The following is a 56,456-nucleotide window of genomic DNA, read 5'->3' on the forward strand; positions in this document are numbered from 1 at the left end:
ACCGAGCTCTCCACTAATTTCTTCGTCGGCTTCGTCAGATTTGGATATGACCAATCAGTCTACCTGATGAAGGGTGCGCCGGCGTTGATCGCGATCGTGCTGGGCCTGGCGATCGCCGGAGTCTGGGAGGGCCGCGGGGCCGCCCAGGAATACGTGCGCCAGGAGGCACAGGCCCTGCACGAGATCAGTGTCCGCTCCGAGGTCTACCCGGCCGAGGTGCGCAAGCGGATCCGGGCCGATGTCGAGGCGTACGTGTCCTACGTGGTGGACACGGAGTGGAAGCGGATGGCCGACCACGGCGACCTCACCGAGCGCGGCGGGGAGCTGCTGGAACGTATCCGCCGCGACGTCACCGACTACGAGCCGCAGACCGACCACGAGGGGCAGGCCTACCAGCCGCTGGTCGACCAGGTCGCGGTGGTCGACGACGCCCGCAGTGCGCGCGGCCAGAGTGCCGGGGCCACCATGCCGGGCGTGGTGTGGTTCGGGCTGATCGCCGGCGCCCTGGTGACCGTGGGTCTGATCTTCACCCTGCAGATCAGGCGGTCCTTCCGGGAGTTGCTGCTGGCGGGCCTGTTCAGCGCCCTCATCGCCTTCCTGCTGTTCCTGATCTGGGACTTCGACGCGCCGTTCGGGCGGGGCATCGCCGCCACCGCCGAACCGTTCCTCGCCCAGTTCCCCCACCTGGACCTCGGCGGCTGACGGCCCCCGCAAACCGGGGGCGGGCCTCCCGTCCCCGGTTCGGCCTACGGGCGTGCCCCATTCGCCCGTTCCTGATCGCGGGTCACCGCACCCGGACCTAGCGTGTCGGACATCGAGGCGCACGACCCCCCACGTGCGGAAACCGTTCCGCGGCTGCTCCTCGGGGATCCGGAGAATCAACCATGGGTGCGATACGTACCTCCGCCACCGCCCTGCTGAGCGCCGGCGCCACGGGCGCCGTACTCGCGCTCGGCGCCCTCGGCGCGCCCGCCGCGACCGCAGCCGAGGCCCAGCCCATCACCTCGTTCGGCTTCACCATCACACCGTCGACCGTCGCCCCCGGGGGGCAGACGGTCCTCGCGGTCAGCCGTTGCAACGCCGCCTACGCCACCGCCTCCTCCGGGGTCTTCGACACCGTGAGCATCGCGCGCGGCCAGACCGTACGGGTCACCGTGGACCGGGACGCCCGGCGCGGCGCCGTCTACTCCGTCTCCTTCACCTGCAACGGGGAGACCGGCTCGGCCGACCTGACGATCGCCGGCGGCACGACCGGACCGACCACGAGCTCCACGAGGACCGCCACCGGCGCGGCCGCCGTCCCGACCTCGGCCGCCGCCCGTGGTGTGCGCGGCGGCCTGGGCGGCAGCGTGGCCGGCATGGATCCCGTGGAGTTCGGCGCGGGCGCCGGCCTGTTCCTCGCCGCCGCGGGCGGCACCGTGTTCGCCCTGCGCCGCAGGAGGTCCGGCCGTAGCCACTGAACCCGCACGACATCCCGCGACATCCCCCGCTACCACCGGTCGCGCAGCGGGCGGCGACGACGCAGCACGTGGGCACCCGCGCCGAGGGCCGCGGCACCGACGAGGCCCGCGCCGATGGCGGTCTCGGCGGTGGACGGGCCGAAGGATCCGCCGATGCCGCCCTGCGAGGGGTTGCCTTCGAGGATGGTGAAGCGGTGTGTGGCGACCAGGCTGTTGTCGTTGCACCTGACCGACAGCGTGTGGTGACCGGGCGAGGCGTGGTTGAAGATCCGTACGGTCGCGAAGCCGATCGACCCCGCGGACAGGTTGGCCGGCGGAAAGTTGCCGGGCGATGCGACGGTACCGCCGTGACCGCAGCCCGCAGCGCTCACCTGCATCGTGGAACCCTGGTGCACGGAATACGGGTTGACGGAGATGTTGCTGGGGCCGTTCCCACCCCCATTCCCACCCCGGCCCCCGGGGTCCTGGTTCGCGGAGGCGAATGGGGCACTGAGGCCGATCACGGCGCAGGCTGCCGCCGTCACGGTAAGAGCGCGCAAGACACGCATGGTGGAACCTCCAGCGGGAAGCGCCCCGGAGCGTCGGCCCCGGATGATCGACGAGAACGCCTCCCACATCGAACCCTCGGGTCGCCCCGCAATCTCCGCATTTCCGGCTTTGGGCCGCCCGGTTGAGCGACACGCCGAAGCGCGGACGACGCAGCTGACGGATCCGCAGGTCACGACCCGTCAGGCATTTATGTGACGATTACCTGGATGGGCGCACCCCTTCCGGCTCCCTCCGGGTGGCGGCCACCCGTTCGCCCCTCCCCCCTCGCCGTCCTGCCGACTCAGCCTTAGCGTGCGTGAAGTAGGGCGTACAGGGGCGGGACAGGAACGCGGGTCGGGACCCCCGCGTCCGGGAAGGGAGAACGATGGGCGAGGACGAGACCGGGCAGTCACGCAAACGCTCACCGTGGGGCGTACTCGCCCTGGTCATGCTCACCGGCCTCGCCATGGTGCGAAACGGCGTGAACATGGACGACGGGCCGCCGCAGCCCACCGCGGCCTCGGCCGTCGCGGTGACGGCCGACCAGTTGCCGGCGAATCCACCGACGCCACCGCCGGACATGGAGGTGCTGGAGCACTCGTCCGTGCAGCGGATCCGGATCCCCACGATCAACGTGGACGCGCCGGTGATGACGGTCGGGCTGGACGCGGAGGGCTGGATCGACGCCCCGCCCCCGCAGGACCGCAATCTCGCCGGCTGGTACCTCAACGGCATCTCGCCGGGCCAGCGGGGCTCGGCGGTGATCGTGGGGCACGTGGACAACGCGCAGGGCCCCGCCGTCTTCTACGGCCTGGGCTCGGTCAAGCCGGGCAACCACATCGAGGTGGAGCGGTACGACGGCCGCACGGCGGTGTTCGAGGTCTACGGCGTGGAGGTGTTCTCCAAGGAGGCCTTTCCCGGAGCCCGGGTGTACGGGGACACCGGGCACGCCGAACTCCGGGTGATCACCTGCGGCGGCGGCTATTCGAAGGCCCGCGGCTACGACGGCAACGTGGTCGTCTTCGCCCGCATGGTGCAGTCCCGCTGAGCCCGGGACGCACCCGCCGCAGCCGGCTGCGGTTCAGCGGGGCGGCAGCGTCGGGAGCGTCATCCGGTAGCCCCGCGCGAGCAGTTGGGGAAGGTACGAGGAGATGGCCTGGACGCTCTGCGACCGGTTGCCGCCCGCGTCGTGCGAGAGGACGATCACGCCGGGGGCGGCGCCGCCCAGGACCCGGGAGATGATCGTCGTGGTTCCCGGTTCCTTCCAGTCCAGGGTGTCCACGGTCCAGGCGAGCGGCTCCATGCCCAGCTCGGCCCCGATCTCGAAGGCGGCCCGGTTCCAGGCCCCGTAGGGCGCCCGGAACCACAGCGGCGCCTCGCCGACGGCCTGCTGCACGACCTCGCTCGTGCGGCCGATCTCGGAGGCGAGGGCGGGCCGGCTGAGCGCCGGGATGTGCGGATGGGTCCAGGTGTGGTTGCCGATGACATGGCCCTCGTCCACCATGCGACGCAGCAGGTCCCGGTTCTCCGCGGCCATCTCCCCGCAGACGAAGAACATGGCGCGTACGCCGTACCGGGCGAGGGTGTCCAGGATGGCGGGGGTGTAGCGCGGGTCCGGGCCGTCGTCGAAGGTGAGCACCATGCCGCCCGACGCGGCGGCCTCGGTGGGGAGTTCCAGGATGGGCCTGGTCCGTACGGCGGGCTTCGCGACGGCCTGCCGCACCGGCCCCTCGGCGGTCATGGGGCGCAGCCGGTACGACTTCTCGGGCAGCCCCTGCGCCCGCAGCCCCGGCGCACCGGCCGCGGGCCGCGCCCCCGGCCCGGCCGGCGACCCGGACCCCCCACCCGCCCCGGGCACCGGGGCACCGCCCTCACCACGCACGCTGAGCAGTCCGGAGGCGGCGGCGACTCCGAGGAAGACGGCGGTACGCAGGACCGTGCGCCGCCCTACTGTCGGCTCGTCATTTTTCATTCTTACTACGTATCAACGACATCGCCGCAGAAGTCGAGAGGCGCGGAAGCACTCTCTTCCCCTCACCCGGTCGGCCGACTCCCGGAGGGTGACGGGAAACGGGTCACCGTCGGGCGATCCCGGCATCGGCTCCGGTCAGCCGCGGCGCACCAGGGGGAAGGGGAGCGTCTCGCGGATCGTCAGGCCCGTGAGGAACATGACGAGACGGTCCACGCCGATGCCCAGGCCGCCCGTGGGCGGCATCGCGTACTCCAGCGCGTCCAGGAAGTCGTTGTCGAGCTCCATCGCCTCCGGGTCGCCGCCGGCCGCGAGCAGGGACTGGGCGGTGAGGCGGCGGCGCTGTTCCACCGGGTCGGTCAGCTCCGAGTAGGCCGTGCCCAGTTCGGTTCCGAAGGCGACCAGGTCCCAGCGCTCGGCGAGCCTGGGGTCGCGGCGGTGCTGGCGGGTGAGCGGGGAGACGTCGGTCGGGAAGTCCTTGTAGAAGGTGGGCAGCTTGGTGCGCTCCTCGACGAGGCGCTCGTACATCTCCAGCACCACGTCACCGCGGGTGTCCTCGGGGGCGTGCGGGACGGACGCGCGGTCGCACAGCCTGCGCAGCACGCCCTCCTCGGTGTCGGCGTCGACCTCCTCGCCGAGGGCCTCGCTGATGGCCCCGTACATGGTCTTGACCGGCCAGGTCCCGGAGATGTCGTGGACGACGAGCTTCCCGTCCGGTCCCGCCTTGTGGGCGATGGGCGAGCCGAAGGCGGCGGTGGCGGCGCTCTGGATCAGTTCCCGCGTGAGGTCGAGCATCACGTCGTAGTCGGCGAAGGCCTGGTAGGCCTCCAGCATCGTGAACTCGGGGTTGTGCTTGTAGGAGACTCCCTCGTTGCGGAAGGTGCGGCCCATCTCGAAGACCTTCTCCATGCCGCCGACGCAGAGCCGCTTGAGGTAGAGCTCGGGCGCGATGCGCAGGTAGAGGTCGAGGTCGTAGGCGTTGATGTGGGTGCGGAAGGGCCGGGCGTTGGCGCCGCCGTGGATCTGCTGGAGCATCGGGGTCTCGACCTCCAGGTAGCCGCGGTCGAGCAGCCCCTGGCGCAGGGCCTGGACGGCGCTGGAGCGGGCCCGTACGACGTCCCGGGCCTCGGGGCTCGCGACGAGGTCGAGGTAGCGGCGCCGGACGCGGGCCTCCGGGTCGGCGAGGCCCTTGCGCTTGTCGGGCAGGGGGCGCAGGCACTTGCCCGTGAGCTGCCAGGACCGGACGACGAGGGACAGCTCCCCGGCCTTGCTGGCGCCGGCCTCGCCGCTCACGAGCACGTGGTCGCCGAAGTCGACCTGGGAGGTGAAGGCGTCCAGCACGTCGGCCCCCGCCTCGTCCCGGGTGAGCATCAGCTGTACGTCCCCGGACCAGTCGCGCAGGACGGCGAAGACGACGCCGCCGAGGTCGCGTACGAGCATCACGCGCCCGGCGAGGGTGGCCTGTTCCCCGGTCCTGGCACCGGGCGGGTGGGAGGGGTGGGCGGCCTTCAGTTCCGCGACGGTGTGCGTGCGCGGGCGGATGCCCACCGGGTAGGGGTCGGTGCCCGCCGCCCGGATGCGGTCCAGCTTGGCGTGGCGGACTCGGACCTGTTCGGGCAGCCGCTCGGCCGGGGCTCCCCCGGTCTCCTGCTCCACCGCGTCCAGGCCGAGGGAGTCGATGGAGGGCAGGCCCTCGGTGGTGGCGGGGGCGGTGAGGCCCTTGGGGTGGCCGTTGCCCCACAGGGTGCGCAGGCTCGGTACGGAGACGAAGCCCTCGGCGATGCCGGAGGCGAGGCTGACCCGGGCGAGCGAACCGGCGTCCTGGTAGCAGAGGAAGCGCGGGTACCACTCGGGGCCGTACTTGACGTTCGAGCGGTACAGCGCCTCCAGCTGCCACCAGCGGGAGAAGAAGAGCAGCAGCTTGCGCCACAGCTTCAGGACGGGGCCGGCGCCGATCCGGCCGCCCTCCTCGAAGGCGGAGCGGAAGACGGCGAAGTTGAGGGAGATCCGGTGCACGCCGAGGCCGGGGGCCGCGGCGCAGAGCTGGGCGACCATGAACTCCATGACCCCGTTGGGGGCGGCGCGGTCGCGGCGCATCAGGTCGAGGGAGATGCCGTCCTTGCCCCAGGGAACGAAGGAGAGCAGGGCGATCAGCTCGCCCTTGCCGTCGAAGGCCTCGACCAGCAGGCAGTCCCCGTCCTCGCGGTCGCCGAGCCGGTCCAGGGCCATGGAGAAGCCGCGCTCGGTCTCGGTGTCGCGCCATCGGTCGGCCCGGTCCACGATCCTCTGCATCTCGTCCTGGGAGAGGGCGGAGTGGCGGCGGATGACGGTGGTGGCGCCGGTGCGCCGGACCCGGTTGACGGCCTGGCGGGTGACGCGCATGTCGCGGCCGTCGAGGTCGAAGTGGGCCACGTGCAGGATGGCCTCGTCGCCGAGTTGCAGTGCGCCGAGTCCCGACCGGGCATAGGCGTTGGCGCCGTCCTCGGAGGCGCCCATGACGGCGGGCTGCCAGCCGTAGCGCCGGGCCACGGCCAGCCAGGCGTCGATGGCCGCCGTCCAGGCGGCGGGGTCGCCCACCGGGTCTCCGCTGGCGAGGCAGACGCCGGCCTCGACGCGGTAGGTGACGCCGGCCCTTCCGTTGGGGGCGAAGACGACGGCCTTGTCGCGCCGGGTGGCGAAGTAGCCGAGCGAGTCGCCCCGTCCGTAGGCGCTGAGGAGGGCGCGGATGCGCGGTTCCTCGTCGCCGTGCAGGGCGGCGGTCAGGCGCTGGGAGCGGAAGAGGGTCATGGCCGCGTTGAGGAGGGCGACGGCGCCGAAGAGGCCGAGCAGGAAGTACAGCGGGCGGGGCGGACGGCCGTCGAACTGGCGGGCCGAGAAGAGGCCGCCGAAGACCTCCTTGGCGGCCCAGTCCAGCCACTGGCCCTGGGGCAGGGTGCCGGGGAACAGGGCGACGAGCGCCCAGCCCGCGAGTACGGCGGCGAGCATGCCGAGGCCGAGGACGATCAGGGCGTGCCACAGGGCCCCCGGCCGGGAGGCGGCGTAGAACTCGTTGCGGGCCGCGATCAGCACGGCCAGCGCGGCGACGGCGATGACCATGGAGGGGATGCCGATCCAGTACTCGCCGACGGCCATCTCCAGCACGTCGTCGACGATCAGCAGGGCCAGATAGGTGATGACGATCCACCAGGCGACCTTCTTGCGGGTGCCGAGGGCGGCGGCGAGGAGGAAGAGGAAGACGGCGTAGGCGAGGTTCGCGCTGACCGGAACGACGATCAGGTCGAGGAACCGCACGATGTGCCGCAGGAGCCGCCGCAGCGTGGGGGAGAGTGCGAGCAGGGCGCACAGCAGGCCCAGCGCTCCGAAGAACGCGCCGAATCCGTCGGGTACCCGGTTCAGGAAGCGGTTCCGGGTTCCGCGCGACTCCTCCACGGTGACACTCATGGTTCGCACTGTAGGGAGGGCGGGGCCGGTGCGCGCGCCGAACGGAAGGCCGTCCCCCGGGCTCCCCGGCCGTCCTCCGGCTCCCCCGGCCCGTCCCCCGGCTCCCCCGCCTCCGGACGTCCTCCGGGCCGCGGCCTATCCTCGGCAGGGTGACGGAGCACGCGAACACGGAATTCGAACGCGGTACCGACGGTCCGAAGGTGATCCTGGCCGGGGTGGACGGATCGGAGTCCTCGCTGCGGGCCGCGGCCTACGCGGCCGGGCTGGCCCGGCGGCAGAACGCCCTGCTGGCGCTGGTGTACGTCCAGCCGGTGATGCCGGCCGGTGCCGCGCTGGGCGCGCCCGTGGCGGACACCACCGGGGAGATCGCGGAGGGCCTGGTGGCCGAGATCCGCGAGTCGGCCGAGCGCCTCAAGGGCATCTACGAGGTGCGCTGGCAGTTCCACACCTTCCGCGGCGACCCGTATTCCGGCCTGGCGAGTGCGGCGGACGAGCTGATGGCGGACGCGGTGGTCGTCGGCGGCTCCGAGCAGGCGGGCCACCGCATCGTGGGCTCGGTGGCGATCCGCCTGGTCAAGGCGGGCCGCTGGCCCGTGACCGTCGTTCCCTGATGCCCGCCCCACCCGTCCCACCGCCCGGATCGCGCCGCTTCGCACTGCGACGCACCGGCGGCTACTTGCCCGCGGTCAGGCCGTCCTTGGCCGCGCCGCGGCTGAGGACCGCCTCGGTGATGGCGTCCCGGGCGCGCTCGTAGTCGTCACGGCCGGGGTCCTTGGCGAGGGCGTCGGGCAGGTGGACGACCCGGCCCGCGGCCAGGTCCATCATCTGCGGCACGAACTCGGCCCTGGTGACCTGCCAGCGCTGCCCGGCGGCGGCCGGCGGGGCGAAGGTGAACCGGCCGATCGAGCCGTAGTTGCCCCGCATGTCGCGCGCACCCGTGTGGTTGAACATCTCCCCCGCGACCTGATCGCCCATGCCGTAGACGATCCAGGTCCCGTTGACCTTCTCGTAGGGCTGCGGGATGTGCGCGTGCGTGCCGAGGATCATGTCGATGTCGGGTCGGCCGCCGGTCTGCGAGGCGGTCAGCGCCCTGCCGAGCGAGAGCTGGGTCTCGTCCGGCTCGGTCTCCCACTCCGTGCCCCAGTGGACGCTCACCAGCACCACGTCCGCGCCCGCCTTCCGGGCGGCCCGCGCATCCGCGATGATCCTGTCCTGCTTCATCAGGTTGACCGCCCACGGCTGGCCCTCGGGCAGGGGGTAGCCGTTGGTGTCGTAGGTGTACGCGAGGTGCGCCACCTTGGCGGAGCCCGCCGGGTACGTGGTCACCGTGGCCGCCTCGGCCGCCGTACGGGCCGAGCCCGCATGCTTCAGGCCGACCTTGTCGAAGCGGTCGAGCGTGCGGCGCAGTCCCGCGGCCCCGTCGTCGAGGGTGTGGTTCGAGGCCGTGGAGCAGCCGTCGTACCCGGCGTCCTTCAGCCCGTCGGCGACCTCCGGCGGGGATTTGAAGGCCGGATAGCCGGAGAAGGGCCCGCCCTCCTCCCCGTAGACGGTCTCCATGTGGCAGAGGGCGAGGTCGGCCGCGGAGACCACGGCCTTGACGCCGGAGAACATCGGCCCGAAGTCGTAACCGTCGCCGTCCGCGTCGTTCGCCGCGTGCTGGATGACGGAGGCGTGCGGCAGTACGTCGCCGCTCGCGACCAGGGTGAAGCCCTTGGCGGCGGGCGGCCCCCCGGCGCTGGAGGGGGCGGCCGGCCCGCCCGAGTCCCCGAGGCGCGCCGGTGCGGAGTTCCCGCCGGCCGAGCATCCGGCGGCGGCGGACAGCAGGAGGGCCGACAGGAGGGCGAGCACCTGCGGCCGGATACGCGTGGTCATGTGCCCGACTCCCATTAATACGATTATCTGACGTGTGATCACATGCAATCCATATGACTACACGCCGTAAGTCAAGGAACGGATCCGCAACACCTGCACGGACCCACCCGAACGGCGGACACGCTCGGCCCGGTTGCCACGGCCCGGTCACCACGGCCCGCCGATCGGGCCGATCGCGCCGACCCCGTCCGCCGTTCGCCGCGCCGTTCGACCGTTCACCGACCCGCACGGCCGCCCGGCGGACGACCCGGGTGCTTGGGCGCAACGCCGGGACCGGACGGTTCCGGGTCGGCTCCGCGCAGGTCAGGGTGGACGGGTCGCCGCCTCCACGGCCCCCCGCGCACCCCGGAAGGAGCCCCTCGTGCCGCTCTCCCCCACCCTCCTGCGTACGGATCCCGAGGCACTGGCCGAACTCCAGCGCGACCACGGGCGGGCCCTGTTCGGATTCCTGGTCGGCCTGACCGCCGGGGACGCCCAGCGCGCGGAGGACCTCGTGCAGGAAACCCTCGTACGGGTCTGGCAGCATCCGGAGGCCCTGGCCAGCGGGCACGACTCCATGCGGCCCTGGCTGTTCACGGTGGCCCGGCGGCTCGCGATCGACGCCCGGCGGGCCCGGCTCTCACGGCCGCTGGAGGTGGACCCGGAGGGACTGGAGCAGGCGCCCGAGCCCCAGGACGCGGTGGCCGGCTCGGTCACCGCCATCGACGTCCGCCGGGCCGTGGGGTCCCTGGGGCCGGAGCACCGCGAGGTGCTGATGCAGGTCTACTTCCGCGACCGGTCGGTGGCCGAGGCCGCCGCCGAGCTCGGCATCCCGGCGGGAACCGTCAAGTCCCGTACGTACTACGCCCTTCGAGCCCTCAAGAAAGGGCTCCAGGGGTACGGATACGACCTCGGAGCCTGAACCCGCGCCACGGGGAAGGATCGCGTAACGCCGTGAACAGATGCGGACCGGACATAAAACGCGTCGATTTCGGCATCAGACCGTGCAAGTTGAGTAAACATCCCCCGCTCCGCGAGCCGCTCGGTGAAGGCTCAGGACTGACGACGGGACGCTCGAAGCGCGGGAGAAGGTGGAACGGTGCAGCCCGAGGGTAGTAACGGCACCAGTGACGGCGGGCTCGCGGTGCCCATGGCCTGGCTGTACGCCGAGTACATCGCGGACGAACTGCTGCGCACGGGCCGGCTCATCCCGGTCAGCACGCTGGAGTTCCGGGCCGGACGGGACACGCTCGCCCTGACGATCTACCTCTCGGACGCGGCCGGCGAGCTCTCCGGCATCCGGGTGGTGTCGCAGCTCGACGAGTGGCTGTCGCTCACGGCGTACGGACATCCGTGGCGCGACTGGGTGCACACCCGGTTCCTCGCGCTCGGCGAGGAGGCCCGGGAGCGCGGCGACGCCGAGGACCCCGACCTGGAACTGGCCCGGGCGGCCTGGCGCTGGCTGGACAGCACCGAGCTGTTCGCCACCAACCTCGACCCGGGACGGCCCGACCACACCGATCTCCCACCGGGGCTGGACGAGAACGCGCGGGTGTGGACCCCCGCCTGGCAACTCGGCCTGCCACTGGGACACTTGGCCATGCACCTGTTCTGACGAAAGGGCCTCCGGGCCACCTCCTAGGACCTGCCGTCCGGATCCATCACCAGGCCGGTGAAGTCGGCCTCGTTGCGCTCCGCCCGGGTGACGTACCACCGGGCGATCAGCCACATCACCGGATAGACCAGCAGACCGAGCGCCACCCAGACCAGCGGCCCCGAGCCGTCGCGCGACAGGGCGAAGACCAGCGGCAGCGTCCCCACCAGCGACACCAGTGCGGCCAGCGCCCCCAGAGCCGCGCGCAGCTGGCTGCGCATCAGGGCCCGTACGTAGGTCGCCCCGAGAGTGGTCTGCTCGGAGATCTCCGAGCGGGCGGGGGTGTGCGCGGGCGGCCGGCGGGTGCCCCGGGCGACCCCGGTGACGATCTCGCGCCGGGGCGTCGCCTGCTGCTGCTCGCACATGGCCCGGGAGTCTACGCAGCGGCCGGCTATTTGAGGAGGCGTGAGAGCCGCCGGTCGGCGAGCGGCTTCCCGCCGGTCTGGCAGGTGGGGCAGTATTCCAGCGAGGAGTCGGCGAAGGACACCGAGCGGATGGTGTCCCCGCACACCGGACACGGCTCGCCGGCCCGGCCGTGCACCCGCAGCCCGCTCTTCTTCTCCGCCTTGAGCTTTCCGGCGGCCACCCCGTGGGCCCGGCCGACGGCCTCGCGCAGGGTGCCCCGCACGGCCTCGTAGAGCTCGGTGAGCTGCTCCTCGGTGAAGGACGCGGCGAGTTTGAACGGCGAGACCTTCGCGGCGTGCAGGATCTCGTCACTGTAGGCGTTGCCGATTCCCGCGATCACGCTCTGGTCCCGCAGGACGCCCTTGATCTGGCGCCGCTCCCCCGCGAGCAGCGCGGCGAAGGCGTCCCGGCCGAAGTCCCCGGCGAGTGGATCGGGTCCGAGGCGGGCGATGCCGGGCACCTCCTGCGGATCGTGGACCACGTACACGGCGAGGCGCTTCTGGGTCCCGGCCTCGGTGAGGTCGAAGCCGCCCCCGCCCACGAGGGATACGCGCAGTGCGAGCGGGCCCTTGCCGGGGCGCGGCGGCTGCGCGGGCAGTGCGTCCTGCCAGCGCAGCCAGCCGGCCCGGGCCAGGTGGGTGACGAGGTGGAGCTCGCCGACCGGCAGGGCCAGGAACTTGCCGTACCGGGCGGTGGTACCGGCCGGCTGCCCTTCGAGGGCGGTGAGCGGCGGGTCGTAGGTCTTGAGCACGCTCACGGTGAGCGGGAGGACGCGCTCGACCACCCGCCCGGTGAGGTGCTCGTCGAGGTACTCCCGCAGGGCCTCGACCTCGGGCAGCTCCGGCATGGTCCCAGCCTGCCGCCGCCTCAGGCGAAGCGCGAGCTGGACACCGGTCCGGGGGATGCGACGCGGTCGCGGGGCTCCGTGAGCCAGCCGGTGCGGACGGCGGTCACGAAGGCCCGGAAGGCCTCGTCCGGGTCGGGCGGGGTCGCCCCGTCGCCCTCGTCCGGGTCGGGGGCGGCCTGCGCGATCTCCCGGGCGATCTCCTCCTCGGGCCGCTGGTCGTCCTTCCACGGCGGGGACACGAACTGGCACAGCAGTGCGCTGAAGTCCGCGCTCACCGCGGGCGGATGGGTCCAGCAGGTGGCGTGCTCGGACAGGATCTGGCCGTCGGCGCGCGCGTGCAGGGTGCGTACGAGGTCCGGGTCGGTCGCGTTCAGGTCGTACGCGACGACGAGCGTGTCCGTACGGTCGGGCTCGTACGGTACGCAGGGCAGCCCCAGCACCCGGGCGGCGGCGAGCCCGAGGATCCGGTCGGACCGGTCGGGCAGCAACGAGACCGTGGCGGGGCGGCGGCCGGCGGCCTCCAGGGCGAGCGCCAGGCGGGACAGGCCGTGGCGGCACTGCTCGTGGGTGTCCCCGAGGTAGGCGTACCGGCCGGTCATCCCGGCGTCCCAGCCGTACGGGGAGAGGGTGCCCAGCAGGCCGCCGGTCAGGCCGTAGTGCCAGCCGCGCAGGTCGGTGCGGCCGAGTGGATCGGCCCGGCCCGCCTCGCCCTGGGCGCGGCGGGCCCGGTCGGTGCGCCGCAGTCGGCGCGTCTGGCGATCGTGGGCGCCGGCCCACTGCGGATCCTCGGGGGCGGGCAGGGTCCGGCCGATCCGCTCGGCGGTGTCCAGGTCACCGGCCAGCAGGGTGTGGTGGACGAGGAGGTACGTCTCGGGCCAGGCGGACAGCCGATCGCCCCGGCCGGAGAGCAGTGCGGCGGCCTCGGCGTGCCGGTTCTCGTCCTCCAGGGCGGAGACCAGCTCGGCGAGGACGGGCCGCGCGTCGGGGAGCAGGCGCAGTGCCTCGCGCAGCGGTGCGACGGCGAGGAAGGGGACGCCGCGCTCGACGCAGGCGTAGCCGAGATCGTAGAGGGCCTGGGGTTCGCCGGGACGTTCGGCGGCGGCCCCGGCGGCGCCGGCCAGGTCCTTGAACCCGGCGGCGTCGGCCAGGGCCCGGGTGGCCTTCGCGAGTTCGGCGATCGGCGCCGACTCGGCGTGCGGCCGCAGGGACCGTACCGCTCCGGGCAGATCGTCCGACTTCAGGAACCGGTGCACTTCGTCCATGGCGTTGGTCATCGCCCCCGATCCTCACGGACCCCCGCCGCGCCCGCAACGGACTTTCGGTCTCCGGGCGCGTCCTTGCCCCGCGCGTTCGGGGGCGAGAGCACCGCGGAACGTGCTGCCCCGACCCGCGGCCTCTTCCTCTCAGGTCATGGCGATCAGCGCGTACCTCTCGTCGGTGACGGGTCCGCCCCACAACTCCGGCTTCCCGCTGAGCGGTTCGATGCGCAGGCCGGCGACCAGGGGGCCGACCGCGGCGGCCAGCTCGTCGGCGGTGATCCCGCCGTACCAGGGGAGGGACGCGGCGCCCTCGACGTACGGCGCTGCGCTCTCCCCCGCTTCCCGCCACCGTCCCTCGACGAGCACCAGCCGGCCGCCCGGGCCGAGCCGCGCGACCCATGCGCGCAGTGCGGCCGCGGGATCGGGCAGGGTCCACAGCAGGTGCCGGCAGAGGAGGACGTCGTAGCGCTGCTGCCCGGTCGGCGGCAGCGCGGCGTCGCCTACGAGGAACCGGCCCTCGAAACCGGCGGCCGCGAGCTTGGCCTCGGCCCGCTCCACCATCCGGGGCGCCAGGTCCACACCGGTCACCCGGTGCCCGGCCTCGGCCAGCAGCAGGGAGAGCGAACCGGTACCGCAGCCGACGTCGAGTACCTCGGCCGGTCCGAGGGGGAGCCACGATCTCAGCGACCGGGCCCACGCGGCGCGGGTGCGCTCCTGCCGCAGTCCGTGGTCCGGCTCGTCGTCGAACGCTGCCGCGGCGGCGTTCCAGTACGCGGTGATGGCGCGGGTGCGATCGGGCATGGCGGTGATCCTGCCGGCCGCCACCGACAGTCCGCCCCGGCCGGACGTCAGCGGCCTCAGCCCATCACGAACTCGCACCACACGCACTTGCCGCTGCCCCGCGGCTCGACGCCCCACACATCCGCCAGCCGGTCCACCAGCATCAGGCCGCGCCCCGAGACGCCGGACTCTCCCGCCTCGCGGCGGCGCGGCAGCGCGCTGGAGCGGTCCTCGACCTCCACCCGGAGCCTGCGCTGGGGGCCCGCCAGGACCCGTAGGGTCACGATCGCCGGGCCGTCCGTGTGCATCAGGGCGTTCACGATCAGTTCGTCCGCGACCAGTTCGATCTCGTCGGCCCGTTCCCGCGCGCCCCAGGAGCGCACCGCGGCGCCGATCATGTGCCGGGCGGCCACCAGGGCCTCCGGGTCGCCCGGTGCCACGTGCTGCTGGAGGCGGCCGCCGCCCTCCGGGGCCGCCACGACCTGGCGGCGCAGCAGGAGCAGCGCCATGTCGTCGTCCCCGCCGCGTTCGTCGGCGATCTCGCACAGCAGGTCCGCCAGGAGTTGCAGGTCCGCCGGTCCGCCCCGGATGTGGGAGCTGAGCAGCTGGATCCCGTCGTCGAGATCGGCGCCGGGCTGTTCCACCAGGCCGTCCGTGCACAGCAGGAGCGTTTCGCCCGGGTCCAGTTCCACCGTGGTCACCGGGTACTCCAGGCGGCCGAACTCCGCCGAGAGGCCGAGCGGCATGCCGCCGTTCACCGGCAACCGGTGGCAGTCCCCGTCGCGGGTGCGCAGCAGCGGGTCGATGTGGCCGGCCCGGACCACCTGGAGCACGCCCGTCGAGAGGTCGGCCTCCACGTACGTGCACGTCGCGAACCGGTCGGTGTCCAGTTCGTGCAGGAAGACGGAGGCCCGGGCCATGACGGTGCCGGGAGAGTGCCCCTCGGCGGCGTACGCGCGCAGCACGATCCGCAGCTGGCCCATGACCGCGGCCGCGTGCGTGTCGTGTCCCTGGACGTCGCCGATGACCGCGCCGACCCGGCCGCCGGGCAGCGGGATGACGTCGTACCAGTCGCCGCCGATGTCCCGGCCCATCCGGGCGGAGCGGTAGCGTACGGCGATCTCCCCGCCGGCCACCGACGGGATCCGCCGCGGCAGCATGGCCTGCTGGAGGCCCTCGGCCAGGTCGTGCTCCTGCTCCAGCAGCATGGCCCGCTGGAGGCTCTGCGCGATGCTGCTGCCCAGGGCGACGAGCAGGTTGCGTTCCTCCTGGGTGAAGCCGTCCTTGTCCTGGTAGAGCAGTCCGATCGCGCCGATCGGGCGGGCCTGGGCGATGAGCGGCAGGTAGGCGGCCGCCGAGATCTGCATGTACGAGATCTTCGCCCAGAGCCCGGGGTAGTCCCGGGCGAACTCCGCCGCCGAGTCCAGGAAGCGCGGCTCCAGCGAGCGGACGACCTCGCTCATCGGGTACTGCTCGTCGATGCGGGTGTAGCGGGTGCCGGGGACGAAGCTGTCCTCCGGGCCCTCGGCGACCAGGTGGATCCGGCCGGCCTCGACGAGGCCCATCACCATGCCCATCGAGCCGAGCCGTTCCAGGCCGTGGGCGTCGCCGATGACGTCGATGACGTCCTGCACGGTCCGGGCGTGCGCGAGGGCGGCGGTGGTGGACTCGACCACCGACGTCTGGCGGCGCCGTTCCTCGTCCAGGCCGAGGCGCTCCGCCGAGTGGCTGAGTTCCTCGGTGGCGTCCCGGACGATGCCGATGATCCGGTACGGGCGGCCTTCCGGGCTGCGCATGACGCGGCCCTGGGTGTGCGTCCAGCGCAGCCGCCCGTCGTGGCAGCGGATGCGGAAGTAGGCGCCGTAGCTGTCCTCGCCGCTCTTGAGCGCGGAGGAGACCATGGCGTCGAGCCGGGTCGCCTCCGCCGCGGGCACGCGCGGGTTGAGGGACTCCGGCCGGCCGTCGTATTCGTCGGGGGCCGTGTCGAAGACTCCGAGGGCGGCTTCGTCCATGTGCATGAGACCGGTGACCAGGTCCCAGTCGAAACTGCCCATGCGGTTCAGCGAGAGCGACCGGTCCGGGTGTGCGGGCCAGTCGTCCGGCAGCGATACGGTGGTCGGCACCGATCCACCATGACACACGGGCCGGTCAGGCGCTCTCCAGCGGGAACCCCTCGTCCGAGGGCTGCGGCTGCAGGTTCGGTCCCACGAACGGGTCGGACGGGTCGGCCGGGGTGTGGGGGTCGTACGGGGTGTCCGGGTCGACGGGGACGTCCGGGTTGAAGGGATCCACGGGATCGTTCGGGTGGCCCGGCTCGCCCGGATCCAGCGGCGGCATGCCGGACAGGGGGTCCGAGGGCATGTCCGACGGCGAGGTGTCGGACGGCTGCCGCTGCTGCGGCCGGGTGGCCGGGTTCGACGGCATTTCCGGGTTCTGCGGCCGCGTCTGGCCGGGTGAGCTCCGCCGGGTCTGCGGATCCGGCGTGCAGTTCGTCGCCCCGGGGTTCGGCGCCGTCCCGGCGTTCGGGGAGACCGGTGCGGCCTGGCTCGGGCAGGGGTCGCCGGAGGCGGCCCCGGGCGGGGTGAGGGGCCCGTCCGGGATGCCGGCGGCCGGATCGAACGGGGGCAGCGCCTTCGGGACCCGGTCCTGGGCGCCGTCGTCCCCCCGCTTGCGCTCGATCCAGGTGTTGTCCGCGATGTTGACGATCACCAGGTTGTTGATCACGTGGGTGGTGGGTTCGATGACGACGACCTGGTTGGCCTGGTAGCCGCTCCACGGGTCGCCCTTGTGCACCGGGGATCCCTTGGCTGAGCGCGGGGAGGCCAGCGGGTTCCCGCAGCCGCAGCGGACCCGGGGCATGCCGTGCTCGTCCACCAGGACGGCGGTGCCGGCCTGGAGGACGGACTGGAAGCCGTCGGCGCGGCCGTCACGGAAGGCGTGGTTGGTGACCCTGATGTCGGCGCGCAGGACGACGGGGGTCAGGCCGCGCAGGAACTCGGGGATCTTCTCCTCTGCGATGTTCGAGGCCTGGGCGAAGGCGCGCGCCTTGGCGTCGTCGGCGGTCAGGAGGCCGACCTGCTGTTCCACGTCGCAGCTGCCGAGCCGTTGGGTGCCGCCGTACAGGCCGGGGGTGGCCGCGTTGACGGTGCGGATGCCCTGTCCGGTCCGGTTGGGCAGCGGGGGCTGGACGGGGGCGGACTCGGCGGTGGCCGAGGAGGTGGTGAAGGGGTTGGGGCCTGCGGAGGCGACGGGCTGGAGGTAGACCTCCTGGCTCTCGGCTCCGGCGGCGCCCGTCGGCTTCTCCGCGCCGCCGCCGCACGCCGCGGCGAAGAGGCCGAGGAGGGCGAAGAGGGCGGCGCCGGCGGGCGCATGACGACGCGACGTCTGACGAGGTGTCGGAAGTGACGGTCCGTACACGTGAATCTCCCTTTTCGCCCCGGTTGCTTCCTCTTGTCTGCCGCATTCGCGCAGGAGCCGCAACCGGAGCGTTCCTTGAACATGTTCAAGGAACGCCGTAGGCTCACCCTTGCGAGTTGAACGCGTTCAAGGGATGGGCCGCGGCGTGGGAGGGGTCCGGGGTGACGGCGCCGTCGATCGCCGCCGCCCCGGTCCCCGGGCCCGGACCACCGGCCACGCACCACCACCGACCGACTGGAGACCTCGCCATGACCCGCCTCATCAGCGCCGGCCGGGACACCGTCAGCCACCCCGACAGGGGCGCGACGGCCCACCGGCCGCTGCCCGCCGGATACAACCACCTGCGCCACCGCATCCGCCTCGGCCACGGCCGGACCGTCTTCGAGAGCGCCGGGACCGCGGTCACCACCTTCCACGCCCACCGGGCCTCGGGCCTGCGGGTGCGAGCCGATGTCGCCGCGGTCCGGCCCGGCAGCCGGGTGGTCGTCGGCATCGGCCGCGGACCGCTGCGCATCGACGCCCCGTGCCGGGTGATCTGGACGGCGTACGAGCCCGCCCGCATCGGATTCGCCTACGGAACCCTGGCCGGCCACCCCGGATGCGGGGAGGAGTCCTTCGTCGTGGACATGGACCCGGACGGCACGGTGTGGTTCACGGTGACCGCGTTCAGCCGCCCGAACAGCTGGTACGCCCGCCTCGCCGGCCCGCTGGTCCCCTTCCTCCAGCGGCGCTGCGCCCGCCGGCTGGGCGACCACCTGCGCAAGCTGGCCACCAGCGGCTGACCGGTCCGATACTGGAGGCGATGGACTGGTTCACGGCGCCCGGATACTGGCTCGCCCGGCTGGTCTTCCAGCGGGCCCTGGCCGGGATCTACCTCGTCGCCTTCATCGGGGCCGCCCTGCAGTTCCGGGCCCTGATCGGGGCGCACGGAATGCTGCCCGTGCCGCGCTACGTACGGTACGTGCCCTTCCGGCGCGCCCCGAGCCTGTTCCAACTGCGCTACTCCGACCGCCTCTTCGCGGGCTGCGCCTGGGGCGGCGCGGCCCTGGCCGCGGCGCTGGCCGCCGGGGCCGGGGACGAGGTGCCGCTGGGCGCGGCCATGGCCATGTGGGCCGCGCTGTGGCTGCTCTACCTCTCGATCGTGAACGTGGGGCAGACCTGGTACTCCTTCGGCTGGGAATCGCTGCTGCTGGAGGTGGGCTTCCTCGCCGTGTTCCTCGGCAATGCGCGGGCCGGGCCGCCCGTGCTGGTGCTGTGGCTGCTGCGCTGGGTGCTGTTCCGGGTGGAATTCGGGGCCGGGCTGATCAAGATCCGCGGGGACCCCTGCTGGCGCAAGCTGACCTGCCTGTACTTCCACCACGAGACGCAGCCGATGGCCGGGCCGCTGAGCTGGTTCTTCCACCATCTGCCGAAGCCGCTGCACCGGGTGGAGTGCGCGGCCAACCACGTGACCCAACTGGTCGTCCCGGTGCTGCTGTTCACCCCGCAGCCGGTGGCCTCGTACGCCGCCGGGATCATCATCGCGACGCAGCTGTGGCTGGTGCTCTCGGGCAATTTCGCCTGGCTGAACTGGCTGACGATCACGCTGGCCGTCTCGGCCGTGGACTTCACCGGGCTCGCGGGCGCTCCCCCGGCGGCCGCCTCGCGCACGGGTCCCGTGTGGTTCGTGGTCCTGGTGTGCGCGGTGACCGTCCTGGTCCTGTTCCTCAGCCGCCACCCGGTGCTCAACATGATCTCGCGCCGCCAGGTGATGAACCGCTCCTTCGACGCGCTGCACCTGGTCAACACCTACGGGGCGTTCGGCTCGGTCAGCCGGGTCCGGATGGAGGTGGCGGTGGAGGGCACCGCGGACCGGGTGCCGCGCGCGGACGGGGACTGGCGCGAGTACGGATTCAAGGGCAAGCCGGGGGAACCGGGCCGCCTTCCGCGCCAGTTCGCCCCGTACCACCTGCGGCTGGACTGGCTGATGTGGTTCGCGGCGATCTCCCCCGACTACGCGCGGGACTGGTTCGGGCCGTTCGTGGAGCGGCTGCTGGCGGGCGACCGGGACACGCTGCGGCTGCTGCGCGACAACCCCTTCCCGGACGCCCCGCCCCTGCACGTCCGGGCCCTGCTGTACCGCTACCGGTTCACCACCTGGCGCGAGCTGCGCGAGACGGGGGCCTGGTGGCACCGCACGCTCGTGCGCGAGTACCTCCCGCCGACCCGCCTCGCGCGGGCGCAGCCGTCAGAGCCCGAGTAGGGCGGCCTCCCGCTCCGGGGAAAGACCCTTGGCCGGCCGGTCGGACCGCTGCGGGGCGATTCCGCCGAGCGATTGCAGCCACACCCAGGTGTCCACCACGGTCTCCTCGACCGGCCGGCACTTCAGTCCGGCCGCCAGCGCCCTGGAGACGTCCCCGCGGTGCATGTGGTCGTGGTCCTCGCCCTCGGGGATCCATACGGGGAGCTCGGTCCAGGGTTCCACGCCCGCCTCCAGGAGCCGGGCCCGGTCGGTCCAGCGCAGTTCGGCGCCGCCCGCGGTGACGGCGGCGCAGGCCTCGAGGAGGCTGCCCATCGTGGCGTGCCCGGACGGGGAGACCAGGTTGTACGCGCCACCGAGGCCCGCTCCGGCGGCGTCCAGGGTCCAGTGCGCGAGGTCGCGTACGTCGATGTACTGGAGCGGGAGTTCGCGCGGCCCGGGGGCGAGCACCGGACCGCCGCGGGCGGTGCGGTTCAGCCACCACGGCAGCCGGCCGACGTTCTCGTACGGGCCGAGGATCAGCCCGGCGCGCACCAGCAGGGCGCGGTCCGCGAAGGCGTCCAGCGCGGCGAGCTCGCCGCCCCGCTTGTCCTGCGCGTAGGCGATCGACCCGGCGTCCGGCGAACCCTCGACCAGCGGGCCGTCCTCGGCGAGACCGGCCGGGGCGGGGTACGCGTACACCGAGCGGCTGGAGACGTATGCGTACCGCCCGGCCCGCTCGCGCAGGAGCCGGCTGCTGTCGCGGACCGCGGTGGGGGCGCCGCCCCAGGTGTCGACGACGAGGTCCCACTCCCCCGCCTCCAGGGCGGCCAGGCCCCCGGGGGCGGTGCGGTCCCCGTGCAGGGCGGAGGTGCCCGGCGGGGGCGCGTGGTGCCCGCGGTGGAAGACGGTCACCTCCCAGCCCCGGTCCAGGGCGTCCTCGGTGATCGCGCGTCCTACGAATTCGGTACCGCCCAGCATCAGCAGTTTCATGCACGTCAGCCTGCCGGGGCTGCAGGAGGGGCGGAAGTCGTGATCGCCCTCGGCGATGACGCTCAGGGCGTAGCCGGAAGGGGAACCCGGGCCGAACCGGGCGGGGACCTCGCCGGACAGGGCAGCGCCCCCGGTGCGCGCGGGCACTCAGGGGGCGCTTGGCACCGCTGTGCCGACTAGTCGATACCGGGCAGGATGTGCGCTTCCGCCAGGTCGTCCTCGTACCCGGCCAGCCGGATCGGGGCGGATCGGGCCCAGACCTCGAGGCTTCCGAGCTCGTCGGTCCGGGGCTTCGCCCTGGTTCCCGTCCGCTCCAGCAGGGTCGGTTCGGGCTTTGTCTTCTCAGTCACCGCGCACTCCTTCGTGTCGCGTAACCCGGTGGGCGGACCGCGCCCCGGGCAAGGGATGAAAGGGTTTCCGGACGCGGTGGCGCCTTAGTGGAGCGCGGCCCGGATGGGGGCCGTCTGATGCCCCAGAGTACACATATGAGCGGACCTCCGCTCGATAGGAAGGCAAAATCCGCTGCGCCCTCTTACTTTCGCTCCTAGTTCAGCAAGTCGTGAGCCTGCGGGCGCATGACGCCTGATCTGCTCGGGCCCGGACGTGCGGGGTGTGACGGAGGAGGTCGGCGGTGGCGAAGTCCAGGGTGCCCGAGGCTCAAGTGCCTCACCTCACAAGCGTGTTGGAGCTCATGGCCCTATTGGACGCCGGTCCCCACGACCAGGGTCTGCGGACCGCGGCCCTGCTGCGCCGCTCGCACCCCTTCGACAAGGAACTGCAGATCGCGGGCCTGCTGCACGACCTCGGGCGGCTGCTCCGTCTGAGTGACGGGGCGGTTACTGCGGGGCAGGCGGCGGAGTCGATCCGCCCCTTGCTGGGCGAGCGCGTGGCCCGGCTGGTCCGGCTCTGCGGCACCGTCGGCGGGGACGGCCACGACGGCTCCGCCTGCTCGGCCGACCCGGTCGGCCCGGTCGGCCCGGCCGGTTCCCGATGCGACGACGACGCCGAGGCGGTGGCCACCTTGCGCCAGGCCCGGGACTCGGCCGCCGCGGCCGGCCTGGACGCGGGCGTGCTGGAGGACTGGCGGCCGCTGCTGGAACTGGTCGCCGCCGGGGCCTGCCGGGTCGGGCCCGCCGGGAACGCACTCGACCCCCTCGGTTCACCGAGGGGGTCGAGAAGGTCGGGCACCGGCCTCCCGTAGGGCGGGAGGCCGGGAGGCCGGGTTACCAGTTCGCCGGGGCGTAGTCCTTGAGGAAGACACCGAACAGGTCCTCGCCGGACTCGCCGCGGACGATCGGGTCGTAGACCCGGGCGGCGCCGTCGACCAGGTCGAGCGGGGCGTGGAAGCCCTCCTCGGCGAGGCGCAGCTTGTCGAAGTGCGGGCGCTCGTCGGTGATCCAGCCGGTGTCGACCGAGGTCATCAGGATGCGGTCGGTCTGGAACATCTCCTGGCCGCTGGTCCGCGTCACCATGTTCATCGCGGCCTTGGCGGCATTGGTGTTCGGGTGCCCCGCACCCTTGTAGCCACGGCTGAAGACGCCCTCCATCGCCGAGACGTTGACGACGTACGCCCGCCCGGTGGCCGCCTTACGGGCGGCCTCCGCCATGGCCGGCCGAAGTGCGCTGATCAGGATGAACGGCGACGTGTAGTTGCACAGCTGGGTCTCGAGCAGCTCCACGGGGGAGATCTGGTCGATGGTCTGCACCCAGGTGTTGCTGTCGACGACGTCGGGCAGCAGACCGCCCGCGTCGATGGCGGTGCCGGCGAGGTGCCGCTCCAGGCTGGCGTTGCCCGCGACCAGGGCGAGGTCGGCGACCTTCTGCGCCTCGAGCCCGCTCACTCCGACGGGCAGCGCCGCCAGGCCGTCGACCGCGCCGGAGTTGAAGGCGCCGATGACGTGGTGGGCGGGGAGCTCACCGGCGGGCAGCGGGGCGGACTCGCCCTCGACCAGCGCCGCGTAGGCGGTGGGCAGGCGGCGCACGGTCTGCGTCGCGTTGTTGATCAGGATGTCGAGCGGACCGGCCGCCGCGACCTGTTCGGCGAGGGCCACGGACTGGGCCGGGTCGCGCAGGTCGATGCCGACGACCTCCAGGCGGTGCATCCAGTCCGCCGAGTCCTCCATCGCCTTGAAGCGGCGGATGGCGTCCTTGGGGAAGCGCGTGGTGATCGTGGTGTGGGCACCGTCGCGCAGCAGCCGCAGTGCGATGTACATGCCGATCTTGGCCCGGCCGCCGGTGAGCAGCGCGCGCTTGCCGGTCAGGTCGGCGCGGGCCTCCCGCCTGGTCCGGTTCTCGACGGCGCACTCCGGGCAGAGCTGGTGGTAGAAGTAGTCGACCTCGACGTACCGCGTCTTGCAGACGTAGCAGGAGCGCGGGCGCTGGAGTATCCCGGCGATCCGGCCGGCCTCCGTGACCGAGGAGGGCAGGATGCCCTCGGTCTCGTCGTCGATGCGCTCGGCGGAGCCGGTGGCGGTGGCCTCGGTGACGGCCTTGTCGTTGGCGGTCTTGGCGGCGCGGCGCTCCTGGCGGCGGCGCTGCTTGACCGTCCGGTAGAGGCCGGCGGTGGCACGGCGTACGGTGATCGCGTCGGGGTGGTCGACATCGAGCTTGTCCAGCTCGTCGAGCACGCTGAGGCAGAGGGCCAGCCGGTCGGGGTCGATACCGGGCCCGTAGGCGTGCCCGTGGTCGTGGCCGTAGTCCTGACTGTCTTCGGTCACCGTCATTGCCGCTGCCGTTCCTTGATCACTCGTCCGCATCCGCCTGCTGCGGAAGTCCTCAAAAGGGCAACTGTACGGATCCCTCACGCCCGGAGCCAAACCCGCTCCCGAGGCCCTCACGCACCGCGAGCGAAGCGTGACCGTACGGGGCGAATCGGTGACTCTGCGGTGCAGCAGAAGTCGCTTTCCGCTGGTGGCACCACCACGCTGCGTACTCCCGTACTACGTCCGGAGTATGACTGATCACCACCTGTGGGCGGAGGAATAGCGCAGATGGGTCGGGCATTGTGGACCTTATGAGTGCACTGGCGCTGTCGGTCCTGCTGTGCCTCGTGTCCGCCTTGGCGTACGCGGGTGGCGCGATCGTCCAAGAACGGGTCGCGGCGAGCACGCCGGACCGTACGTACGCCCCGCTGCGCCGGGGCGGCTGGTGGGTGGCGGTGGGACTGAACGGTCTCGGTGCGCTGCTGCACGTGGTGGCGCTCGCCTACGGGCCGCTGAGCCTGGTCCAGCCGCTCGGCGCACTCACCATCGTCTTCGCGCTGCCGATGGCCGCCCTCTTCGTACGGCGCCGGGCCGGCGCGGCCGCCTGGCGCGGCGCGGTGCTGGCCACGGTCGGTCTGGCCGGGCTGCTGGCGCTGACCGGCGGGAACGCCCGGGCGGAGCAGGCACTGGCGGGCGACGAGCGGCGCCTCCTGCTCACGGTGACCGGGGCCGCGGTGCTCGTGCTGTTCGTGGCGGCGCACCGGATGCACCGGGCGGTGCTGCACAGCGCGCTGCTGGCCACCGCCGCCGGCACGGCCTTCGGCATGGCCTCGGTGTTCACCAAGTCGGTGGCCGAGGGCTTCGCCCCGAGTGCCCTGCCCGCGCTGTGGCCCGATCTCGCGGCGATCGCGGTACTGGCGGCCGGCGGGCTGCTGCTGTCGCAGGCGGCCTACCGGGGCGCAGGGCTGACCGCGCCGCTGGCCACCCTGACGGTGGTCAACCCGGTGGTCGCGGCGACGGTCGGCATCACGCTGTTCGACGAGGGCTTCCGGTACGGGGCCGCGGGCGCGACGGCGGCGGTGGCAAGCGCCGTGCTCGCGGCGACCGGCCTGGTCCTGCTCACCGCCGTGCCCTCGCACGTGCGCGGGTCAGATGCGGACCCCGTGGCCGCGGAGGTACTTCAGCGGGTCGATGTCGGAGCCGTAGCCGGGCCCCGTGCGCATCTCGAAGTGCAGGTGCGGGCCGGTGGTGTTGCCGGTCGAGCCGGAGCGGCCGATGCGCTGGCCCCCGGAGACCTGCTGGCCGGCCTTCACGCCGAGGGCGGAGAGGTGCGCGTACTGGGAGTACCGGCCGTCGGTGTGCCGGATGACGACCTGGTAGCCGTAGGCACCGGCCCAGCCGGCGCTGATGACCTGGCCGGGTCCCACGGACTTGACCGTGGTGCCGGTCGCCACCGGGAAGTCGACGCCCGTGTGGTAGCCGCTGGACCAGGAGGATCCCGAGACGCGGTACGCCGTGCCGAGGGCGGCGTCGACGGGGGCGGAGAATCCGCCCGCTTCCGGCTTCTGCTGCGCTGAGGCGGGCGCCGGCGCCGGCTTCTCGGCCGGCTTCTCGGCCGGCTTCTCGACCGGTTTGGGCGCGGGCTTCGCGGCGGGCTTCTCGGCGGCCGGCTCCGCGGGCTTGACCGGGTCGGCGGTCCGCGGCGGCTTCTGCGGGTCCTGGGCGGGCGGCGGCGGGGTGGCCGGCGCCGTGGTCACCCGCATGGTGAGCCGCTGACCCGGGAAGATCAGGTCCGGGTTGCCGCCGACGGTGGCCCGGTTCGTCTCGTACAGCGCCTGCCAGCCACCCTCGACGTGCTGGTCGGTGGCGATCGAGGAGAGCGAGTCGCCGGGCGCGACGACGTACGGGTTCGGCAGGACGGAGGTCCCCGTCGGGCGGGGTCCGCCGCCCTGCTCCGGGGCCGTGCGCGGGGCCTGGGACTGTCCCTGCGACTGGGTCCGTATCTGTGCCTGCGCCTGTGGCTGTGCCTGTGACTGCGGGGTGATGGCGGGCGCCGGGCCGCTGCGCGTGAGTCCGGCCCGCTTCCCGCATTCGGGCCAGGCGCCGGGCCCCTGGCCCTTCAGCACCTTCTCCGCCACCGCCATCTGCTGGTCCTTGGTGGCCAGGTCCGCGCGCGGGGCGTAGGCGGTACCGCCGAAGGCGCGCCAGGTGCTCTGGCTGAACTGCAGGCCGCCGTAGTAGCCGTTACCGGTGTTGATGCGCCAGTTGTTCGTCGACTCGCAGGCCGCGACCTTGTTCCAGGTGTCCACGGAGGCCGCGTCGGCGACCCCGGCACCCATGAGCGGGAGCGCGATGCCCGCGCCGCCGGCGGTCACGGCCAGCGAGGCCCGGTTGATGCTGCTCGGCTGATACCGGCGGTGCCGGCCCCGTACGCCCATGGGAGCCCCCCTGGAAGACATCAGGAATCGCACAACGTAACGCCGGGATCATTGCACGACAAGGGGAGCAACGGGGCGCTATTCAGCGGAACTTGACAATCCACCGAGAGGCGGGAGCGCCGCGCGGCCGACGGCGGGGTAGCGTCGGCACAGCCCGCACACCGAAGCACGCAGGAGCGCACACATGAGCACCAGCACGGCCCAGATCGGCGTCACCGGCCTCGCAGTCATGGGAAGCAACCTCGCCCGCAACTTCGCCCGCAACGGATTCACCGTGGCCGTACACAACCGCACCGCCGCGAAGACCACCGCACTCGTGGAGGAATTCGGGCACGAGGGCAGCTTCGTGGCGGCCGGGTCGGCGAAGGAGTTCGTCGACGCGCTGGAGCGCCCCCGTCGCATCGTCATCATGGTGAAGGCCGGGGAGCCGACCGACGCCGTGATCCACGAGTTCGCCCCGCTCCTGGAGGAGGGCGACGTCATCATCGACGGCGGCAACGCGCACTTCGAGGACACCCGGCGCCGCGAGCGGGAACTGCGCGAGCAGGGCATCCACTTCGTGGGCGTGGGCATCTCCGGCGGCGAGGAGGGCGCGCTGCTCGGACCGAGCATCATGCCGGGCGGTTCGACGGAGTCGTACGCCTCCCTCGGCCCGCTGCTGGAGAAGATCTCCGCGAAGGCCGCCGACGGCACGCCCTGCACCTCGCACGTGGGCCCCGACGGCGCCGGACACTTCGTCAAGATGGTGCACAACGGCATCGAGTACGCCGACATGCAGCTCATCGCCGAGGCCTACCACCTGCTGCGCGAGGTCGCCGGCTACTCCCCCGCGAAGATCGCCGAGACCTTCCGGGAGTGGAACCGGGGGCGCCTGGACTCGTACCTGATCGAGATCACGGCGGAGGTGCTCGCGCACACGGACGCCGCGACCGGGCGCCCGTACGTGGACATCGTGGCCGACGCCGCCGAACAGAAGGGCACCGGCCGCTGGACGGTGCAGATCGCCCTCGACCTCGGGGTACCGGTGTCGGGGATCGCCGAGGCCGTCTTCGCCCGGGCGGTCTCCGGCCATGCGGACCTGCGCACGGCCGCTCGCGGGCTCGCGGGCCCGACGGCCACCACGCTCGCGCCGGAGGAGGCGGATGCCTTCGCCGCGCAGGTGGAGCAGGCGCTGTACGCGTCGAAGATCGTCTCGTACACCCAGGGCTTCCACCAGATCCGGGCCGGCAGCGAGGAGTACGACTGGAACGTGGACCTGGGCGCGGTGGCCTCGCTGTGGCGCGGCGGCTGCATCATCCGGGCCGCGTTCCTGGACCGGATCCGCGCGGCCTACCAGGCGCAGCCGGAGCTCCCGAGCCTGCTGGCGGACGCGCACTTCGCCGAGGAGATCGCGGCGGCGCAGGAGGGCTGGCGGTCCGTCCTGGTGGCGGCGGTGCGCCAGGGCATCCCGGTCCCGGCCTTCGCGGCCTCGCTGGCCTACTACGACGCGCTGCGCGCGGAGCGCCTCCCCGCGGCCCTCACCCAGGGGCAGCGGGACTTCTTCGGGGCGCACACCTACCGGCGGACCGACCGCGAGGGCTCCTTCCACACCCTCTGGAGCGGCGACCGCTCCGAGGTCCGCACGGACACGCACGCCTGAGGTCCGGGGCGGGCTCGTCGGCCGGGGCCCTTGGGCGGCCCCGGCCGGCGTGCTGATGCGCTCGCGCGAACGTGCCGTCGGCGGCCCACTCCGCAGCCGGTCGTGGGCGCCCTTGCGGTCGCCGGAAGGCGGGACGAGTATTTTTCTATGGCGCAATGAGCCGGAGCGGGCCTCTGTGCCGACGCCGTCGATACGCAGGGCGCCCGTCGGCTGTGACGCGCACAGCCGACAGCCGACAGCCGTCACCGTCACGGTGGCGAGGCAGCGCACAGGACCGAGCCGGTTCAGTCGGTGGCCGTGACCGGCACGACGGCCGGGACATCCGGCCGGGTCGCTCGGCGAGGGGCCCGGGAACCGCCAGGTGGCCGCACGACCGCGTCGCCGGTCGCCGGTCGCCCTTCGCCGTGGGAGAGGCAGAGCGGAAGGAGTCTGCCCATGCGGATCGTCGTGGACCTGAATCGATGCCAGGGATACGCACAATGCGTGTACCTGGCTCACGAGGTCTTCAGGTTGAGTGGCCAGGAGGCACTCACCTACGAGCCGAACCCCGATGACGAGCGGCGCCTGCAGGTCGAGCGGGCTGCTGTGGCGTGCCGGTGCAGGCGATCGTGATCGACCGCTTGGACGGCGCGGAGCGGGGCGGGACGCCATGACCCTGCCGGCGACGGTGGCAGAGCTGGTGCGCGAGTTCAGGGCCAACGGTCGGATCGTCATCGTGGGGGCCTCACTGGCCGGGCTGCGGGCCGCGGAGGCCCTGCGCGAGGAGGGCTTCACCGGTTCCCTGACCATCATCGGGGACGAGCCGTACGAGCCCTACGACCGTCCGCCGCTGTCCAAGCAAGTACTCAAGGGCTGGGTTCCGGCCGACCACACCAAGCTGCCCCGCATGCGGGAAGTGGATGCGGACTGGCGGCTCGGGGTGGCTGCCACCGGGCTGGACCGGGCGGCCAAGCAGGTGCGCCTCGCCGACGGCGAGCAGGTCCGGTACGACCGGTTGCTGATCGCCACGGGCACCCGGGCGCGACAGTGGCCGAACCCGACCGAGGCCGCCCTGCACGGCGTCCACACGATTCGCTCGCGTGATGATGCCGCACAGCTGCAGAAGGCGCTGGCCGAGCCGCCGTCGCGGGTCCTGGTCATCGGCGCCGGGTTCATCGGCTCGGAGGTGGCCTCCGTCTGCCGGGAGCTCGACCTTCCGGTGACCGTCGTCGAGCGGGGTTCGGCGCCGCTGTCCGGTGCGCTCGGCGGGGTCATCGGGGAGATCGCCGCGCAGATGCAGCGCGATCACGGCGTGGACCTGCGCTGCGGGCTGGGCGTGTCGTCCCTGGAGGGTGACTCCGGCGGACACGTGCGGCGTGCTCGGCTCTCGGACGGAACCATCGTCGACGCCGACGTGGTGGTGGCCTCGCTGGGGTCGATCCGCAACGTGGAATGGCTGGAGGGCTCCGGGCTGGCGGCCGGTTTCTGGGGCGTCGGGTGCGACGCGGGTGGCCGTGCCTTCGACATCAACGGCGTGGTCACCGACAGCATCTACGTGGCGGGGGACGTGGCGCGTGCGCCGCACGTGCTGTACGAGTACCAGTTCCTCGCGATGGAGCACTGGGACAACGCCGTTTTCGGCGCCGAGGTGGCGGCGCACAACATGGTGAACCTCGAGCCCCACTATCGTCCGCATCTGCTGGTTCCCGGCTTCTGGTCCGGTCAGTTCGGCGTCAACATCAAGTCCGTCGGCGTGCCGCCCTTCGGTGAGGAGATCGTCTTCACGCAGGGGTCCGTCGCGGAGCGCCGTTTCGCCGCCGCCTACGGTCACCGGGGCCGGATCGTCGCCGCCGTCACGTTCGATCACGGCAAGTGGCTGGAGTACTACGGGAAGCTGATCGAGCGATCCGGTCCGTTCCCGCCCCCGCCGCCGGGCTGGGACCAGCCGCCCGGCACGAAGCCGGTGCCGGCCGAGTTCCCGGAACCCGGCGTCCCGACGGAGGTACCCGACGTCGTCCTGACCGGCCACGCCCCGAGCGGGCGGACGGCCGAGTTCCGGCCTCGACAGCACTGACAGGAAGAAGGAGGGGAGCCTCGTGGCCGAGGAAACCCCCTGGGAGCAGGCCCTCCGCTACGCAAACCGCGCCGACCCGTACCCCTTCTACGAAGAACTGCGCAAGACACCGGTGGCGCGGCAGCCGGACGGAACCTATGTCGTCAGCACCTACCGGGAGATCGTCACGCTGCTGCACGACCCCCGGGTCAGTTCGGATCCACGAAAGGGCCACGCCCCGGCCTCGGCCCAGGCGGAGGGCTCGGGAGGGTCGGAGGGTTCGGGGGAGGCGGAGGCCGAGCCGAGCATCATCACCTGCGATCCGCCCGAGCACGATCGGGATCGGCGGATGATGACCCCGCATTTCGTCGGCCCGCCCCATTCGCCCGACCTGATTTCCGAAATGGAGCCCGAGATCCGCCGCCTCGTCGACGGCCTCCTGGACCGCATGCGGGGCAAGACCAGGATCGATGCCGTCGACGACTTCGCCTATCCCCTGCCGGTGACGGTGATCTGCAAGGTTCTGGGCGTGCCACTGGAGGACGAGCCACGCTTCCACCACTGGATCGAGACCGCCCTGGGCGCTTGGGAGTACGGCCCCGAGACCGCCTCCGAAGACTTCCGGAGTCGGCTGGCCGAGGGCAATCAGGCCGTGCAGGAGTTCGGACGGTTCGCAGCCGGGCTGTACGACCGGTACGCCCGGCAGCCCGGCCCGGGCATGCTCTCGGCGATGGTGAACGAGGACGACCCGGAGGGACGGATGCCCAAGGGCCTGCTCACGAGCAATGCCCTGCTCCTGATCTTCGCCGGGCATGAGACCACGGTGAATCTCATCGCCCACAGCGTGCTCACCCTGCTGCGGCACCCCGACGCTCTCGAGAAGCTGCGCCGTCGGCCCGAGCTGATCGTGCCCGGTGTGGAGGAGCTGCTGCGCTTCGAGTCTTCGGTGCAGTTCTGGCCCACCCGCTCCGCCGTGAAGGACATCGACATCGCCGGCACCACCATCCCCAGGGGGGCGCCGATCTTCCTGGCGTACGGCTCGGCGAACCGCGATCCGGAACAGTTCACCGACCCCGACGAGCTCGACCTTGAGCGCCGCGACAACCAGCACCTCGGATTCAGCCAGGGCATCCACTTCTGCTTCGGCGCTCCGCTCGCGCGGCTCGAGGTCCAGAACGCGGTCGGCGAGTTCGTCCGCCGGGTGGAAAACCCCCGGCTCGTCGAGGACCCGCCGCCGTACCGGCGCAACCAGATCTTCCGCGGACCGCGGCACGTCCTGGTCGACATCGACGGCATCCGCGACTGACCCGGAGCGGGCAGGGGCGGCGCCCGCCGGACTCCGCCTCACCACTGTCTTCATCCGGACAGCACGGTGATCAGCAGGAAACGGTCTCCCGGCTGAGGGGCCCCGGCTGCGGGATCGGCGCGGGCCCCGGGGGCGGCGGGATCGGGTCCGGCTCGGGCACCGGGCCGGGCACGGGCGGCACCGGCCGCGGGATGGGCTCGGGATCCGGGAACGGGTTGGGCCCCGGGACGGGGTCGGGGCCGGGCACGGGCGGCTGTGTCTCGTCTGCATCTTGTTTTCGCACCATACGGCCCACTTTCCCGCGATTGCAGCCCGTATGCCTGCCCTACGGGGTCGAACGCAGCGCCAGGCCTGCAGCCAGGCCCGGAGCCGGGCTGGAGAGCACGGGGATCCGGCCGGCGGCCAGGTCCGCGGCACCGGCCATGGAGGCCTGCGCCAGCACGATGACGTCCGCGTCGGTGACGGAGTCGACGGCCTCGGCCACGCGGGCCAGGTACCCGGCGGTGTCCGCCGCCTCGAAGCGGTCCCAGGCCCCGGCGACCAGGTGCGTACGGATCGACACGGGCAGAGCACCGGCCTCCTCGGCCAGCAGGTCCCCCGTCGGGCCGAGGGTCGACTCCAGGGCGGCCAGTACGACGATCCGGGCGCCGGTCCGTACCGCCGCGGCCGCCATCGGCCGGTCCACCCGCAGCACCGGGGCGCCGAGCGCCGGACCCAAGGACTCCGCAGTCGCCCCGATGGTCGAACAGGTGACCAGTACGGGCACTGCTTCGGCCTCGGCTCCGGCTTCGGCAAGCAGCCCCAGCAGGGCCGGAGCCACCGACTCAGGCCCGTCTGCGCGGGCCCGGTCCAGCAGCTCCGGCACCACCAGGTGCCTCAGCACGGCCCCCGGATGGTTCCGGTCGCGCAGGTCGTCGAAGACCGGGACGTGCACGGGCGAGGTGTGCAGCAGGAGCAGATCGGTCACCAGAGGTCGGGGGCCGAGGCGAGCTGCGCCTTGGCCGCCTGTACCACCTCGGCGGCCGGCTCGGGCGCCTCATCGGGGTGTTTGACGGCCCAGCTCGCCGCATACGGGCACAGCGGCACCACGGGAACCCCTTCGGCGGCCGCGATCCCGTAGAAGGTCCTCACCAGCCCGCCCGCGATCCCGCGGCCCTCGTGGCCCGCCTCGACGATGGTGTGCACCGCGACCAGGGCATGGGGTGCCTCGGCGAGCACGAAGTACGCGATGTGGCCGACCACCGCCCCGTCCTCGACGGCGAGCAGCCGTCCGGCGCCGCGGTCGTCCTGGAATTCGATCGGCATGGTCCCCGCCTCCCGTCAGACAGCCACGGCGTGGGGGCTGCGCCGCTGGTCCGTGTCCGGTACCGGAGCGGAGGCGTCCGTCCCCAGCTCGACGATCCGATTGTCGCCGTCCACGTGCACGACGCGGGGCTTCAACGCCCGGGCCTCGGCATCCTCGACCTGCGCGTAGCTGATGAGGATGACCAGGTCCCCGGGGTGCACCAGATGGGCGGCGGCGCCGTTGATCCCGATGACCCCGGACCCGCGCTCCCCCTCGATGACGTAGGTCTCGAGTCGCGCACCGTTGGTGATGTCCACGATGTGGACGAGCTCCCCGGGCAGCAGATCGGCCGCGTCCAGCAGGTCCGCGTCGACGGTCACGGACCCGACGTAGTGCAGGTCGGCCTGGGTGACGGTGGCCCGGTGGATCTTGGACTTGAACATGGTACGAAGCATGCGAATACTCCCGAAGTGTCTGCTCCCTGCCTGCTTCCCGCAGGTCAAGGGCGTTCGCCGGAGCCTACAACGATTCGCATGTCCGGGTCAGCTCCCCCAGGGTCTTCAAGGGCTCCTGCCGACCCGTTGCCGACCGGCCTCCGGCCCGGCCTCCCGCCCGGCCTCCGGCTCGGCTTGCGGGCGTTCATTTGGCCCATATGTCCAGCAGTTGGTTGGCCGCACGGAAATTGTCGGGTGAATCCACGTTGCACGCGACGGTCACGGCGGTGTTGCGGTCCGGGCTCACCTCGAAGGTGCTGTGAAATCCCTCCCAGTCGCCCCGGTGCACCAGGCCCTTGTCGGGGAGCAGGAGCATTCCGGCCCCGTACCGCCCTTCTTCGATGCCGCGCGGGCGCAGGACGTCGCCCACACTCACCGCTCCCTCCGTGACTCCGGTGAGCAGTTCCGTCCCGCCGATGCGACCGGTGCGGTAGTTGTCGGCCCAGCGGACGAATTCTCCGGGGGTGGTTTGGACGGAGCCGTCTCCGTACTGTTTCCAGGGGGAGGAAACGGGACTGAAGGAGCCGTCCTTCTCGTCGTACGACTTCGCCTTGCCGGGAACGTCCACCGCCGGGGACAACGTCATGCGCAGGTGCAGTGGGGTGAAGAATTCCTGTTGGAGGAAGGCCGGGAACGGCTTTCCGGTGACCCTCTCGACGACGTGCGCCAGGAGGACGTAGTTGGAGTTGGAGTAGGCGAAACGCTTACCCGGCGGGTCTTCCGGTTCCGAGGCGAGGATGGCCGCGATCGCTTCCTCCTGGCCGGCCGGATCCGTCAGCCCGATCCCCTTGGCCTCCAGCAGGTCCTGGTAGTCGGTGATGCCGCTGGTGTGACGCATCAGGTCGCCCAACGTGACGTCCCGTGTCCAGGCGGGCGGGTCGTCGAGGAACTCGGACAGGCGGTCGTCCAGCGCGAGTTGGTGCCGCCCGGCCAGCAGGAGGACAGCGTCTGCGGTGAATTGCTTGGAGTTGGACGCCATGTCGAAGACCGTCTTCGAGGTGATGGTGCGCCCGGTCGCCAGATCGGCCTTGCCCCTCCCCGCCTCCCAGACCACACGTCCCCGTATGCCGACGGCTGCCGCACAGCCCGGGCCGTCAGGAGAAGGCACCAGTTCCTGGAGGACATCTGCGCTGCGCTGCGCCCGGTCGTCGCCGGACGCGTATGCCGGTGGGGGTGCGGCACCGGCCAGTACTGCCGCGATCATGGCGCCCCCGGCGGTGCACAACGGCACCATCCGATTCACGGACACCACCTTCTATCTGTGACGACGGCGGCACGGCTCAGGGTCCGGGCGACGTACGGGCCGTTGTCGCGCAACCGTCGTACATGTGGGAGTGACATCTGCCCTCCCGGTCACTTCGGAGTGGTCGTGAACGGTTCCCACCCGAGGCCCGCCACGCACCCGGTGTCGGGCGCGGTCGGACGGGTGAGGAAGGACGCCAGCACCTTCTGGGCGCAGGACGACTGCGGGACCACCCAGTGCCCGATGCCGGGGACCTGCACGGTGGTCGAATGGGGCAGCGTACGGGCGGTCTTCTGTGCCCAGCTCGCCCCGGTCTTCATGTCGCCCGTGCCGTTGATGAAGAGCGTCGGCACGGAGCTGACGGGCGCCACACGTACCGTGGCGGTGCGGTCCGGGACGTTCCAGACGCGGCACACCTGATCCTGGAAGGCCAGTTGCGGTGCCTGGGCCAGGACCTGGTCCGGCCAGTCGGGGAACGCCCGGCGGCCCGCGTTCAGCACGTCGGACGCCGAGTGGTCCGGCACCCACTCGCTGCACACGACCGAGTTCGTCAGACCGTGGGCGCTCTGGCCGACGACCGGGACCGAGCCGGCGGCGCGGGCGCGGGCGAAGCGCTCCGGACGGCCGTGGGCGAGTTCGTCGATCGCCGCCGGGACCTCGGCGAACGGAATCGCCTTGGCCACCAGCAGGTTCACCAGCGCGCCGCCGTCGAGGACGACCTTCACCGGGTCACCGCCCTGCGGCGGCTCGACGTTCAGCGTCAGGGGATGGGCCTCCAGTTTGCGCACCTGCTCGTTCAAGGTGCGCTCGAGGTCCGGGTAGCGGCTCTTGCAAGCCGGCTCCGCCGCGCATGCCTTGTAGAGGTTTTCGAGGCCCTCCCGGGCGCCGGCCCAGGCGAAGGGCAGGGAGACGTCCCGCGGAGGGGCGATGGAGTCGAACGCCACCGAGCGGATCCCCTGGGGGTGCAGGCGCAAGTAGGTCAGGGCCAGGTTGCTGCCGTAGGAGTGGCCGTAGACGTTCCACTGTTTGATGCCGAGCGCCGTGCGCAGGTCGGCGAAGTCGGCTGCGTTCTCGGTGCTGTTGTAGGCGCTCAGGTCGGTTCCGTCGGCCGTCAGGCGGGCCCGGCACTGCTTCACCGCGTCGAGCATGAGCTTCTCCGTCTGCGGTGCGTAGGAGGGGAGCCCGACGGACTTGGCGTAGAAGCGGTCCAGTTCCGGGCAGGCGAGGTTGGGCTCGTCGTAGAGATTGCCGCGCTGGGCCATGATGATCAGTTCGCGATCCCGGTTCAGGCCGGAGGAGACCAGGAACGGGATGTCGTCGAAGGTCTCGCCCCCGGGGCCGCCCGACATGAACACCACGGGGTCCTGGGCGGGCTTCGCCGAGGTGGCCGGGATGACCGCGACGGCAAGCCGGATGGTCCGCCCGCCGGGGCGGTCACGGTTCTCGGGCACCTCCAGGAATCCGCACCGGGCGGTGGCCAGCGCTCCGATCGGCTCAGGCGTCCTGGGACACGGCCCGGGCACGAAGCGCGCCGCGGCCGCCGTGCCGGGCCCGGTGCCGGCATCGGTACGGGCATCCCATGGGGCGGCGCCCGCCGGCGTCGGGCCGAGTGCTGCCAGGAGGGCCAGACCGGCCCCGGCTGCTGCCGTCCCGTTGCGGTGGCTGTGCTCTGCCATGTGATCCCGTTCCTCTGCCGATCGACGGCTGCCCGCCGGGCGACGCCGTCGCGGTATGGGCGGAACGCACGTAATCCGACGTTACCGGGTGGTCCGAACACGCGCACACGGACGGCCTCCGCCCTCGCACACAGCACCCCTCTCGGAGACCTGGAAATCCTCCGGCACTCACGGGGGGGGTCGCCCCTAACATTGATCGGAAAGTAACACAACCCCATTCATCAGATTGAGTGAGACCATCCTGGCGATGCGTGGGCTACTTTTCCTAACTCCCTTCATTGGTTCACAGGTTCGACAGGCACTTCGTGAGAGTGAACGCTCCAAGCCGAGGCCCCCACGGGCGTTGGAGGGTGCCACGATTCCGCTCACCTGCTTAGCAATATCAGGCGTTGGGGGAGTTGACCGGCCGGTCGATGCTGCCGCGTCTCTCCTGAAGGGCTTCGATCATGGACTCTCCTACGGAACCTACTCGTTCGAGTGAAGATCCGATGAAGTGCCGTCCTCGTTGTCGGATCAGCCTTTGGATCACCGTAGCCAGGTTCGTTCTCGTGGGCCTTGGGCTGTTCACCGACAACCCCGCCGTGCGCGCGGCGCACAGGATCGCCGCCTGGGTCGCCGGTCAGCTCCGGGACTCCGAGTGATGTGAGGATGCACATGCCTGAAGCCGTCATCAAGGGTCCGTTTCCGTTGCCCGCTTCCAAGGAGGCCCAAGAAGACTGGATCGACGCCGTGTTGGCCACCGACGGGGTCAACCTTCCCCGCGGCGCACTGGAGAACATGGCGCCCTTCATCGCCGATCCCGAGGACATGCTCGGAGACCCGGACTCGGACGGTGTCCGCAGGCTCAAAGGTGGCGCGGTGCGCCGTATCCGGACGGATGCCGGTGAGATGCTGGTGGCGGTCGTCCGCATGCACGGTGTCGGCGGGGTGTTGTGGAGTCACAATGAGCGCATCAGTTCGATCTGGCGTTCCGTGGCGGACCCGACGGTGGCGCAGGGAACCGAGAAGGCGCTGGCTTCGGTGCGCCCTTGGAGTCATATCGACGACGAGGGGCGCGAACACTCCCTCGCGGCCCTGCAGAGTTCCGTACCGAACCGGCAGGCATTGATCATGGATGCCGAAGACGCTGCGGATGCGTTGTTGAAGTACGACCGGCTGCGAAAGTACGACCTCGGCGAGGATCTGGTCCTCAATGGGCAGCAGGAGCCCGGAATGTACGTTCCGCAGTACATCCAATTGCAGGACAATCCGGACGTGGACACTGAAGGAAATCCCCTCTATCCGGACGCGTATTGGGGATGGATGGCGGTGCGCGGAAATAATCGAACACAGAAGCGCCAATCGATCTTTCGTTTGAGTTCCGGGGAGGTGCTCGCGGGCGTCCCGGCCGAGAAGCTGGGGCGGGCCGAGGGCGGCATCGTCTGCGACCCGCAGGTGTGGCTCGCCGAATTCTCCACTCTGCTCAACCGGGAATTCTGCGAATCGGAAGAGGACTTGGATCCGAAGACCGGTGCCCGGGCGCACCGCGCCGCGGCCATCGCCGTCGTGGAAGCGCATCTCGTCATCGGCACCCCGACTCCGCAGCGCCTTTACCGCATCGTCCAGATGAGCAACCGCCGCGACCACGTGAACCCTCCGCTGGAGTTCGATGCCGTCGGTCGTTCCCGCGCCCTGGGGCGTGGTGTTCTGGGTATGTACGTCGCGCGGCAGCTCATGGACGAGAAGACCGCAGAGGTGCTGTCCGGGTTGGCGCCCATCCGCGAACTCCCCGACGTCTCACCGGACATGTCGGTCTCGGAGTTGCGCGATCGGCGGTCCATGGCGCTGCTGCAAGCCGTGTTCCCCACCGACCCGCTCAAGCGTCAGCTGCTTCAGCGGGCACTCAGCGAGAATCCGCCGTCCCAGCTGAAGGCGACCGAGATCCACCAGCGTGCCCGGGCCTGGTCGGCCCTCACGTCCGAGAGCTACCCGAAGCCGTGGAATCCGAGGATCGGCGAGATCTTCACCACCAAGATCAGGGACGGTGTGGTCCTCTCCGGACGCCCGCTGCCGGATCTGCTGGCGGCCGCGAACACCGACAACGACGCGTTCGAGGAGTTGGTCTCGTACCGTGCGGTGCACTGGCTCGCCTCCTTCGCCCTGGTGGAACCCGACCGTGGTTCGCTGGACGGCCAGGAGGCGATCGACGACATGGGCGGGCGCGTGGCCAGAGAGCGACGGACGGTGACGAACGTCCTACAGGCCCTGCGCCACGAGAAGAAGCGGATGATGGCGGTCGGCGTCCTCAGGGAGCTGGTTGCGGCGATGGACGACGGGGACCGCAGGCCGTGGCGGGTCAGCAGCAATGGGATGGCGAGGCCGGGCCATGAGATGACGCCCCTGTGGTTCGACATGGAGTTCCCCAAAGAGATGGGCACGCGGCCTCGCAGGGCGCCCGTGCCCCCGCCCGCCGCGCCGCCCACCACCTCCCCCTCTCCACAGGCCGCGACCCCTGCACGGGAGCAGGTCTGGGCCCAGACGGAGACCGAACCCCCGGCACTCGGCGCAGCCGTCGGCCCGGCCGCCGTCCTCCCCTCCCAGGGGGCGCCGGCCCCGCACCCGGCGCAGCTGGCGAGCCCTGCGAGCCCTCCCGCTGGGCCGCCTGCGGCGGACGCCCTGATGGTGAGGATCGAGGAGCTGATCCACGGTGTCAGTGAAGGATCAACCGAGATCCTCCGACTGCTCCGGGAGCTGCAGAACCTGGCGAAGGATTCCCCGGCGTCCCCGCCCATCACCCGTGACCGGGCCGACGCGGCTGTACGCCGCCTTACCCAGACGGTGGCCCGCCTGCGCGAACTGCCCGAACTCGTCGAGACCATGGCGGAATCGGACTGACGGGACGCGACCACGCGCATCCCCTGGCTCTTCGGCTGCGCCTGATCACGTCCCCCGTCCCCGGCGCCGCCCTGTGCGCAACGGGGCGCGCGTCCACCGTTCGGCAGGTCTCCCGGGCCTGCCGAACGGCATCTCCGCCATCGGCCGGCCGAGCGGGACTGGCCGTAGGTGCACCGGACTTGGCATGCTGGCCGCATGGCGGATGCAGAGGCGGTCGACATCGACGGCTTCCGTCACGAAATCCTTTCGACGGAGCTCTCGTGGCGGCCGAGCGTCTACGCGGTACTGCTGCGGCAGGACAGCGTCCTGCTCGTCCCGCAGAAGGAGAGGGGCTTCGATCTGCCCGGCGGGGGCGTCGAGTTGGGGGAATCGCTCGCGGCGGCCGCGGCCCGGGAGGTCGGCGAGGAGACCGGCCTGCGGGTCGCTCCCGGTCCTGTCGTGGCCGTCCGGGAGTCCTTCTTCGTCTGGGCTCCCGACGACCCGGCCGCACGGGCGGCCTACCAGTGTCTGATGTTCTACGTCACCGCCACGGTGATCGGTGGCAGTCTGAGCACCGAAGGATTCGACGAACGGGAGCGCCGGGACGCGGATCTGGCGCGCTGGATCCCGCTGGCCGACCTCGACTCGCTGAAGGTGGCGAGCAGCGCCGACTTCCGCCCGGTCGTCATGGCCGTTGCCGCTGGGCGCCGTTGAGGCTTCCAGCGCGGCTTCCTATGCTGACCCCCTGCAGGTGCCTCCATCGAACGGCTTGACACACGTCCGGACCAGGCTGACGTAAGGATGTATCGCACGTGGAGCCGTTGTCACTGGTAGTTCTCGCGGGAGGGCGGGGAAGCCGCCTGGGCAGCCTCACCGATTCCAGGCCGAAGCCGCTCGTACCGATCGGCGGCCGGCCCGTCCTGTGGCACATTCTCAAGGCCTACGAAGCCGTGGGCGTCTGCCATACCGTGATCGCGGGCGGTTATCGCGTCGAGCAGTTGAGCCAGGCCTTTTCCGGCGACGAGACGGTGGAGGTGGTGGACACCGGGCAGGGCACGAACACCGGCGGGAGGCTTCTGCGGCTCGCCGACCGGCTGCCGGAGACCTTCTGTCTCACCTATGCCGACGGCCTCAGCGACGTTCCCTTGACCGATGTCATCGATCTTCACCTCGGCCGGCGACTGCAGGCGACGGTCACCGCCGTGCATCCGCCCTCGCGCTTCGGCACCCTGGCGCTGTCCGGGAACGCGGTCACCAGCTTCGAGGAGAAGACCACGCTGCAGTCGGTCTGGGTCAACGGCGGATTCATGGTGCTCAACAAGAGCGTCCTCGATCTCGTGGCGGGCGACGGGACCAGCCTGGAACAGGAGGTGCTGCCCAAGCTGGCCGCCAGTGGCCAGCTGGCCGCGTACCGGCACGAGGGTTTCTGGCACCCGATGGACACCACGGCGGACATGGAACTGCTGGATCGGCTCTGGCACGGGCCGGCGCCGTGGCGAACGTGGTAGCCCCGCTCAACTCCGCTTCCGGCAGCCGGTCATCGCTTCCTCCAGAGTCGTGCACACACGGTCGATTTCGGCCGTGGACATGTCGTGGTAGCTCGGCAGGTTGACGGCGCGCTCGGCGAAGGCGCGGGCCGCGGGACAGACGTCCGAGGTCTTTTCGAACATCGGCAGCGTCGAAAGGCTGGGGAAGACGAGCCGGGCGTCGATGCCCGCGTCGAGGAACGCCCCGCGCAGGTCCCTGCCGCGGATTTCGGCCGGCCCGACGCATTCGGCTGTCGGCATCCAGGCTCCGAGTCCGTCCTGTGGCCGGCACGTGTTCAGGCGCAGGGAGGGCAGCCCGCCCAGACGCTCACGGTAGAGCTCGAGGATCCGCTTCTTCCGGCCGATCAGTTCGTCGAGCCGCTCGACCTGCCCGAGTCCGAGCGCCGCCTGCAGATTGGACATCCGGTACTTGTAGCCGATCGTCTCGGGCACGAAGTCCGCGGCCCGCCCCGGCGCACGTCCGTGGTTGTTGAGGACGCGCACCGCATCCGCGAGATCCGTGTCCCGCGTCAGCAGCATGCCGCCTTCTCCGGACGTGATCGTCTTCGTCCCGTGGAACGAGAAGACCGAGAACCGGCCGACACTGCCGGCCCGGCGCCCGTCGATCAGCGTTCCGATGCCCTCCGCCGCGTCCTCGATCAGCGCGACGCCTCGCTCCTCGCACAGCTCCGCCAGCCCCACGACGTCACAGGGGTTGCCGTACAGATGCACGGCGATCACGGCACGGGTCCTGTCCGTGAGCCGGGATTCCACGGTTTCCGGGGTGATGCACCAGGTCACGGGGTCGATGTCGGCGAAGCGGACCGACGCGCCGAGGTGGACGGCAGGGGCGACGGACGCGATCCAGGTGATGTCCGGAGCGATGACCTCGTCCCCCGGACCGATCCCGAGGGTCGCCAGGCCCAGATGGAGAGCGCCGGTCGCGCTGGAGGTGCTCACGGCACACGGAACGCCGACATGGTCGGCGAATGCCCGTTCGAAGCGCCCGATGTAGTCGTAGCAGTGCTCGCCCCACCCGTGCGTCGCGGCGTCCAGCACGTAGCCGATCTCCAGGTCGGTGATCGAGGGGCGGGTGTAGGGGATCCCCTCGTACCGCGTCATGCCGTCTCCCCCTTCTCGTACGCCCTGATCATGTCCCGGCACACGGTCAACGGCTCCCCGCCCTCGTGGACGAGCCGGTACCAGCGCAGCGTCTCCCGAATGGCTTCGTCGACGCCGAATCTGTTGGAGAACCCGAGCTCTCGGTGGGCCTTCGACGCGTCGATCCGCAGCCAGGCCGATTCGCAGGAGGCGTCCTCGCCGCTGCCGAGGATCGCCTCCCCCTGCGGATACAGGGTCCGGGCCGCGGCGACCACGGAGGCCACGTCCACCGTGTCGTCCGCGCACGGGCCGAAGTTGTAGGCCCCTTCCGGAGCCTCTCCCCGGCTCAGTCGCTCGGCGAGCGTGAGATAGCCCGTGAGGACGTCGAGCACGTACTGCCAGGGGCGCACATGGCGGGGATTGCGCACGAGGACCGGCCTTCCCGCCTGCCACGCCCGGACGATGTCGGGAACGAGCCGGGACTCCCCCCAGTCGCCGCCGCCCACGACGTTCCCCGCACGAGCGCTCGCCACCCGGATGCCGGCCGGGCCGAGGTAGGCGTCGCGGTAGCACTCGGTGACGAGCTCGGCGCACGCCTTGCTCACCCCGTACGGCTCGTTCCCACCGAGCAGGTCGGCTTCCCCGTAGCGGTTCCCGGGACCCGGGTTCCGGTAGACCTTGTCGGTGGTCGCCACGACGACGGCGGCCGCGGATCCGCCGCGGCGCACGGCTTCCAGCAGGCTCGCCGTGCCCAGCACGTTGTGGGAGAGGGTGCCGAGCGGATCCGCGAACCCGCGCGCGACGATCGCCTGGCCCGCCAGGTGCACGACGATCTGCGGCTGTGCGGCCTCGACCGCCCGCTGGAGGGCGTCGAGGTCCCGCACGTCCCCGCGGAGGTCCCGGCAGAGCGCCCGCACGCCCGCTGCCGAGAACAGGCTCGGCTCATCGACCGTGGGCAGGCTGTATCCCGTCGTCTCGGCCCCCAGGTGGTCGAGCAGGACGGTCAGCCAGCTCCCCTTGAACCCGGTGTGCCCGGTGACGAAGATCCGCTTCCCGGCCCAGAACTCCTCGCTCAACAGCCCCATGCGCATGCGTGCCCCCAGGCATTCGTCAGTACGTCAGCAGACCGCCGCTCACGTTGAACACCGATCCGGTCATGTACTCGGCCGCGTCCGAGACCACGAATCCCACGACCCCGGCGATCTCCGAGGGCTCGGCCGGGCGCTGCCAGGGAATGGCTGCGGCCTGACGGGCGAGCGCGTCGGGGGTGAGCTGGCCGCGCAGCATCTCGGTGTCGACGAGCCCGGGCACGATCGCGTTGACGGTGATGCGCAGGGGCGCGAGTTCGCGCGCGATCCCGCGCACCAGGGTGACCACCCCGCCCTTGCTCGCGGCGTAGGCGAGGGAACCGTCGTATCCGCCCGTCCACCAGGCGTCCGAGGCCAGGGCGACGATACGGCCACCCGTGCCCTGCTCCCGCATGACCCGGGCGCATTCCTGCGCCAGGAAGAAGGTGCTCCTGAGGTTGGTACGGATGTGCAGCTCCCAGTCCTCTGCGTCCACGTCGAAGAAGGGCGTGCGCTTCAGCACGCCGGCGGCGTGGACCAGGACGTCGACGCCTCCCAGTTCCCGCTCGGCGGCCTCGACCACACGGCGCGCCGATGGGACCGCCGAGAGGTCCTCGGCCACGCGTACGACGGGTGCGTCGCGCCAGGGCTCCAGCTCACGCGTGGTGCGGTCGACGACGCAGACCGCGGCGCCCCTGTCCACGAGCAGACGGGCGACCGCCGCCCCGATGCCCCGTCCGGCTCCCGTCACGATCGCCCGCCTGCCGCCGAGGTCGTGCGCGCCAAAGTCGTGCGCGCCGGAGCCGTCCCCGGCCTCAGTCCGCCACGACGCCATGGGCGTACCGTTCGGTGAGGGTCACGTCGTAGGCCGGCAGGACGGCGGCCCCGGAGCTCTCCAGGAACTCCTGCAGCCGGGAGGACTCGGCCAGGGACCGGGTGAGTCCCAGGGGCAACCGCCTGCTGAAGTTCTCGCGATGGAAGATCCCGTCGGTCCAGACCACCGGTCCGCCCCTCGTGCCGATGGTGACGGCCAGGGATTCGGGGTGATGGACGCCCACGGCCGCCGTCGTGACCCCGGGTGCGATCACGTCCTGGTCGTCGAGGAGGTTGACCCGGTTCCAGGCGTCGAACAACACGTACTCCATGACCCCCCTCGGTACGGACAGCTCACGTGCCTGTGTCTGGTCGAGCACGCGGGAGCGCGACGGCGCGAGGAAATCGGCCCATCCCGATCGCAGCAGGTGCAGCGTGGCACGCGGGAACTCCCGTACGTCCGAGACGGAGTACGCCTGGAACGGGGAAAGGACGACGTCGGTGACGGCCTCGGGAACGATGCCGAGGGCACGGAGCTGATCGCGGACGGACGTGCCGAGCCGCATCCTCGCCCGGGGATGGCCCGAGTACTGCTCCCACAGCCGGTCCAGTTCCGGATCGGGGCGCGACATGCCCGCGTTGACGAGTATGCAGCGGGACGCGTTGCGGATCAGCACGGCCGAGAAGGCGAGGGTGATCCATTCGTCCCAGTGGCTCATCCAGAAGACCTCCGGTCCGCGCACGTCCGCCCGGCCGAACTCCAGCACGCGCACCGCATACCGGTCGTCCGTCATGCGCTGAATCCCCCGTCGACCATGAGGGCCGCCCCGGTGGTGAACGAGGAGGCCGCGGACATCAGGAAGTACGCCGACTCGGCCACCTCACGGGGTGCGGCGTACCTGCCGAGGGGGTGGGCGGCCAACTCGGCCGCGACGGCCTCGGCGTAGGGAACCGGTCTGGCCAGCATGTCGGCGTGCTGCATGGGAGTGTCCACCGCACCGGGTGCGATCACATTGACCCGGATGCCACGGGGGGCCAACTCCCGTGCGAGCGCCTTGGCGAACATCATGATGCCTCCCTTGCTGGCGCAGTAGGCAGCGAAGTTCTCCGCACCGTGCAGGCTGGAGATCGACCCGGTGAACAGGATCGAGGCGCCACGGCCGAGGAACGGAAGCGCCGCGCGCGTGACGAGGAACGCTGCGGTCAGATTGGTGCCGAGGATCGCGTTCCACATCTCCACCGAGGTCTCCGCCAGGCCCCGGTAGTACGCCACACCGGCATTGCTCCAGACACCGGTCAGGCGTGTTCCCGGTGCAACGGCCGCGGCGAAGGCTCCCTCGACGCTCTCGGCGTCGGAGACGTCGCAGGCGACGAAGACGGCGTCCCCTCCGCGGTCCCGTATCTCCGCGGCCACGGCCGCACCGGCCGGATCCCGGTCCAGCAGGACGACGGCGGCCCCCCGTTCGGCGAACAGTAGGGCACCCGCACGCCCGATTCCCGAAGCCGCCCCCGTGATGACCACTCGGTCCTGAGTCTCCACTCGGTCTCCCTCCCCTTGGCCGCGCTTCGTTGATCGGGCCCGCACGCCCGCCCCGCGAGTGCCGCTGCGGCCGTCAGGGCAGGTGGCCGGTGTCGTGCAGCCAGCGCGGTGACTCGATGAGTTCCACCCGTACGCCCTCGGGGCCGAGGACGAGGACGACCTTGCCGCCGCGGACGGGGCCGATGGTCGGCACGACCGGATCGGACAGCGTCCGATACCCGGCGGCTCTGACCCGCCGGCACATGGCGTCGGCGTCGGACACGGCGAGGGCGAGGTGGGCGGTGCCGGGCGCCGCATTGCGGGCGTCCGCGGCCTGGACGGAGACGTGCCCGAAGTGCACGAGCTCCACGGCGAACGTGGAGCCGGCGACCCGCAGGACGACCGCCTCCATCTCGTAACCGGGATCGGCCAGCAGCGTGCCGAGGTAGGGCGCACGGGGCGACCAGCGGAAGGCCACTTCCAGTCCGAGGACGTCCACGAAGAACGGGAGGGCCGCATCGATGGAGGTGACGTGGATGCCGATGTGGTGCGGTGCCAGCACCCTCGGGATCGACTGCTCGCTCGGTCGCCGTTCCACCACTCTCCTCATGAGCATGACAGCCACTCGCCCGGTCTTCGTCAGGCTAGTGGAGGCCCCCGGCCCTGTCGATGGCACGGGATGCGGCACCCGCCGGGGGCCGGCCGCGGCCGCACGTCCGTCGACTGGCGTGTCTCATCTACGACTGTCGCGGCATCGCCGTGCCCGGTTCGCCGACGCTAGACTGCGACCTTTATCCGGAAATCTGCGGAGGGAACCACCGTGGCCTCGGACGATCGGCAGCAGCCCCAGCAGTTGAACACCGGTGGCGGAGCCTTTGTGGGCGGCAACGTCGACACCGGCGGCGGTGACTTCGTCGGCAAGGACAGCGTCAAGTCCGTCGTCCACGGATCGGTGGGCCGACTGTCCGTCGGCACGACCGGCGCGGGAGCGGACGGAAGCACGGCGGACGTCTCGATCGCCGGGTTCCGGAAGGCGCTGGCGGAGTTCGCCGAACAGCTGGAGCGCGCGGAGTTGAGCCCGGCCCTCAAGCGGTCCGTCGCCGAGGACGTCGAGACCGTCGCCTCGCAGGCCCAGGAGGACGAACCGGACCCGGACCTGATCATTCACAAGGTCGACTCCATCCGTCAGCTGCTCGGACGCATGGCGGATTCGGTCACCTCGCTGGCCGGTCTGGCCGCGGTCGCACAGCAGCTCGTCGGATGGGCCACTCAGCTGTTCCGGTGATCGCCGCACCCGGCTCCGGGGAGCCGGGTGCCGTCAGCACCGTGAGTTCGGGCACCGCCACGAGGAACTCCGTCCCGGCCAGCGATGCCTCCAGCTGGGCGACCACCTCGTCGGCCAGGTTCCAGGGCAGGATGAGGATGCAGTCCCAGTCGCCGGCCCGGAGGGACGAGGGCGGCTCGATCGGGATGTGGCTCCCCGGCAGGTACTTGCCCTGCTTCGAGGGCGCCGCATCGAAGACGACGGGCAGGAGGTCGGGGCGCACACCGGCGAAGTTCAGCAGGGTGGTGCCCTTGGCGGCGGCACCGTACGCCGCGACCCGCACGCCGCGGCGGCTCGCGTCGAGCAGGAAGTGCAGCAGGTCGTCCTTGATCCTCTCGGCCCTGCCCTGGAGCCGTGTGTAGGTCTCGCGCTCCGCCAGACCTTCCGCCGCCTCCACCCGCAGGAGACGGTGCACGCGGGGGGAGACGGGGCGTCCCGCCCCGCGGTGCTGCGCATGGATCCGCAGGCTCCCGCCGTGTGTGCGCAGCCGTTCCACGTCGAAGACCTCGAGCCCGGCCCGTTCCAGCACCTGGCCGGCGGACCTCAGCGACAGGTACGAGAAGTGCTCGTGGTAGATCGTGTCGAACTGGGCATGCCGCAGCAGGCTGAGCACGTGCGGGAATTCGAGGGTCACCACACCGTGCGGCTTCATGATGGCGCCGAGCCCCTCGGCGAAGCCGTTGATGTCCGGCACGTGCGCGAAGACGTTGTTCGCGACGACGAGGTCGGCCCGGCCTCGCCGTTTCGCGAGGTCGGCCGCCAGAGGCGCCGAGAAGAACTCTTCGACGATCTCCAAGCCGGCCGCGCGTGCGCTCCGGGCGGCCTCGGCGGCCGGTTCGATCCCGAGACCGGGGATCCCGTCCGCGGCGAAGATCCCGAGCAGGTGCCCGTCGTTGCATCCGATCTCCACGACCCGGGACCGCTCGTCCAGGCTCAGCCGCGCGATGGCCTCATGGGCGAACGCCGCCACGTGTGCGCGCCACGACCGCGACGTTCCGGACCGGTAGGCGTAGTCGGGGGCGAAGAGCAGCTCCGGAGCGGAGTGGTCCTCCAGCTGGAGCAGCGTGCATTGCGTGCAGAACCGTGCGCGCAGCGGCAGATGGACCTCCGGCTCGCCGAGCCGAGCGGCCGGCAGGTACGCATTGGAGGGTGGCGCGAAACCCAGGTCGAGCACCGGGTCTCCCAGCTCGGACGAACAGGACCTGCACCTCATGGCCTCACCCCCGTGAACCGCGGATCGAGGGGAGGGAACGAGCTGTCCCGCTCCGACAGCCGGCGGACCGGCAACGGCCATGTCACGCCGATCCGTTCGTCCTGCGGGTGCAGTCCGGCCTCGTCCTGCGGCGCGTGCGCTGCGCTGTGGAGGTACACCACGGACACGGCTTCGGACATCGCCTGGAACCCGTGGGCGAAGCCCGGTGGCACGAGCATGCTGTTCAGTCCGTCCCCGCTGAGGGTTCGCGCGCACCATCCGAGGAACGTCGGGGATCCGGTGCGGACGTCCACGGCGACGTCCCAGATCTCGCCCCGGACGCAGGTGACGAGCTTGGCCTCCGCGCTGGGGGGCACCTGATAGTGAAGCCCACGGACGGTCCCCGCCCCGACGGTCTCCGAGAGGTTCACCTGGGCGACCGGCCACTGCCAGCCAACGGTGAGCAGGTCCTGACTGTCGAAGATCCGCGCGAATCTGCCCCGCGCGTCCTCCCGTGGAGTCCGGATGATTTCCACGAGGCCGTCCAGCTCCGTGCGACGGAAGACCATCACAACCCCGATGAAAGCATCGTCCGACGTCACTGACAAGCAGTGTGCTGACAATCAGTCATATCACTGCCGCGCATGGCTGGTTGACCTCATTGTGGCGACTGGTCCCCACGCGTACACCAAAGAGCTGACCCGGAGCGGACAGTCGCGGTCGCAGCCACCCGCACGGGCGACAATGCCTCTCGGGCCGAAACTCGTGGCCGTAGTATCCATGTCCGACGGAGCGTCAGCTCGCTTCCTGTCAAAGAGAGAGGGAAAACCACGTAATGCCCTTGTTCCTCACTTCGATTGCCTGCGAGGTAATGGACCGGATCGTGGTCGAAATGGACCGCGACCCGCATGAGCTGAAGGTGGCTTTCATCCCCACGGCCTCCAACCCCTCCAGGAACAAGGAGGGCACCGAGAACGACCGTGAAAAGCTCAGGAGTCTGGGCTTCCGCATCACTGACGTGGACATCGCAGCCACTCCCCGGGAGGATCTCCGGCGGACCCTCAAGCAGGCCGATGTCATCTTCGTCGGTGGCGGCAACACCTTCTACCTGCTGCAGGAGGCCCGCCGGAGCGGATTCGACACGATGCTCCGCGAGTTCATCGAGGACGGCACGCCGTATATCGGTTCCAGCGCGGGCTCGGTGCTGCTGGGCCCCACCATCGAGCCCATCAAGATGATGGACGACCCGAAGGAGGCTCCGGAACTCGACTCGTACGAGGGGCTCGGGCTCGTCGACTTCGTGCCGCTCGTCCACTACGGCAACGAGGAATTCGCCGAGGAGTACAAAACTGCCCTGACCGATCTGTACGCGGCGGGTCCGAGGTTCGTTCTCGTCCGTGACCACGAATTCCTGACCGTCCGCGGCGATCAGTGGCGGATCGACGGATGAAGCCCGAGCACCCCGAGAGCTAGGAGCAGCCGTGGTGCACCGACTGGCTGGAAAGGTCGCTCTGGTCACCGGAGGCTCCCGGGGGATCGGCCGGGCAACAGCGCTGGCGTTCGCCCGTGAGGGCGCCGAGGTGGTGGTCAACTACGTCCAGGACGAGGCTGCCGCGCGTCGAGTCGCCGAGGAGGTGGCGCGGTCCGGGGGCAGTGCGACGGTCGTGGCGGCCGATGTCGCGCGCCCGGCCGATGTGTCGGTGATGTTCGGCGCCGTCGAGGAACGGTTCGGCAGGCTCGACATCCTCGTCAACAATGCCGGCCTCTGGGAGCCCGGAGCGGGCCTGACCATGGACGGATCCGTCCTGGACGGCCTCTGGTCGGTGAACCTCAAGGGCCCCCTCCATTGCGCACAGGCTGCGGCCCGGCTGATGCGTCGTCACGGCTACGGCCGCATCGTGAACGTCGCCTCTGTGGCCGGACTCGGGATGGCAACGGCGGACAACACGCCGTACTCCCTGACCAAAGCGGCGCTCATCGCACTGACCAAGCGGCTGGCCCTCGAACTCGGTCCCACGGTCACCGTCAACGCCGTGTGCCCCGGCCTGATCGCCACCGACATGATGAGCGGGGACCGCACGCGCACGACCACGTCCGGGATCGTCGGCCGGACGATCCTCGAACGGGCCGGCACACCGGACGAGGTGGCCGGCGCCATCCTGTTCCTCGCCAGCGACGAGGCGAGCTTCGTGACCGCCCAGGCCCTGACCGTGGACGGCGGACGCACCGACTTCGTATCGCGCTCGGGCTGAGCACAGCCCTTTACAGGGGCACCGAACGGTGGCACACCTACAGGAACGAGTCCCCGCCCCGGCGGCCTGACGGAACGAGCGATATGTCTCCGCACAGAGGATTGCGCGACCATGTCCGAGCCTGAGTCCGTCTCGACCGAGGGCGGCGCCGTGGTCCATGGCGACGTGGGCTCCGGCACCTTCATCGGGCGCGACCAGATCGTCGTGCTGTCGGGCTACTCCCAGGCCCAGCTGGAGCAGGCCCTCGAGGGCATGGTCCGTATGCTCCAGCAGCCCGGAACCTCGATCCGTTTCGCGGACGGCGAGGGCCGGCGCACGATGTCGCTCTCGGGCGAGGACGCACGGGCGACGGTGTCGCTCGAAGCCGCCATGGCGCTCTCGTCCATGGTCGCCCGCGACCAGTCGTCCTACCTGGCGTCCCTGATCGTCAGTCCGGTGCTGCGTCGCTGGGTCACCCAGTTCGTCCCGCTCTCCGGAACCCTGACGGTCGTACAGGACCCGTCCGGAATTCTCGAGGTGCACCCGGAGTTCAGCATCCTGCACGCCCGCGGCGAGGGGGCGGAGCGGCGGGTCTTCCGCGAGCGGGTGCCCGACATCTCCACCGTGGCCCGCCGCTACCACACCTTCGTCGTCCTCGGGGACCCGGGCGCGGGCAAGACCACCGTGCTGTGCAAGCTGGCCCTGGAGGCGGCCGAGACACGTCTGCGCACGGGGGCCGGCCGGCTGCCGCTGCTGGTCAGCATGGCCGACTACCGCGACTGCACGGACCCCTTCGTCTTCGTGGCCGAGCAGGCGCGGCAGCGGCTCGGCGACTCCGTGTCCGTGCGGGACCTGCTGGCACGCGGAGAACTGCTCCTCCTGGTCGACTCCCTCAACGAGATGCCGCGGACCGGCGATCAGGAATTCCGGAGCAAGATCCGGTCATGGCGGGACTTCGTCAACCGGTGGCCCGAGAACCAGTTCATCTTCTCCTGCCGCGGGCGCGACTACTCCGAACCGCTGGGCGTGCAGCAGGTGGAGATCGACCCCCTGGACGACGCCCGGATCCGGCTGTTCCTGGAGCAGTACCTGGGCGACGAGTCCGCCGAGTCCTTCTGGATGCGGATCGCGGCGGGGCGCGACAACCTGGTCAGCCTGGCGCGGAACCCGTACCTCCTCACCATGCTCACCGCGATCTACCTGTTCGAGGGAGACCTGCCCACCAATCGGGCCCTGCTCTTCACCAACTTCATCGAGGTGCTGTTCCGGCGGGAGTCCAGCAAGGGCCACACCGACTGGCCGCCCCAGACGGTGCTGTTCACGGCACTGGCGCAGCTCGCCTGGTCCATGCTGGCCAGCGGTGAGGGGACGAAGCTCTCCTACTCGGCCATGACACGGATGCTCAGGCACCAGGTGGACGCGCCCGTGGACAGTGGCTACACGCCGACCGACGTGATAATCCAACTCGGTCTGGCGACGAGTCTCCTCGAATCCCATGCCGGAGCCGAGGGCGAGGAGGAGATCTTCTTCTACCATCACCTGCTCCAGGAGGCGATGGCCGCGCGGGAGATGCTGCGCCGTTGGCGGTCGGGCCAGGACTTGCGGCCACAGGTGGCCGCCCCCCGCCTGGCCGTGGACATGCCGGACGCCGGGACACTCGGACCGAGTGAGCCCCTGCCTCCCCCACCGTCGAGCGGGTGGGAGGAGACGACCGTCCTCGCGGCCGGTCTGGCGGAGGACCACGCCGCGTTCATCGAGTCGGTCCGCCGGGTCAATCCGGTCCTGGCCGCCCGGTGCGTACTGGAGGCGGGCATCACGACCACGGAGTCATTGCGCTCGCTGCTGGCGGCGGACCTGCAGCGGGAGATGACCGATCCCGCCGTGCACCTCAGAGCCAGGATCGCGGCAGGGAACGCACTCGGAGACCTGGGCGACGGGCGGTTCGAACAACTGGCGGTCGACGACCGCCCCGTGTGTCTCGGCCCCCTCACCGAAGTCCCCGGCGCCAAGACCCGGATCGGCAGCACCGCGCGGGTGTCCCGGCAGCTCTCGCGCGAGGGGCACGGTTTCGGAAAGGAGGAGGAGCCTCGGCACCCCGTCCGCCTGGTGGCCTACCGCATCGGCGTCCACCCGGTGACGAACGGCGAGTACCGCCTCTTCGTGGAGGACGACGGCTACCGGAAGGCCGGCTGCTGGACGGAGGCGGGCCGCGCCTGGCTGCGGGGCGAGAACCCCGGAGGCGGCCCAGAAGCGGAGTTCCTCAATCTGCGCCGCCACCTCAAAGCCGATCCCAGCACCATGGCGCGCTGGCAGCAGACACCGGGTGCGTCCAAGGAGATCTCGGGCTGGCGCGCCCTGGTCTCCGAGTCGGACGAGCGGGCGATCGTGGAACTGGAGGAGTACTACGCGAGGAGGTCGAGAAGCCGACCGGCCTTCTGGGAGGACGAGCGGTACGGCCGGCCCAACCACCCGGTGGTGGGCGTGACATGGTACGAGGCGATGGCCTACTGCGCCTGGCTCACCGTGCAGCTGAAGCTGGCGGGCCGACTGGCCCGGAACCACGCCGTCCGGCTCGCGACCGAGGCCGAATGGGAGCACGCGGCGAAGGGACTCGGTTCGCCTGCCTACCCCTGGGGCCGCAAGGGCGGCTCCCCGTTCGCCAACACGCGGGAAGGACAGGTCCTCGGCCCGACACCGGTCGGGACCTACGCGGTGACGCGATCGCCGTTCGGCTGCGCGGACATGGCCGGGAACGTGTGGGAATGGACGCACACGCTGCACCGCCCCTACCCGTACGATCCGGCCGACGGGCGGGAGAACGAGAACGACCACGGCTGTCGCGTCGTCCGGGGCAGCTCCTGGATCGACCCGCAGCTCTACGGGCGCTGCGCCTACCGAGGGCGTCACCCACCCGACTTCTTCGACTACGACCAGGGGTTCCGGGTGGTCGTCGCCGAACGCGCGGAGTGAGGGCGACGGAGCGAAGTCACTCCAGGGGCCGGGAGCAGGACGAGGTGGCCACGAACGCGATCCCGTCGTACTCCTCGGCGGGGACGAGCGGTGCGAGGTGGAAGCGGTAGGTGAAGCGGGGAACGGCGGCGCCGAAGCTGCGCTGGAGGCCGGGGCCGCGCAGCCATTCCTGCACGGCGGGTGCTGCCTTCGCGGCCCCGGCCCGCAGGTCGATCAGGTAGTCGCCCCGTACGGCCGCCGCGAGCCGGGACTCGACCGACCGGCCCCCGCCACCGATCCGGTGCCCGACCGCCGGTCCGGTGGTGGGGTTCCCCCGGCGGGCCCGGAACCGGCCCTTGCCGAAGAGCAGACCCAGCGCGTAGTAGGCCTCCCCGTGGCGGCGGCGGAGGTGGCTGCCGAGTGCCGGCACCCCGGCGGCGTACGTGCCCTTGGCGATGTGGCCGTTGTGCGCCCACACGGCGACCGGGCCGACCGTGTCGTCCACCAGCGCGGTGACGGCGTCGGCCATGTAGCGGTCCCGGACGGCGTACAGGCTCTCCTCGCCGGGTTCCATCCGCAGCGGCCGGGTGATCAGGTCGGCGCAGCGGACCAGGATGCGGGCGTGCCCGATCGCGCCCGCCACCGCCGCGGGACTCGTACGGGCGGCGAGGTCCGCGCGCTGCTCCTCGAGGAGCGCGGCCAGCTCGGCGGTCTCCTCGTACAGGCCACGTCCGGAGTCCGCCCGCGAGCCGGGCCGGGAGGTGGCGAGGAGGGCGAGGCCGTCCCGTGAGGAGTCGGCGAGGTCCGGTGCGGCCTCGTCCAGGAACGCGCCTACGGCGGCGGCCGAGTCCGCGCAGCGCTGCGGGTCGATACCGACGAACCGCACCCGTTCGGCCGCCGGGACGCTCCGGTTGTAGGTCCGCATCCACTCGACCATGGCGCGGATCTCCTGGGTCCGCCAGGTCCAGAAGTCCAGCCGTGAGACGAGTTGCGCGGCATCTCCCGGGGCGCCGCCGACGTAGGCGTCCACGGCGAGCGCCGCCGATTGACTGGCCTCCATCGCCAGCGCCCTGCATCCCATCTCGCGGACGAGGAACTCCAGCAGCCGGTGCTTGAGCAGAAAGAACTCCCGCGTACCGTGCGTGGATTCGCCCAGGCCCACGATCCGTACGTCCCTCAGCGTCTCGCGCAGCGGCTGGAGGTCGCCGTATGTTCCACCTGGGGAGAGGTCGCTGAGGGGCAGCGCGTTCGCGGATATCCAGCGCGTGATGTCGTCGGGCACGGCAGCCTCCCCGGCTCGGTTGTCTGTCCCGTCGTCACATGACCGTAGTCGACTGCCGCCCTCCGGGCAGGGGCGCCCATCGTCTGCAGGCGTTGATCTCGTACTGCCATGAGGGGGAGGTGAAAGCCTGCGGATAGAGCTGGGCACAGGTGGCGAGGTGGGCGTGGAAGGCCCTGCGCAGACGGGTCGTGTAGTGGGTGCGGAGGGGTTCCTGCGGTGCTCCGGTGAGCAGGGCGTGGAGGGTTGCGGCGGCGAGGATGGCGGTGCGCAGGGCCTGGGCCGTGCCGGTGCCGCTGAGCGGGTCGTAGCGGATGGCGCCGGCGCCCACCAGGATCCGGCCGGGCACCACCGGGGTGGGGTGCAGGCGCGGACCGGCGGGCAGGGCGACGGCGGTCCGGGGGGCGTGCCGCAGGGTGGGGGCCAGGGCCGAGTCCGCGAGCAGCCTCTCCAGCAGTTCCGTCGGCCGGGCGGCCGGGCCGGGGATCATGGCCTGGAGCAGGGCGCGCCCGCCGCCCAGCGGGGTGAGGTGCAACCATGCACGTTCGGTGCAGACGAGCCGGGCGGTGGTCTCGTCCGTGCCCGCAGCCAGCGGGGCCTCTCCGGCCAGGAGGTGGCGCCGCCCGGCCGTCCGGTGACCGGAGGATCCGGCGGCCGTGACGGTCCACTGCGGTGGGCCGGGTGTCCCGGCCCCGGTGAGGACGTCGGGGTGCCGGGCGACGAGGCGGGTCAGCAGGCATTCGGCGAGGCGGGCGCCGTCGACGACGGTGGCGGCCTGGGGCAGGCGTTGTCCGGACGCGCCGGGCCCCCAGCACACCTGGCGGTGTGTCAGGCGATGGCAGTCCGCCAGCGGCTCGCGACCCCACAGGGAGTGCAGCAGGTCGAGCGTGGGTTCGTTGAGCAGCAGGGGGCGGGGGCCCGCCGCCGGCCCGGGCGACCGGAGACGAACCCGGTGGCCACGGGCGAGCAGCAACCGGGCGCAGGTCAGTTCGGCGAGCCCCGAGCCGTCGATCTCGACGGCCCGGGAGGCGTCGGGCCCGGCGATCGCCGCCCGGGACACCGGGGATGGCGGGAATACCGGGGATGCCGGGGGCGTCACTGCAGACTGCACGCCGCGACCAGGGCGCGCGCCCCCTCCTCTTGACGGTCCAGCAGGTCTCGGAGATCGCCGTCCGACAGTGCGCGGATCGACCGCACCACCTCGTTGACGGCCCGCGCCGCGGCCCGGGGCGCCTGCCCGTTCGAGAGCGCCGGGGAAGGCGCGCCGAACCGGGGTGCCACTCCGCGCGCGGCGAGCCGGTGGTTGAGTTCGTGCAGGTTCTGCATGGACCGCACCGCTTGCGCCCTCAGCAGTCCGCCCGCACTGTCGCCCGCCTGCAGTGTGGTGCGCAGCGCCCCCAGCACCATGGCGTAGTTGAGGTCCGCGAGGCGGAGCAGCTCCAGGTCCAGCGGGTCGTTCGGGGGATCCAGGCGGCGCAGGTAGCTGTCCGGGGCGAGGCCGGCCAGGTGGCCCTGGATCGCCGTGAACCGGTGGTAGTGGTCGTCGCCCTCGTCGATGATGAGCTTGATCAGGTGGGCCAGCCGTTCGGCCTGGGGGAATTCGTCCGGATGGTTCACGATGGTGTGGTGCAGCCGTACGTACATCCCGTCGATGCCGTCCGGGTCGATCTGGGCGCTCGGCTTCTCGACGGCGATGAACCACTTCAGCTGCCGGGGCGTGAGGCGCTCCAGCTTGAATCGGGTGCCCGTCTGGCGCTGGATGATGAAGTCGTCTGCGGGCCGGTCCAGTTGGAGCGGGAGGCCGAGTACACCGAGGATCTCGTTGACCCACCGCAGGTGGCGCATCTCGTCCTCGGCCACCGCGAAGATCTCCTGCGCGGCCGCGAAGACGCGCCGGGCCGGAACGTCCTCGGGCGTGCCCTCGGGCAGGGTCATCGGGGCGTTCAGCGAGTAGTGGGCGTAGAGGTACTCCAGGCAGAGGGCGTGCTCGACGGTGGCGAGACGGGTGATCTCGTCGAGAACGTCCTGCCGGCACATCTTGTCGAGGTGCAGCGGGGCCGGCACCCCCAGGGCGTCGTCCTCCCGTCCGTTGAGGACGACGGGCAGCACGTTCCAGTTCATGATCAGTTCGGGGTGGTCGAGTTCGAGGGGACCACGATCGACGATGGTGGTCAGGTCCGGGGCGGGCGGCACGGTGGTGCGGTCGCGGCGCTGGAAGTTGAGGTTGCGGTATTCGCCGCCGGAGGTGGCGGAGATGTCGGGTTTGGAGGCGGCCCAGTAGTAGCAGCCGCACTCGCGGAAGTCGTACTGCCAGGGGGCGCACAGGCTGCGGGTCAGTTCGCCGGGCTGGTACACCTCCGGTTCGATGACGCCGTCCTCGTCCAGGTAGTCGGCCCGCTCGGCGGTCAGGATGGCCACCTCCAGCACCCCGGCGTCGTCGCGCTCCACGGCGCTCCGGCCCTGCGTCCGCCATTTGTTGAGGCCTCCGGGCACCCAGAAGGCGCCGGGCGAGCGGATGCCGGAGCCCCGGCCGATGACGATCGAGATCGGCCCGGGCAGCAGGTCGTGCACGTGGCGCCACATCTCCGGGCCGTCCCGGTCGGACGCGTGGAAGACGGGCGCCTCGTTCTCCTCCTGGTCCACGGTGGTGCGCCCGCACACGGCCCACAGGTGCACCCGCTGTTCGTCGTCCCCCGTGCTGTCCCCCAGGTCGGCGTCGGAGATGCCGTGCTCCTCGGCGATTCCGCCCTTGACGGCGAGCAGCCGGGATCCGGTGTCGTGGTGGAAGTCGAAGACGAGCCCGCGGAAGAACGCCTTGTCGAGGTTGCGCTGGTCGAACTCCAGCCCGGGGAAGCAGTTGTCGACACCGCTCTCGGGGCGGGAGCCGGACGGGTTGCCGGCCACGGCGTGCGCCGCGCGGGCGGTGAGGTTGCGGGGGAAGATCTTGCCCGCGGGCGTGGTGAGG

The 56,456-nt window shown here is 71.4% G+C and carries 49 protein-coding genes and 2 pseudogenes (1 of these 51 running past the window's edge); 21 read left to right on the forward strand and 30 right to left on the reverse strand.

The window, feature by feature from the left end:
• Window positions 1-702, forward strand: a 702-nt coding sequence (locus ACWGE1_RS06220) for a bestrophin-like domain (protein ID WP_453419370.1), incomplete at its 5' end; no start/stop codon positions are given.
• A gap of 182 nt (window positions 703-884) precedes the next feature.
• Window positions 885-1,460, forward strand: coding sequence for a hypothetical protein (locus ACWGE1_RS06225; protein ID WP_453419371.1), 576 nt, complete (start codon window positions 885-887; stop codon window positions 1,458-1,460).
• A gap of 29 nt (window positions 1,461-1,489) precedes the next feature.
• Here the strand turns inward: ACWGE1_RS06225 and ACWGE1_RS06230 are convergent, their stop codons facing one another.
• The gene (locus tag ACWGE1_RS06230) at window positions 1,490-2,008 is read right to left on the reverse strand and encodes a hypothetical protein (protein WP_453419372.1); all 519 of its coding nucleotides are present in this window, start codon (window positions 2,006-2,008) and stop codon (window positions 1,490-1,492) included.
• A 365-nt stretch (window positions 2,009-2,373) separates the two neighbouring features.
• Between ACWGE1_RS06230 and ACWGE1_RS06235 the strand changes: the two genes are divergently transcribed.
• A complete protein-coding gene (locus ACWGE1_RS06235; protein ID WP_453419373.1) occupies window positions 2,374-3,036 on the forward strand; it encodes a class F sortase in 663 nt (220 codons plus the stop codon).
• A gap of 33 nt (window positions 3,037-3,069) precedes the next feature.
• Here ACWGE1_RS06235 and ACWGE1_RS06240 read toward each other — a convergent pair whose 3' ends face one another.
• Both ACWGE1_RS06240 and lysX read right to left on the reverse strand, forming a co-directional pair.
• The gene (locus tag ACWGE1_RS06240) at window positions 3,070-3,960 is read right to left on the reverse strand and encodes a polysaccharide deacetylase family protein (protein WP_453419374.1); all 891 of its coding nucleotides are present in this window, start codon (window positions 3,958-3,960) and stop codon (window positions 3,070-3,072) included.
• 135 nt (window positions 3,961-4,095) lie between these two features.
• Entirely contained in the window at window positions 4,096-7,398 is a 3,303-nt protein-coding gene (gene lysX / locus ACWGE1_RS06245) for a bifunctional lysylphosphatidylglycerol synthetase/lysine--tRNA ligase LysX (protein WP_453419375.1), read from the reverse strand.
• Between the two features lie 149 nt (window positions 7,399-7,547).
• On the opposite strand from lysX, the gene ACWGE1_RS06250 reads away from it, so the two are divergent.
• Window positions 7,548-8,009 carry a universal stress protein gene (locus tag ACWGE1_RS06250; RefSeq protein WP_453419376.1) on the forward strand — a complete coding sequence of 154 codons (462 nt, stop codon included), beginning with the start codon at window positions 7,548-7,550 and terminating at the stop codon, window positions 8,007-8,009.
• 61 nt (window positions 8,010-8,070) lie between these two features.
• Here ACWGE1_RS06250 and ACWGE1_RS06255 read toward each other — a convergent pair whose 3' ends face one another.
• Window positions 8,071-9,270, reverse strand: coding sequence for a CapA family protein (locus ACWGE1_RS06255; RefSeq protein ID WP_453419377.1), 1,200 nt, complete (start codon window positions 9,268-9,270; stop codon window positions 8,071-8,073).
• Window positions 9,271-9,631: 361 nt separating this feature from the next.
• Between ACWGE1_RS06255 and ACWGE1_RS06260 the strand changes: the two genes are divergently transcribed.
• Window positions 9,632-10,171, forward strand: coding sequence for a sigma-70 family RNA polymerase sigma factor (locus ACWGE1_RS06260; protein ID WP_453419378.1), 540 nt, complete (start codon window positions 9,632-9,634; stop codon window positions 10,169-10,171).
• A gap of 228 nt (window positions 10,172-10,399) precedes the next feature.
• Window positions 10,400-10,864 (forward strand): hypothetical protein, encoded by a 465-nt coding sequence (locus ACWGE1_RS06265; RefSeq protein ID WP_453419432.1) that lies wholly within the window; start codon window positions 10,400-10,402, stop codon window positions 10,862-10,864.
• A gap of 23 nt (window positions 10,865-10,887) precedes the next feature.
• Here the strand turns inward: ACWGE1_RS06265 and ACWGE1_RS06270 are convergent, their stop codons facing one another.
• From ACWGE1_RS06270 to ACWGE1_RS06295, 6 genes are all read right to left on the reverse strand, one after another.
• Window positions 10,888-11,268, reverse strand: a complete 381-nt coding sequence (locus ACWGE1_RS06270; RefSeq protein ID WP_453419379.1) for a hypothetical protein — start codon at window positions 11,266-11,268, stop codon at window positions 10,888-10,890.
• Window positions 11,269-11,294: 26 nt separating this feature from the next.
• Complete coding sequence (locus ACWGE1_RS06275; protein WP_453419380.1) at window positions 11,295-12,155, reverse strand: Fpg/Nei family DNA glycosylase; 861 nt, start codon at window positions 12,153-12,155, stop codon at window positions 11,295-11,297.
• Window positions 12,156-12,175: 20 nt separating this feature from the next.
• Window positions 12,176-13,429 (reverse strand): hypothetical protein, encoded by a 1,254-nt coding sequence (locus ACWGE1_RS06280; protein WP_453419381.1) that lies wholly within the window; start codon window positions 13,427-13,429, stop codon window positions 12,176-12,178.
• 129 nt (window positions 13,430-13,558) lie between these two features.
• Entirely contained in the window at window positions 13,559-14,215 is a 657-nt protein-coding gene (locus tag ACWGE1_RS06285; RefSeq protein ID WP_453419382.1) for a class I SAM-dependent methyltransferase, read from the reverse strand.
• 56 nt (window positions 14,216-14,271) lie between these two features.
• Complete coding sequence (locus ACWGE1_RS06290) at window positions 14,272-16,335, reverse strand: SpoIIE family protein phosphatase (protein ID WP_453419383.1); 2,064 nt, start codon at window positions 16,333-16,335, stop codon at window positions 14,272-14,274.
• 7 nt (window positions 16,336-16,342) lie between these two features.
• Window positions 16,343-17,611 (reverse strand): DUF6777 domain-containing protein, encoded by a 1,269-nt coding sequence (locus ACWGE1_RS06295; protein WP_453419384.1) that lies wholly within the window; start codon window positions 17,609-17,611, stop codon window positions 16,343-16,345.
• A 248-nt stretch (window positions 17,612-17,859) separates the two neighbouring features.
• Between ACWGE1_RS06295 and ACWGE1_RS06300 the strand changes: the two genes are divergently transcribed.
• Entirely contained in the window at window positions 17,860-18,393 is a 534-nt protein-coding gene (locus tag ACWGE1_RS06300) for a DUF1990 family protein (protein WP_453419433.1), read from the forward strand.
• 20 nt (window positions 18,394-18,413) lie between these two features.
• Window positions 18,414-19,853 carry a lipase maturation factor family protein gene (locus tag ACWGE1_RS06305; protein WP_453419385.1) on the forward strand — a complete coding sequence of 480 codons (1,440 nt, stop codon included), beginning with the start codon at window positions 18,414-18,416 and terminating at the stop codon, window positions 19,851-19,853.
• On the opposite strand, the gene ACWGE1_RS06310 is transcribed toward ACWGE1_RS06305, so the two are convergent.
• Window positions 19,839-20,822, reverse strand: coding sequence for an NAD-dependent epimerase/dehydratase family protein (locus tag ACWGE1_RS06310; protein ID WP_453419386.1), 984 nt, complete (start codon window positions 20,820-20,822; stop codon window positions 19,839-19,841). The two genes, ACWGE1_RS06305 and ACWGE1_RS06310, sit on opposite strands and share 15 nt — an antisense overlap.
• Before the next feature lie 176 nt (window positions 20,823-20,998).
• Window positions 20,999-21,172, reverse strand: coding sequence for a hypothetical protein (locus tag ACWGE1_RS06315; protein ID WP_453419387.1), 174 nt, complete (start codon window positions 21,170-21,172; stop codon window positions 20,999-21,001).
• A 329-nt stretch (window positions 21,173-21,501) separates the two neighbouring features.
• Here ACWGE1_RS06315 and ACWGE1_RS06320 point away from each other — a divergent pair, with 329 nt between their 5' ends.
• Complete coding sequence (locus ACWGE1_RS06320) at window positions 21,502-22,023, forward strand: HD domain-containing protein (RefSeq protein ID WP_453419388.1); 522 nt, start codon at window positions 21,502-21,504, stop codon at window positions 22,021-22,023.
• Between the two features lie 22 nt (window positions 22,024-22,045).
• Here ACWGE1_RS06320 and ACWGE1_RS06325 read toward each other — a convergent pair whose 3' ends face one another.
• Window positions 22,046-23,545 carry an SDR family NAD(P)-dependent oxidoreductase gene (locus ACWGE1_RS06325; RefSeq protein ID WP_453419389.1) on the reverse strand — a complete coding sequence of 500 codons (1,500 nt, stop codon included), beginning with the start codon at window positions 23,543-23,545 and terminating at the stop codon, window positions 22,046-22,048.
• Window positions 23,546-23,835: 290 nt separating this feature from the next.
• On the opposite strand from ACWGE1_RS06325, the pseudogene ACWGE1_RS06330 reads away from it, so the two are divergent.
• Window positions 23,836-24,651 (forward strand): annotated as a pseudogene (locus ACWGE1_RS06330) (DMT family transporter); the annotation flags it as partial.
• 21 nt (window positions 24,652-24,672) lie between these two features.
• Here the strand turns inward: ACWGE1_RS06330 and ACWGE1_RS06335 are convergent.
• On the reverse strand, window positions 24,673-25,962 hold the full coding sequence (locus ACWGE1_RS06335; protein ID WP_453419434.1) for a transglycosylase family protein: 1,290 nt from the start codon (window positions 25,960-25,962) through the stop codon (window positions 24,673-24,675).
• A 184-nt stretch (window positions 25,963-26,146) separates the two neighbouring features.
• Between ACWGE1_RS06335 and gndA the strand changes: the two genes are divergently transcribed.
• The 4 genes and pseudogenes from gndA (at window position 26,147) to ACWGE1_RS06355 (ending at window position 30,939) form a co-directional block, all read left to right on the forward strand.
• Window positions 26,147-27,601, forward strand: a complete 1,455-nt coding sequence (gene gndA, locus ACWGE1_RS06340; RefSeq protein WP_453419390.1) for an NADP-dependent phosphogluconate dehydrogenase — start codon at window positions 26,147-26,149, stop codon at window positions 27,599-27,601.
• A gap of 435 nt (window positions 27,602-28,036) precedes the next feature.
• Window positions 28,037-28,254, forward strand: a pseudogene (locus ACWGE1_RS06345) (ferredoxin).
• The gene (locus ACWGE1_RS06350; protein WP_453419391.1) at window positions 28,251-29,654 is read left to right on the forward strand and encodes an NAD(P)/FAD-dependent oxidoreductase; all 1,404 of its coding nucleotides are present in this window, start codon (window positions 28,251-28,253) and stop codon (window positions 29,652-29,654) included. Before ACWGE1_RS06345 ends, ACWGE1_RS06350 begins: the two are co-directional and overlap by 4 nt.
• Before the next feature lie 22 nt (window positions 29,655-29,676).
• Complete coding sequence (locus ACWGE1_RS06355) at window positions 29,677-30,939, forward strand: cytochrome P450 (RefSeq protein ID WP_453419392.1); 1,263 nt, start codon at window positions 29,677-29,679, stop codon at window positions 30,937-30,939.
• A 325-nt stretch (window positions 30,940-31,264) separates the two neighbouring features.
• Here ACWGE1_RS06355 and ACWGE1_RS06360 read toward each other — a convergent pair whose 3' ends face one another.
• The 5 genes from ACWGE1_RS06360 to ACWGE1_RS06380 all read right to left on the reverse strand — a co-directional run bounded on the left by ACWGE1_RS06360 (window position 31,265) and on the right by ACWGE1_RS06380 (window position 35,637).
• Entirely contained in the window at window positions 31,265-31,909 is a 645-nt protein-coding gene (locus ACWGE1_RS06360; RefSeq protein WP_453419435.1) for an aspartate/glutamate racemase family protein, read from the reverse strand.
• A complete protein-coding gene (locus tag ACWGE1_RS06365) occupies window positions 31,903-32,244 on the reverse strand; it encodes a GNAT family N-acetyltransferase (protein WP_453419393.1) in 342 nt (113 codons plus the stop codon). The genes ACWGE1_RS06360 and ACWGE1_RS06365 overlap by 7 nt, the downstream gene beginning before the upstream one ends.
• A gap of 15 nt (window positions 32,245-32,259) precedes the next feature.
• The gene (gene panD, locus ACWGE1_RS06370; protein ID WP_453419394.1) at window positions 32,260-32,679 is read right to left on the reverse strand and encodes an aspartate 1-decarboxylase; all 420 of its coding nucleotides are present in this window, start codon (window positions 32,677-32,679) and stop codon (window positions 32,260-32,262) included.
• A 184-nt stretch (window positions 32,680-32,863) separates the two neighbouring features.
• Window positions 32,864-33,952 (reverse strand): serine hydrolase domain-containing protein, encoded by a 1,089-nt coding sequence (locus ACWGE1_RS06375; protein ID WP_453419436.1) that lies wholly within the window; start codon window positions 33,950-33,952, stop codon window positions 32,864-32,866.
• A 119-nt stretch (window positions 33,953-34,071) separates the two neighbouring features.
• Window positions 34,072-35,637: an alpha/beta fold hydrolase gene (locus tag ACWGE1_RS06380; protein WP_453419395.1), complete on the reverse strand. Its 1,566-nt coding sequence runs from the start codon at window positions 35,635-35,637 to the stop codon at window positions 34,072-34,074.
• Window positions 35,638-36,291: 654 nt separating this feature from the next.
• Between ACWGE1_RS06380 and ACWGE1_RS06385 the strand changes: the two genes are divergently transcribed.
• From ACWGE1_RS06385 to ACWGE1_RS06395, 3 genes are all read left to right on the forward strand, one after another.
• Window positions 36,292-38,511 (forward strand): hypothetical protein, encoded by a 2,220-nt coding sequence (locus tag ACWGE1_RS06385; protein WP_453419396.1) that lies wholly within the window; start codon window positions 36,292-36,294, stop codon window positions 38,509-38,511.
• Between the two features lie 195 nt (window positions 38,512-38,706).
• Window positions 38,707-39,204 carry an NUDIX domain-containing protein gene (locus ACWGE1_RS06390; RefSeq protein WP_453419397.1) on the forward strand — a complete coding sequence of 166 codons (498 nt, stop codon included), beginning with the start codon at window positions 38,707-38,709 and terminating at the stop codon, window positions 39,202-39,204.
• Window positions 39,205-39,302: 98 nt separating this feature from the next.
• Window positions 39,303-39,998 (forward strand): sugar phosphate nucleotidyltransferase, encoded by a 696-nt coding sequence (locus ACWGE1_RS06395; RefSeq protein ID WP_453419398.1) that lies wholly within the window; start codon window positions 39,303-39,305, stop codon window positions 39,996-39,998.
• A gap of 6 nt (window positions 39,999-40,004) precedes the next feature.
• On the opposite strand, the gene ACWGE1_RS06400 is transcribed toward ACWGE1_RS06395, so the two are convergent.
• From ACWGE1_RS06400 to ACWGE1_RS06425, 6 genes are all read right to left on the reverse strand, one after another.
• Window positions 40,005-41,138: a DegT/DnrJ/EryC1/StrS family aminotransferase gene (locus ACWGE1_RS06400; protein WP_453419399.1), complete on the reverse strand. Its 1,134-nt coding sequence runs from the start codon at window positions 41,136-41,138 to the stop codon at window positions 40,005-40,007.
• Window positions 41,135-42,208, reverse strand: coding sequence for a CDP-glucose 4,6-dehydratase (rfbG, locus tag ACWGE1_RS06405; RefSeq protein WP_453419400.1), 1,074 nt, complete (start codon window positions 42,206-42,208; stop codon window positions 41,135-41,137). Before rfbG ends, ACWGE1_RS06400 begins: the two co-directional genes overlap by 4 nt.
• Window positions 42,209-42,227: 19 nt before the next feature.
• Window positions 42,228-43,019 (reverse strand): SDR family NAD(P)-dependent oxidoreductase, encoded by a 792-nt coding sequence (locus ACWGE1_RS06410; protein ID WP_453419401.1) that lies wholly within the window; start codon window positions 43,017-43,019, stop codon window positions 42,228-42,230.
• The gene (locus tag ACWGE1_RS06415; RefSeq protein ID WP_453419402.1) at window positions 43,000-43,791 is read right to left on the reverse strand and encodes a hypothetical protein; all 792 of its coding nucleotides are present in this window, start codon (window positions 43,789-43,791) and stop codon (window positions 43,000-43,002) included. Before ACWGE1_RS06415 ends, ACWGE1_RS06410 begins: the two co-directional genes overlap by 20 nt.
• A complete protein-coding gene (locus ACWGE1_RS06420) occupies window positions 43,788-44,537 on the reverse strand; it encodes an SDR family NAD(P)-dependent oxidoreductase (protein WP_453419403.1) in 750 nt (249 codons plus the stop codon). The genes ACWGE1_RS06415 and ACWGE1_RS06420 overlap by 4 nt, the downstream gene beginning before the upstream one ends.
• 73 nt (window positions 44,538-44,610) lie before the next feature.
• The gene (locus tag ACWGE1_RS06425) at window positions 44,611-45,114 is read right to left on the reverse strand and encodes a VOC family protein (protein WP_453419404.1); all 504 of its coding nucleotides are present in this window, start codon (window positions 45,112-45,114) and stop codon (window positions 44,611-44,613) included.
• A gap of 222 nt (window positions 45,115-45,336) precedes the next feature.
• On the opposite strand from ACWGE1_RS06425, the gene ACWGE1_RS06430 reads away from it, so the two are divergent.
• Window positions 45,337-45,801, forward strand: coding sequence for a hypothetical protein (locus tag ACWGE1_RS06430; protein WP_453419405.1), 465 nt, complete (start codon window positions 45,337-45,339; stop codon window positions 45,799-45,801).
• Here the strand turns inward: ACWGE1_RS06430 and ACWGE1_RS06435 are convergent.
• Both ACWGE1_RS06435 and ACWGE1_RS06440 read right to left on the reverse strand, forming a co-directional pair.
• The gene (locus tag ACWGE1_RS06435; RefSeq protein ID WP_453419406.1) at window positions 45,731-47,134 is read right to left on the reverse strand and encodes a class I SAM-dependent methyltransferase; all 1,404 of its coding nucleotides are present in this window, start codon (window positions 47,132-47,134) and stop codon (window positions 45,731-45,733) included. The two genes, ACWGE1_RS06430 and ACWGE1_RS06435, sit on opposite strands and share 71 nt — an antisense overlap.
• Window positions 47,050-47,601 (reverse strand): dTDP-4-dehydrorhamnose 3,5-epimerase family protein, encoded by a 552-nt coding sequence (locus ACWGE1_RS06440; RefSeq protein ID WP_453419437.1) that lies wholly within the window; start codon window positions 47,599-47,601, stop codon window positions 47,050-47,052. Before ACWGE1_RS06440 ends, ACWGE1_RS06435 begins: the two co-directional genes overlap by 85 nt.
• Before the next feature lie 323 nt (window positions 47,602-47,924).
• Between ACWGE1_RS06440 and ACWGE1_RS06445 the strand changes: the two genes are divergently transcribed.
• The 3 genes from ACWGE1_RS06445 (at window position 47,925) to ACWGE1_RS06455 (ending at window position 52,233) form a co-directional block, all read left to right on the forward strand.
• Complete coding sequence (locus ACWGE1_RS06445) at window positions 47,925-48,482, forward strand: Type 1 glutamine amidotransferase-like domain-containing protein (RefSeq protein WP_453419438.1); 558 nt, start codon at window positions 47,925-47,927, stop codon at window positions 48,480-48,482.
• 31 nt (window positions 48,483-48,513) lie between these two features.
• A complete protein-coding gene (locus ACWGE1_RS06450; protein WP_453419407.1) occupies window positions 48,514-49,284 on the forward strand; it encodes an SDR family NAD(P)-dependent oxidoreductase in 771 nt (256 codons plus the stop codon).
• A gap of 111 nt (window positions 49,285-49,395) precedes the next feature.
• A complete protein-coding gene (locus ACWGE1_RS06455; protein WP_453419408.1) occupies window positions 49,396-52,233 on the forward strand; it encodes an SUMF1/EgtB/PvdO family nonheme iron enzyme in 2,838 nt (945 codons plus the stop codon).
• A gap of 16 nt (window positions 52,234-52,249) precedes the next feature.
• Here ACWGE1_RS06455 and ACWGE1_RS06460 read toward each other — a convergent pair whose 3' ends face one another.
• The 3 genes in view from ACWGE1_RS06460 to ACWGE1_RS06470 are tightly spaced (at most 35 nt apart) and all read right to left on the reverse strand, a layout consistent with a single transcriptional unit that may run on beyond the window.
• Window positions 52,250-53,494: an erythromycin esterase family protein gene (locus tag ACWGE1_RS06460; protein WP_453419409.1), complete on the reverse strand. Its 1,245-nt coding sequence runs from the start codon at window positions 53,492-53,494 to the stop codon at window positions 52,250-52,252.
• Window positions 53,495-53,528: 34 nt separating this feature from the next.
• Entirely contained in the window at window positions 53,529-54,551 is a 1,023-nt protein-coding gene (locus tag ACWGE1_RS06465; RefSeq protein WP_453419410.1) for a hypothetical protein, read from the reverse strand.
• Window positions 54,552-54,586: 35 nt separating this feature from the next.
• On the reverse strand, window positions 54,587-56,456 hold the 3' portion of the coding sequence (locus ACWGE1_RS06470; RefSeq protein WP_453419411.1) for a ferritin-like domain-containing protein. Its footprint extends 29 nt past the window's final position; only the last 1,870 of its 1,899 coding nucleotides appear in the window; its start codon lies beyond the right edge, outside the window; its stop codon occupies window positions 54,587-54,589.

It is taken from the genome of Streptomyces sp. NPDC054932, from assembly GCF_053610205.1.

Bases quoted from the DNA above. Each gene is read 5' to 3' on its own strand.
- ACWGE1_RS06265 (WP_453419432.1), top strand. From the start codon at position 10,400: ATGGCCTGGCTGTACGCCGAGTACATCGCGGACGAACTGCTGCGCACG.
- ACWGE1_RS06255 (WP_453419377.1), bottom strand. From the start codon at position 9,270: ATGACCACGCGTATCCGGCCGCAGGTGCTCGCCCTCCTGTCGGCCCTC.
- ACWGE1_RS06380 (WP_453419395.1), bottom strand. From the start codon at position 35,637: ATGGCAGAGCACAGCCACCGCAACGGGACGGCAGCAGCCGGGGCCGGT.
- ACWGE1_RS06415 (WP_453419402.1), bottom strand. From the start codon at position 43,791: ATGACGGACGACCGGTATGCGGTGCGCGTGCTGGAGTTCGGCCGGGCG.
- ACWGE1_RS06300 (WP_453419433.1), top strand. From the start codon at position 17,860: ATGACCCGCCTCATCAGCGCCGGCCGGGACACCGTCAGCCACCCCGAC.
- ACWGE1_RS06235 (WP_453419373.1), top strand. From the start codon at position 2,374: ATGGGCGAGGACGAGACCGGGCAGTCACGCAAACGCTCACCGTGGGGC.
- ACWGE1_RS06270 (WP_453419379.1), bottom strand. From the start codon at position 11,268: ATGTGCGAGCAGCAGCAGGCGACGCCCCGGCGCGAGATCGTCACCGGG.
- ACWGE1_RS06390 (WP_453419397.1), top strand. From the start codon at position 38,707: ATGGCGGATGCAGAGGCGGTCGACATCGACGGCTTCCGTCACGAAATC.
- ACWGE1_RS06230 (WP_453419372.1), bottom strand. From the start codon at position 2,008: ATGCGTGTCTTGCGCGCTCTTACCGTGACGGCGGCAGCCTGCGCCGTG.
- ACWGE1_RS06285 (WP_453419382.1), bottom strand. From the start codon at position 14,215: ATGCCCGATCGCACCCGCGCCATCACCGCGTACTGGAACGCCGCCGCG.
- ACWGE1_RS06435 (WP_453419406.1), bottom strand. From the start codon at position 47,134: ATGGCCGTTGCCGGTCCGCCGGCTGTCGGAGCGGGACAGCTCGTTCCC.
- ACWGE1_RS06410 (WP_453419401.1), bottom strand. From the start codon at position 43,019: ATGGCGTCGTGGCGGACTGAGGCCGGGGACGGCTCCGGCGCGCACGAC.
- ACWGE1_RS06445 (WP_453419438.1), top strand. From the start codon at position 47,925: ATGGACCGCGACCCGCATGAGCTGAAGGTGGCTTTCATCCCCACGGCC.
- ACWGE1_RS06350 (WP_453419391.1), top strand. From the start codon at position 28,251: ATGACCCTGCCGGCGACGGTGGCAGAGCTGGTGCGCGAGTTCAGGGCC.
- ACWGE1_RS06280 (WP_453419381.1), bottom strand. From the start codon at position 13,429: ATGACCAACGCCATGGACGAAGTGCACCGGTTCCTGAAGTCGGACGAT.
- ACWGE1_RS06455 (WP_453419408.1), top strand. From the start codon at position 49,396: ATGTCCGAGCCTGAGTCCGTCTCGACCGAGGGCGGCGCCGTGGTCCAT.
- ACWGE1_RS06240 (WP_453419374.1), bottom strand. From the start codon at position 3,960: ATGAAAAATGACGAGCCGACAGTAGGGCGGCGCACGGTCCTGCGTACC.
- panD (WP_453419394.1), bottom strand. From the start codon at position 32,679: ATGCTTCGTACCATGTTCAAGTCCAAGATCCACCGGGCCACCGTCACC.
- ACWGE1_RS06365 (WP_453419393.1), bottom strand. From the start codon at position 32,244: ATGCCGATCGAATTCCAGGACGACCGCGGCGCCGGACGGCTGCTCGCC.
- lysX (WP_453419375.1), bottom strand. From the start codon at position 7,398: ATGAGTGTCACCGTGGAGGAGTCGCGCGGAACCCGGAACCGCTTCCTG.
- ACWGE1_RS06375 (WP_453419436.1), bottom strand. From the start codon at position 33,952: ATGGTGCCGTTGTGCACCGCCGGGGGCGCCATGATCGCGGCAGTACTG.
- ACWGE1_RS06440 (WP_453419437.1), bottom strand. From the start codon at position 47,601: ATGGTCTTCCGTCGCACGGAGCTGGACGGCCTCGTGGAAATCATCCGG.
- ACWGE1_RS06385 (WP_453419396.1), top strand. From the start codon at position 36,292: ATGCCTGAAGCCGTCATCAAGGGTCCGTTTCCGTTGCCCGCTTCCAAG.
- ACWGE1_RS06400 (WP_453419399.1), bottom strand. From the start codon at position 41,138: ATGACGCGGTACGAGGGGATCCCCTACACCCGCCCCTCGATCACCGAC.
- rfbG (WP_453419400.1), bottom strand. From the start codon at position 42,208: ATGCGCATGGGGCTGTTGAGCGAGGAGTTCTGGGCCGGGAAGCGGATC.
- gndA (WP_453419390.1), top strand. From the start codon at position 26,147: ATGAGCACCAGCACGGCCCAGATCGGCGTCACCGGCCTCGCAGTCATG.
- ACWGE1_RS06225 (WP_453419371.1), top strand. From the start codon at position 885: ATGGGTGCGATACGTACCTCCGCCACCGCCCTGCTGAGCGCCGGCGCC.
- ACWGE1_RS06305 (WP_453419385.1), top strand. From the start codon at position 18,414: ATGGACTGGTTCACGGCGCCCGGATACTGGCTCGCCCGGCTGGTCTTC.
- ACWGE1_RS06275 (WP_453419380.1), bottom strand. From the start codon at position 12,155: ATGCCGGAGCTGCCCGAGGTCGAGGCCCTGCGGGAGTACCTCGACGAG.
- ACWGE1_RS06310 (WP_453419386.1), bottom strand. From the start codon at position 20,822: ATGAAACTGCTGATGCTGGGCGGTACCGAATTCGTAGGACGCGCGATC.
- ACWGE1_RS06325 (WP_453419389.1), bottom strand. From the start codon at position 23,545: ATGACGGTGACCGAAGACAGTCAGGACTACGGCCACGACCACGGGCAC.
- ACWGE1_RS06335 (WP_453419434.1), bottom strand. From the start codon at position 25,962: ATGGGCGTACGGGGCCGGCACCGCCGGTATCAGCCGAGCAGCATCAAC.